The organism is uncultured Pontibacter sp. (assembly GCF_947492645.1).
Classification (GTDB): domain Bacteria; phylum Bacteroidota; class Bacteroidia; order Cytophagales; family Hymenobacteraceae; genus Pontibacter.
This window is the reverse complement of the sequence record NZ_CANLMZ010000006.1, coordinates 173014-229698: the sequence shown is the minus strand read 5'-3', so window position 1 is coordinate 229698 and position 56685 is coordinate 173014. Positions and strand designations below refer to the sequence as shown.

The 56685-nt window shown below is 44.4% G+C and carries 63 protein-coding genes (2 of these 63 cut by a window edge); 48 read left to right on the top strand and 15 right to left on the bottom strand.

All coding sequences use genetic code 11. The features are described 5' to 3' along the window. Positions 1–96, bottom strand: the start of a protein-coding gene (locus Q1A23_RS07550; RefSeq protein WP_299821643.1) for a DNA topoisomerase IB. 996 nt of this gene lie to the left of the window's left edge; the window shows 96 of its 1092 coding nt (coding positions 1–96); its start codon is at positions 94–96; its stop codon lies off the left edge, out of view. Positions 97–252: 156 nt separating this feature from the next. On the opposite strand from Q1A23_RS07550, the gene Q1A23_RS07545 reads away from it, so the two are divergent. The 4 genes from Q1A23_RS07545 (at position 253) to Q1A23_RS07530 (ending at position 5838) form a co-directional block, all read left to right on the top strand. Next, positions 253–657, top strand: a complete 405-nt coding sequence (locus Q1A23_RS07545) for a hypothetical protein (protein ID WP_299821641.1) — start codon at positions 253–255, stop codon at positions 655–657. Between the two features lie 81 nt (positions 658–738). Beyond that, entirely contained in the window at positions 739–3588 is a 2850-nt protein-coding gene (locus tag Q1A23_RS07540; protein ID WP_299821639.1) for a pitrilysin family protein, read from the top strand. 219 nt (positions 3589–3807) lie between these two features. Then, positions 3808–4638 (top strand): M48 family metalloprotease, encoded by an 831-nt coding sequence (locus tag Q1A23_RS07535; RefSeq protein WP_299821637.1) that lies wholly within the window; start codon positions 3808–3810, stop codon positions 4636–4638. A gap of 57 nt (positions 4639–4695) precedes the next feature. Beyond that, positions 4696–5838, top strand: a complete 1143-nt coding sequence (locus tag Q1A23_RS07530) for a phosphatase domain-containing protein (RefSeq protein ID WP_299821635.1) — start codon at positions 4696–4698, stop codon at positions 5836–5838. A 9-nt stretch (positions 5839–5847) separates the two neighbouring features. Here the strand turns inward: Q1A23_RS07530 and Q1A23_RS07525 are convergent, their stop codons facing one another. After that, positions 5848–6228: a DUF2116 family Zn-ribbon domain-containing protein gene (locus Q1A23_RS07525; protein WP_299821633.1), complete on the bottom strand. Its 381-nt coding sequence runs from the start codon at positions 6226–6228 to the stop codon at positions 5848–5850. Between the two features lie 102 nt (positions 6229–6330). On the opposite strand from Q1A23_RS07525, the gene Q1A23_RS07520 reads away from it, so the two are divergent. The 23 genes from Q1A23_RS07520 (at position 6331) to Q1A23_RS07410 (ending at position 23568) form a co-directional block, all read left to right on the top strand. Further along, on the top strand, positions 6331–7785 hold the full coding sequence (locus Q1A23_RS07520; protein WP_299821631.1) for a tyrosine-type recombinase/integrase: 1455 nt from the start codon (positions 6331–6333) through the stop codon (positions 7783–7785). A gap of 163 nt (positions 7786–7948) precedes the next feature. After that, positions 7949–8362 (top strand): hypothetical protein, encoded by a 414-nt coding sequence (locus tag Q1A23_RS07515; protein WP_299821629.1) that lies wholly within the window; start codon positions 7949–7951, stop codon positions 8360–8362. 99 nt (positions 8363–8461) lie between these two features. After that, positions 8462–9487: a hypothetical protein gene (locus Q1A23_RS07510; protein WP_299821627.1), complete on the top strand. Its 1026-nt coding sequence runs from the start codon at positions 8462–8464 to the stop codon at positions 9485–9487. 83 nt (positions 9488–9570) lie between these two features. After that, positions 9571–10101, top strand: a complete 531-nt coding sequence (locus tag Q1A23_RS07505) for a PsbP-related protein (RefSeq protein ID WP_299821625.1) — start codon at positions 9571–9573, stop codon at positions 10099–10101. A gap of 88 nt (positions 10102–10189) precedes the next feature. Beyond that, the gene (locus tag Q1A23_RS07500) at positions 10190–10534 is read left to right on the top strand and encodes a hypothetical protein (RefSeq protein WP_299821623.1); all 345 of its coding nucleotides are present in this window, start codon (positions 10190–10192) and stop codon (positions 10532–10534) included. Positions 10535–10639: 105 nt separating this feature from the next. After that, a complete protein-coding gene (locus tag Q1A23_RS07495; RefSeq protein WP_299821621.1) occupies positions 10640–11092 on the top strand; it encodes a hypothetical protein in 453 nt (150 codons plus the stop codon). A gap of 97 nt (positions 11093–11189) precedes the next feature. After that, positions 11190–11741 carry a hypothetical protein gene (locus Q1A23_RS07490; RefSeq protein WP_299821619.1) on the top strand — a complete coding sequence of 184 codons (552 nt, stop codon included), beginning with the start codon at positions 11190–11192 and terminating at the stop codon, positions 11739–11741. A gap of 89 nt (positions 11742–11830) precedes the next feature. After that, positions 11831–12202, top strand: a complete 372-nt coding sequence (locus tag Q1A23_RS07485; protein ID WP_299821618.1) for a hypothetical protein — start codon at positions 11831–11833, stop codon at positions 12200–12202. Positions 12203–12318: 116 nt separating this feature from the next. Beyond that, a complete protein-coding gene (locus tag Q1A23_RS07480) occupies positions 12319–12864 on the top strand; it encodes a hypothetical protein (protein WP_299821616.1) in 546 nt (181 codons plus the stop codon). A gap of 44 nt (positions 12865–12908) precedes the next feature. Further along, on the top strand, positions 12909–13409 hold the full coding sequence (locus Q1A23_RS07475; RefSeq protein ID WP_299821614.1) for an SMI1/KNR4 family protein: 501 nt from the start codon (positions 12909–12911) through the stop codon (positions 13407–13409). A 116-nt stretch (positions 13410–13525) separates the two neighbouring features. Beyond that, entirely contained in the window at positions 13526–13888 is a 363-nt protein-coding gene (locus Q1A23_RS07470) for a hypothetical protein (RefSeq protein WP_299821612.1), read from the top strand. 107 nt (positions 13889–13995) lie between these two features. Next, positions 13996–14676 (top strand): hypothetical protein, encoded by a 681-nt coding sequence (locus tag Q1A23_RS07465; RefSeq protein WP_299821610.1) that lies wholly within the window; start codon positions 13996–13998, stop codon positions 14674–14676. A gap of 580 nt (positions 14677–15256) precedes the next feature. Continuing rightward, the gene (locus tag Q1A23_RS07460; protein ID WP_299821608.1) at positions 15257–15865 is read left to right on the top strand and encodes a hypothetical protein; all 609 of its coding nucleotides are present in this window, start codon (positions 15257–15259) and stop codon (positions 15863–15865) included. Positions 15866–15930: 65 nt separating this feature from the next. Beyond that, positions 15931–16533 (top strand): hypothetical protein, encoded by a 603-nt coding sequence (locus tag Q1A23_RS07455; RefSeq protein ID WP_299821606.1) that lies wholly within the window; start codon positions 15931–15933, stop codon positions 16531–16533. Between the two features lie 104 nt (positions 16534–16637). Next, positions 16638–17075, top strand: coding sequence for an effector binding domain-containing protein (locus tag Q1A23_RS07450; RefSeq protein ID WP_299821604.1), 438 nt, complete (start codon positions 16638–16640; stop codon positions 17073–17075). Positions 17076–17091: 16 nt separating this feature from the next. Next, positions 17092–18285, top strand: a complete 1194-nt coding sequence (locus Q1A23_RS07445) for a crosslink repair DNA glycosylase YcaQ family protein (protein WP_299821602.1) — start codon at positions 17092–17094, stop codon at positions 18283–18285. A gap of 158 nt (positions 18286–18443) precedes the next feature. Beyond that, positions 18444–19196, top strand: a complete 753-nt coding sequence (locus Q1A23_RS07440; protein ID WP_299821600.1) for an HNH endonuclease — start codon at positions 18444–18446, stop codon at positions 19194–19196. A gap of 100 nt (positions 19197–19296) precedes the next feature. Further along, a complete protein-coding gene (locus Q1A23_RS07435; protein ID WP_299821598.1) occupies positions 19297–19797 on the top strand; it encodes a hypothetical protein in 501 nt (166 codons plus the stop codon). 171 nt (positions 19798–19968) lie between these two features. Continuing rightward, positions 19969–20553, top strand: coding sequence for a hypothetical protein (locus Q1A23_RS07430; protein ID WP_299821596.1), 585 nt, complete (start codon positions 19969–19971; stop codon positions 20551–20553). A gap of 542 nt (positions 20554–21095) precedes the next feature. Beyond that, positions 21096–21644, top strand: a complete 549-nt coding sequence (locus Q1A23_RS07425; RefSeq protein ID WP_299821594.1) for a hypothetical protein — start codon at positions 21096–21098, stop codon at positions 21642–21644. Between the two features lie 161 nt (positions 21645–21805). Then, positions 21806–22087, top strand: coding sequence for a type II toxin-antitoxin system RelE/ParE family toxin (locus Q1A23_RS07420; RefSeq protein WP_299822295.1), 282 nt, complete (start codon positions 21806–21808; stop codon positions 22085–22087). Positions 22088–22099: 12 nt separating this feature from the next. Beyond that, positions 22100–22399 carry a HigA family addiction module antitoxin gene (locus Q1A23_RS07415; RefSeq protein WP_299821592.1) on the top strand — a complete coding sequence of 100 codons (300 nt, stop codon included), beginning with the start codon at positions 22100–22102 and terminating at the stop codon, positions 22397–22399. Between the two features lie 122 nt (positions 22400–22521). Beyond that, positions 22522–23568 (top strand): alpha/beta hydrolase, encoded by a 1047-nt coding sequence (locus Q1A23_RS07410; RefSeq protein WP_299821590.1) that lies wholly within the window; start codon positions 22522–22524, stop codon positions 23566–23568. A gap of 124 nt (positions 23569–23692) precedes the next feature. On the opposite strand, the gene mtgA is transcribed toward Q1A23_RS07410, so the two are convergent. Next, positions 23693–24427: a monofunctional biosynthetic peptidoglycan transglycosylase gene (gene mtgA, locus Q1A23_RS07405; RefSeq protein WP_299821588.1), complete on the bottom strand. Its 735-nt coding sequence runs from the start codon at positions 24425–24427 to the stop codon at positions 23693–23695. A gap of 166 nt (positions 24428–24593) precedes the next feature. Here mtgA and Q1A23_RS07400 point away from each other — a divergent pair, with 166 nt between their 5' ends. Together Q1A23_RS07400 and Q1A23_RS07395 are read left to right on the top strand one after the other, a co-directional pair. Continuing rightward, positions 24594–25229 (top strand): LON peptidase substrate-binding domain-containing protein, encoded by a 636-nt coding sequence (locus tag Q1A23_RS07400; protein WP_299821586.1) that lies wholly within the window; start codon positions 24594–24596, stop codon positions 25227–25229. Positions 25230–25251: 22 nt separating this feature from the next. Further along, the gene (locus Q1A23_RS07395; RefSeq protein ID WP_299821584.1) at positions 25252–26457 is read left to right on the top strand and encodes a metallophosphoesterase; all 1206 of its coding nucleotides are present in this window, start codon (positions 25252–25254) and stop codon (positions 26455–26457) included. 119 nt (positions 26458–26576) lie between these two features. Here the strand turns inward: Q1A23_RS07395 and Q1A23_RS07390 are convergent, their stop codons facing one another. Then, complete coding sequence (locus Q1A23_RS07390; protein ID WP_299821582.1) at positions 26577–27485, bottom strand: diacylglycerol kinase family protein; 909 nt, start codon at positions 27483–27485, stop codon at positions 26577–26579. 157 nt (positions 27486–27642) lie between these two features. On the opposite strand from Q1A23_RS07390, the gene Q1A23_RS07385 reads away from it, so the two are divergent. Then, a complete protein-coding gene (locus Q1A23_RS07385; protein WP_299821580.1) occupies positions 27643–27816 on the top strand; it encodes a hypothetical protein in 174 nt (57 codons plus the stop codon). Between the two features lie 157 nt (positions 27817–27973). Here the strand turns inward: Q1A23_RS07385 and Q1A23_RS07380 are convergent, their stop codons facing one another. After that, on the bottom strand, positions 27974–28786 hold the full coding sequence (locus tag Q1A23_RS07380) for a M48 family metalloprotease (protein WP_299821578.1): 813 nt from the start codon (positions 28784–28786) through the stop codon (positions 27974–27976). A gap of 282 nt (positions 28787–29068) precedes the next feature. On the opposite strand from Q1A23_RS07380, the gene Q1A23_RS07375 reads away from it, so the two are divergent. Next, a complete protein-coding gene (locus Q1A23_RS07375) occupies positions 29069–29266 on the top strand; it encodes a hypothetical protein (protein WP_299821576.1) in 198 nt (65 codons plus the stop codon). Positions 29267–29334: 68 nt separating this feature from the next. On the opposite strand, the gene Q1A23_RS07370 is transcribed toward Q1A23_RS07375, so the two are convergent. After that, complete coding sequence (locus Q1A23_RS07370; RefSeq protein ID WP_299821574.1) at positions 29335–30141, bottom strand: murein L,D-transpeptidase catalytic domain family protein; 807 nt, start codon at positions 30139–30141, stop codon at positions 29335–29337. 265 nt (positions 30142–30406) lie between these two features. Between Q1A23_RS07370 and Q1A23_RS07365 the strand changes: the two genes are divergently transcribed. After that, entirely contained in the window at positions 30407–30790 is a 384-nt protein-coding gene (locus Q1A23_RS07365; RefSeq protein WP_299821572.1) for a hypothetical protein, read from the top strand. A gap of 49 nt (positions 30791–30839) precedes the next feature. On the opposite strand, the gene Q1A23_RS07360 is transcribed toward Q1A23_RS07365, so the two are convergent. Further along, complete coding sequence (locus Q1A23_RS07360) at positions 30840–31238, bottom strand: hypothetical protein (protein WP_299821570.1); 399 nt, start codon at positions 31236–31238, stop codon at positions 30840–30842. A gap of 319 nt (positions 31239–31557) precedes the next feature. Between Q1A23_RS07360 and Q1A23_RS07355 the strand changes: the two genes are divergently transcribed. Then, a complete protein-coding gene (locus Q1A23_RS07355) occupies positions 31558–31791 on the top strand; it encodes a hypothetical protein (RefSeq protein ID WP_299821569.1) in 234 nt (77 codons plus the stop codon). Between the two features lie 73 nt (positions 31792–31864). On the opposite strand, the gene Q1A23_RS07350 is transcribed toward Q1A23_RS07355, so the two are convergent. Further along, positions 31865–32323 (bottom strand): DUF4199 domain-containing protein, encoded by a 459-nt coding sequence (locus tag Q1A23_RS07350; RefSeq protein ID WP_299821568.1) that lies wholly within the window; start codon positions 32321–32323, stop codon positions 31865–31867. A 35-nt stretch (positions 32324–32358) separates the two neighbouring features. Continuing rightward, the gene (locus tag Q1A23_RS07345) at positions 32359–32829 is read right to left on the bottom strand and encodes a DUF4199 domain-containing protein (protein WP_299821566.1); all 471 of its coding nucleotides are present in this window, start codon (positions 32827–32829) and stop codon (positions 32359–32361) included. Positions 32830–33177: 348 nt separating this feature from the next. Between Q1A23_RS07345 and Q1A23_RS07340 the strand changes: the two genes are divergently transcribed. Together Q1A23_RS07340 and Q1A23_RS07335 are read left to right on the top strand one after the other, a co-directional pair. Continuing rightward, positions 33178–34803 carry an ATP-binding cassette domain-containing protein gene (locus Q1A23_RS07340; protein ID WP_299821564.1) on the top strand — a complete coding sequence of 542 codons (1626 nt, stop codon included), beginning with the start codon at positions 33178–33180 and terminating at the stop codon, positions 34801–34803. Positions 34804–34830: 27 nt separating this feature from the next. Further along, positions 34831–35535: a hypothetical protein gene (locus tag Q1A23_RS07335; RefSeq protein ID WP_299821561.1), complete on the top strand. Its 705-nt coding sequence runs from the start codon at positions 34831–34833 to the stop codon at positions 35533–35535. A 90-nt stretch (positions 35536–35625) separates the two neighbouring features. On the opposite strand, the gene Q1A23_RS07330 is transcribed toward Q1A23_RS07335, so the two are convergent. After that, positions 35626–35775: a lmo0937 family membrane protein gene (locus Q1A23_RS07330; RefSeq protein ID WP_187065451.1), complete on the bottom strand. Its 150-nt coding sequence runs from the start codon at positions 35773–35775 to the stop codon at positions 35626–35628. A 71-nt stretch (positions 35776–35846) separates the two neighbouring features. Continuing rightward, on the bottom strand, positions 35847–35999 hold the full coding sequence (locus Q1A23_RS07325) for a lmo0937 family membrane protein (RefSeq protein WP_299821556.1): 153 nt from the start codon (positions 35997–35999) through the stop codon (positions 35847–35849). A 437-nt stretch (positions 36000–36436) separates the two neighbouring features. On the opposite strand from Q1A23_RS07325, the gene Q1A23_RS07320 reads away from it, so the two are divergent. Next, positions 36437–37327, top strand: a complete 891-nt coding sequence (locus tag Q1A23_RS07320; protein WP_299821554.1) for a 3-hydroxybutyryl-CoA dehydrogenase — start codon at positions 36437–36439, stop codon at positions 37325–37327. A 193-nt stretch (positions 37328–37520) separates the two neighbouring features. Here the strand turns inward: Q1A23_RS07320 and Q1A23_RS07315 are convergent, their stop codons facing one another. Next, entirely contained in the window at positions 37521–38333 is an 813-nt protein-coding gene (locus tag Q1A23_RS07315; RefSeq protein ID WP_299821552.1) for a 2,3,4,5-tetrahydropyridine-2,6-dicarboxylate N-succinyltransferase, read from the bottom strand. A gap of 50 nt (positions 38334–38383) precedes the next feature. Here Q1A23_RS07315 and Q1A23_RS07310 point away from each other — a divergent pair, with 50 nt between their 5' ends. The 12 genes from Q1A23_RS07310 (at position 38384) to cphA (ending at position 54484) form a co-directional block, all read left to right on the top strand. Continuing rightward, positions 38384–39529 carry a glycosyltransferase gene (locus Q1A23_RS07310; RefSeq protein ID WP_299821550.1) on the top strand — a complete coding sequence of 382 codons (1146 nt, stop codon included), beginning with the start codon at positions 38384–38386 and terminating at the stop codon, positions 39527–39529. Between the two features lie 63 nt (positions 39530–39592). Next, positions 39593–40591, top strand: coding sequence for a beta-ketoacyl-ACP synthase III (locus tag Q1A23_RS07305; RefSeq protein WP_299821548.1), 999 nt, complete (start codon positions 39593–39595; stop codon positions 40589–40591). A gap of 160 nt (positions 40592–40751) precedes the next feature. Further along, a complete protein-coding gene (locus Q1A23_RS07300) occupies positions 40752–41408 on the top strand; it encodes a metal-dependent transcriptional regulator (protein WP_299821546.1) in 657 nt (218 codons plus the stop codon). Positions 41409–41425: 17 nt separating this feature from the next. Continuing rightward, positions 41426–42361: a zinc ABC transporter substrate-binding protein gene (locus tag Q1A23_RS07295; protein WP_299821544.1), complete on the top strand. Its 936-nt coding sequence runs from the start codon at positions 41426–41428 to the stop codon at positions 42359–42361. A gap of 3 nt (positions 42362–42364) precedes the next feature. Next, positions 42365–43156 carry a metal ABC transporter ATP-binding protein gene (locus tag Q1A23_RS07290; protein WP_299821542.1) on the top strand — a complete coding sequence of 264 codons (792 nt, stop codon included), beginning with the start codon at positions 42365–42367 and terminating at the stop codon, positions 43154–43156. Between the two features lie 74 nt (positions 43157–43230). Further along, on the top strand, positions 43231–44535 hold the full coding sequence (locus Q1A23_RS07285; RefSeq protein ID WP_299821540.1) for an iron chelate uptake ABC transporter family permease subunit: 1305 nt from the start codon (positions 43231–43233) through the stop codon (positions 44533–44535). A 76-nt stretch (positions 44536–44611) separates the two neighbouring features. Further along, entirely contained in the window at positions 44612–45490 is an 879-nt protein-coding gene (locus Q1A23_RS07280) for a metal ABC transporter permease (protein ID WP_299821538.1), read from the top strand. 90 nt (positions 45491–45580) lie between these two features. Further along, the gene (locus Q1A23_RS07275) at positions 45581–46165 is read left to right on the top strand and encodes a thioredoxin fold domain-containing protein (protein WP_299821536.1); all 585 of its coding nucleotides are present in this window, start codon (positions 45581–45583) and stop codon (positions 46163–46165) included. A 165-nt stretch (positions 46166–46330) separates the two neighbouring features. After that, a complete protein-coding gene (gene mnmE, locus Q1A23_RS07270) occupies positions 46331–47710 on the top strand; it encodes a tRNA uridine-5-carboxymethylaminomethyl(34) synthesis GTPase MnmE (RefSeq protein WP_299821534.1) in 1380 nt (459 codons plus the stop codon). Positions 47711–48028: 318 nt separating this feature from the next. Beyond that, positions 48029–49180, top strand: a complete 1152-nt coding sequence (locus Q1A23_RS07265) for a serine hydrolase domain-containing protein (RefSeq protein ID WP_299821532.1) — start codon at positions 48029–48031, stop codon at positions 49178–49180. 311 nt (positions 49181–49491) lie between these two features. After that, positions 49492–51516 carry a tetratricopeptide repeat-containing sensor histidine kinase gene (locus Q1A23_RS07260; RefSeq protein ID WP_299821530.1) on the top strand — a complete coding sequence of 675 codons (2025 nt, stop codon included), beginning with the start codon at positions 49492–49494 and terminating at the stop codon, positions 51514–51516. 337 nt (positions 51517–51853) lie between these two features. Beyond that, positions 51854–54484, top strand: coding sequence for a cyanophycin synthetase (gene cphA, locus Q1A23_RS07255; protein WP_299821528.1), 2631 nt, complete (start codon positions 51854–51856; stop codon positions 54482–54484). A 60-nt stretch (positions 54485–54544) separates the two neighbouring features. Here cphA and Q1A23_RS07250 read toward each other — a convergent pair whose 3' ends face one another. The 3 genes from Q1A23_RS07250 to Q1A23_RS07240 all read right to left on the bottom strand — a co-directional run. After that, positions 54545–55471: a hypothetical protein gene (locus tag Q1A23_RS07250; RefSeq protein ID WP_299821526.1), complete on the bottom strand. Its 927-nt coding sequence runs from the start codon at positions 55469–55471 to the stop codon at positions 54545–54547. A 128-nt stretch (positions 55472–55599) separates the two neighbouring features. Further along, the gene (locus Q1A23_RS07245) at positions 55600–55782 is read right to left on the bottom strand and encodes a hypothetical protein (RefSeq protein WP_299821512.1); all 183 of its coding nucleotides are present in this window, start codon (positions 55780–55782) and stop codon (positions 55600–55602) included. Positions 55783–55785: 3 nt separating this feature from the next. Further along, positions 55786–56685, bottom strand: partial view of a toxic anion resistance protein gene (locus tag Q1A23_RS07240; protein WP_299821510.1) — the 3' portion only. It continues 186 nt past the right edge of the window; only the last 900 of its 1086 coding nucleotides appear in the window; the start codon falls outside the window, past its right edge; its stop codon occupies positions 55786–55788.

Here is a 56685-nt window from a genome sequence, read left to right as displayed (position 1 = left end):
GCCAGGTTTGCTATCAGAAGTATAACGTAAGCCGGCCCCGGCAGCAGATTTGGTTGGGTCGGCGTATAATTCGTGCAGTTCGTTCTTTCTTGCCATCTTCAGAGGCTCCATATCAATACCTCAAGCAAATGATACTGTAGTTACCTGTAAAAGTTTTGCAGCGCCTTATACTTTGCCCCGCCTTGCGGTGGTGTGGTCTTGCATTCTATGTTATATTTGCAGCATCACCTTATACTATAAGCGCCCAATACGATGCATAAAAACATATCCTACCTGTACGCTTTTTTTGGTTTCTTTATGCTTGCCTGTGGCGCTGTGGCTGTAGACCTGGCCGGAGAGCAGGCAAAAACGGCACTTATAACAGGGGCCGCCGGTGGCTTGATCGGGCTTACTGCCGGGCACTTTCTTAACCGCGGCCACCGCTGGGGCTTTATACTTGGCACCGCCGAGGCAGGACTGTTAACTTTTGTTTTGGGTTGGCGCGCTGCCACCTACTTTACTAGGCTGCTGGGCATGATACAGGAGAGCCAGGAAACAGGCACCACCGAAACAGCGGGCATGGCCTTTCTGCTGACAACAGCCATGCTGGTTATCGCCTTGCTTACCCTTACCGTGTCTGTTATGTTCGCGAAACAGGTTTTAAGAGAAACAAAATAGAGTTTCGTCTATATTATTTTTGATTATTACTATCTTCTGTTATCTTGTTAGTTAGTTTTAAACTACCTTAAAAAAACGAACATGATTAAACAGATCGGTTTGAGCATTGTGCTTACTGCTAGTGTGGTAAGTGCAGCCGAGGCTCAGACAAAACTCGTGGAGAAGGTAACCAAGCAAGGAAGTGAGCTGGTTATTCCTTACTCAAAGTATAAGCTGGCTAACGGCCTTACGCTGATCGTACACGAAGATAATTCTGACCCTGTGGTGCACGTAGATGTTACTTATCATGTGGGATCAGCACGCGAAGAGGTTGGCAAGTCCGGCTTTGCGCACTTCTTCGAGCACATGATGTTCCAGGGGTCTGATAACGTAGCCGATGAAGAGCACTTCAAAATCGTTTCTGAATCGGGCGGTACGCTGAACGGTACAACCAACCGCGACAGAACAAACTACTTCGAGACTGTACCAAGCAACCAGCTGGCTACGGCCCTTTGGCTGGAGGCTGACCGTATGGGCTTTTTACTTGATGCCGTAACGCAGCAGAAATTCGAAGTACAGCGCGAAACTGTAAAGAACGAGCGCGGCCAGAACTACGACAACCGTCCGTATGGCCTGGTTTACGAAATGACCTCTAAAAACCTTTATCCTTACGGCCACCCGTATTCCTGGACCACCATCGGTTACCTGGAAGACCTGAACCGTGTGGATGTAAACGACCTGAAAAACTTCTTCCTGCGCTGGTACGGCCCTAACAATGCTACAGTAACAGTAGGTGGCGACGTGAAGCCAGAGGAAGTTGTGAAACTGGTTGAGAAATACTTTGGCTCTATTCCTGCCGGCCCAGCCGTACAGGACATGAAGCCAATGATGGCTAAGCTGGACAAGGACCGTTACGTGTCTTACGAAGATAACGTGCGTTTCCCGATGCTGCGCATGACATACCCGACACCAGAGGCAGGCCACAAAGATGAGCCGGCGCTGGATGTACTAGCAGAAGTACTGGGACAGGGCAAAAACTCTATCTTCTACAAAAACTTTGTAAAAGAGCAGAAAGCCATGCAGGCCTCTACGTTCAACTCAACTTCTGAGCTGGCCGGCGAATTCGGTATCTCAATCGTAACGTTCCCTACAAACAAGCTTTCGGATATGGAGGCTTTGGTTCGCAAGTCGATTGCCGAGTTTGAGCAGCGTGGCATTAACGAGGATGACCTGATTCGCTTTAAGGCGCAGGCAGAGAGCGGCCTGGTAAACAGAATGGCAAGTGTGAGCGGCAAAGTATCACAGCTGGCTTCTTACGAAACGTTCCGCAACAACCCGAACTACATCCAGGAAGAGATTAAGCGTATAAACGCTGTTACCAAAGAGGATGTAATGCGCGTGTACAACCAGTACATCAAAGGCAAGCACGCTGTTATACTTAGCGTAGTTCCTAAGGGCAAGTCTGATATGGTGGCGAAGGCTGATAATTATACTATCGACACAAATGGCTATGTAGCCGGTGCTGATGAGTACAGCAACCTGAAGTATACCAAAGCAGTTGATACCTTTGACCGCAGCAAGCGCCCTGAGATTGGTGCGAACCCGGTTGTACAGGTGCCAAACTACTATACTACCAAGTTAAAGAACGGCCTGAAGATTATCGGTGCCAAGTCTGACGAGATTCCTACAGTTACGTTGCAGCTTGCAATTAAAGGTGGTCACCGCCTGTCGGCTAACGACATGAGCAAAGCCGGCGTTAGCTCGCTTACAGCCGCCATGCTTAACGAGGATACCGAAAACTATACTTCAGAGGAGTTTACAAACGAGTTGAACAAACTAGGCAGCTCTGTAAGCATCTACGCCGGTTCTGAAGAGACAATGGTTTATGTGCAGTCGCTGAAAAAGAACTTAGACAAGACGCTGGCCCTGATGGAAGAGCGCATGTTTAAGCCTAAGTTTAACCAGGACGACTTTGACCGCCTGAAGAAACAGCAACTGGAAGGCATTGCCAACCAGGCCACGCAGCCAACGGCTATCGCAAACAATGTGTACCTGAAACTGCTTTACGGCGAAGGACATATCGAGGCGATGCCATCTTCGGGTACTGCCGAAACGGTAAACAACATCACGCTGGACGATGTGAAGAAGTTTTACCAGAACAACTACTCTCCTTCTGTTGCAAACCTGGTTGTGGTTGGCGACATCACAGAGAAAGAGATCATGGGCAAGCTTAACTTCCTGAAGAACTGGAAGAAGAAGGATGTGAAACTCGTTGCGGATACAAAAGCACCGGCCATCGATAAAACACGCATCTACTTTGTAGACAAGCCGGATGCTGCTCAGTCTGAGATCAGAATCGGTTATGTGGGCATCCCTTACGATGCAACAGGAGAGTACCACAAACTTGGCCTGATGAACTATAACCTGGGCGGAGCCTTTAACAGCCGCATCAACCTGAACCTGCGCGAAGACAAAGGTTACACGTATGGTGCCCGTTCAGGCTTTAGCGGCAGCAAGTACGCTGGTCCGTTCACGGCCTCTGCCGGTGTGCGCGCCGATGCTACTGCCGAGTCGGTTACAGAGTTTATGAAAGAGCTTAGCAACTTCAGCAAAACCGGTATTACCGAAGACGAAGTTAAGTTCATGAAGAGCTCTATCGGCCAGTCTGATGCTCGTAAGTATGAGACTCCGGGTCAAAAAGCCGGTTTCCTGGGCCGCATTATCGAGTATAACCTGAGCAAGGACTTCGTGAAGAAGCAAACCGATATACTTAACAACATCACTAAAAAAGACATTGATGCACTAGCCGCAAAACACCTGCCGGTAAACAACATGCACATTGTAGTGGTTGGCGATAAGAAAACGGTGCTTTCTAAGTTGCAAGCACTTAACTACGAAGTAGTTGAGCTTGACACAAACGGCAACCCGATTGGTAGCTCTTCCGTAAAATAAGGTACATACTACACTTTAGAAGAGACCCTGCATTTTTGCGGGGTCTCTTTTTTTGTACTCTTTCAAGCCTGCTCATACTTCCGAAATTGTAACCCACCTTCTGATTTTCTGCGTAAAGCTGGTTGCAACGGTGCATATGGCCTAATTTTGAGGTGCCGCACGGGCAAACGTACTTTATTGGCTATTGCTGCGTTGCATTAAAAATCACACTATTCCTTTATGAACAAATTAGCTTACTTACCCTTATGGGCATTTACTTTATGCAGCCTGCTGCTGTTCAGCAGCTGCGAAGACAACGACGGCGTTATTTTCTCAATCCAGGATGATATCAGGCTGGGGCAGCAGGTATCTGAAGAGGTAGACTCTACTTACAGGGCACAGGGAAAACTGCTGGAAAGAACCAGCTCCAACGCCAACACCCAGAAAGCTTACCAGAGCCTGGACCGCATCGTGAACCGCGTGCTTAACTCGGGGCAGGTAAAGTATAAATCAGAATTCCCCTGGACGGTGAAGATAATTAAAGACGATACCATGCTGAATGCCTTTGCCACACCCGGTGGGCATATTTATGTATTCTCAGGTATTGTGAAGTACCTCGACGACGAAGACCATTTTGCAGGTGTGCTGGCCCACGAAATTGCACACGCCGATAAGCGCCATAGCGTAAAACAACTGCAGCGCGACTATGGCATTGCATTGCTTTTATCGGTTGCGTTAGGCAACAACCCGGGCACCCTTAAAACAATTGCCGCACAGTTGGGCGGCACCCTGGCTGGCTTGCGCTTTAGCCGCGACGCCGAAACCGAGGCCGACAATACATCTGTGGATTACCTGTCGGGCACCAACCATTATGCCTGCGACGGCGCAGCTGGCTTTTTTATAAAGATGCAGCAGGATGCGCAGCAAGCAAACCCGCCTGAGTTTTTAAGCACCCACCCCGACCCAGGCAACAGAGTACAGAACATTCAGCAACTCGCACAGCAAAAAGGCTGTAAAACAAGCTCAGCAGCAGATACTGATTTTCAGCAGCTGAAAAGCGCACTACAATAGAAAAACTGGAAATGCCTGCCCTACCAGCGGGCATTTTTATTTATACCTGGCAACACTATGAAAAGGATAAAAGAAAAACTGACCGGATCTATACTTAAAGCAGAAGAGAAAATAGATTTCCTGACTTTTAAGCTGAAAGACAGACTATGGCAGAACAGGCAACTGCACATTGTAACGTACCGCAGCTACGGCACCCCGGAGCGCTTGTATGTAAAAGGCCGCGTACTTGTTGACAAAGGCATCAGGCAATCAGAAGAAACCGATACCACCTGGGAAAACCTGCTGAACATGTACCGCCGCTTTGAGAGCGATGAGATTCCGAATGCGCGGGTACAACTAACGCTGCTGGGGCAAAAACACGAAATTACAACTGATGTAGAAGGCTACTTTGTGCTGAACATCCAACCGGAAACACCTTTGCAACTGGACGATATCTGGCACGAAATAGAAATTGAGCTGATAGAGGCTCCTGTAAAGAGTTTTGAGCCAGGCATTAAAGAAACAGCCTTTGTGCTGGTGCCGCCACCTGATGCAGAGTATGGCATCATTTCGGATATTGATGATACCATTGTGCGGACAGGCGCTACCAGCCTGCTGGAAACCGGCCGGAATGTGCTTTTGAACAATGCACATAGCCGCATTCCTTTCCATGGGGTGGCGCAGTTTTACAAATCGTTGCAACTGGGCCGCAATGGTAAGCGTAACAACCCGTTTTTTTATGTTAGCAGCAGCCCCTGGAACAACTACGACTTACTTTATCACTTTCTGGAGCTGAACGAAATACCGCAGGGCCCTCTCCTGCTCCGCGATTTTGGCATAGACGAAAGCAAGCTGGGCCACTCCGACCACATGAGCCACAAGTATAAAGAGATCGAAAACATACTTATAACCTACCCTAAGCTCAACTTTGTACTTATCGGCGACAGCGGGCAACAAGACGCTGCCATTTACAGAGAAGTGGTAAAAAAACACCCGGGGCGCATTATGGCCGTTTACGTACGCGATGTAGCCATTGCCAAACACACCAAAAAAGTAGAGACGATTGCAGATGAGCTTAAGGCCGAAGGCGAAGTAGAAATGCTGCTGGTAAAAAATACAGCCGCCGCCGCCGAACATGCTGCAAAATGTGGCTTCATATTTACTGAAAAAGTAGAGGAAGTAGAAAAGGAAGCAGCCATTGACGAAGAGGGTGACAAGTAAATTACACCATCAGGCGTTGCTCATGTAGGGTTGCCAGTTCACGATCAAAACCTTATCCTCAGGCAATAGCAGGTAACCGTAGTCATAGCAAAAGTGATAGGTGTTGCCCTTGCCTGTGCGGTAGAGGTGGGTGAAGTGGCGAAAGTCGAAGCCGGCAAGTTGGAGCACATCCCGCCGGAGCGTTGTCTTGCCCTCGGGGCTAGCCTGCCTGAGAAGTGTACGGTTTTTTCTGAGTATGGCGTTTACTTTCTGAATAAGCTGTTCGCTTTTGTCATCCTTCTTTCTTGCATTATTAAAAAGAAACCGACATTGGTCAGAGCAGAAGCGTTTATCTGTTCTGCCGATAATCTCTCCTTCACAAGTGGGGCAAAGTCTAGTTGTCCTTTTCATTAGCCGTGTTATTACTCGAGTATATCCGAGTATACTCGAGTAATAACACGGCTAGGGCAAGAGAAGGTTTTACCTTTAAGCCTTCTTACATGTGCTGTGTTTATGTCTTATTTGTCCGTTTTACCCGTTATTTACCTGAATCCGCTAGAGCATGCGGGCAAAAATTTTATCCGTTTGTGGTTTAAGACCAACCCTTTCATCAGTAAGCGCTTAAAGGAAGCTTCCTGGCTTAAGTTCAGCAAAACCTACAAGTGTTTTGTGATGCATCATACAAATCAGGCTATAGAGATGACGCACCAGCATTTTCAGGGGTTTGCCAAGGTAGATAGCCGTTATTTGTATAAGCCCAAACGCCTGCGGCCTTCCCACGGCACGATCATTTTGCAAGGGGACAGGCAACAGGCAGAACCACTAAAAAAAGTGCCAGTAAAGCCAGTAATCCGTTTGCAGCCATTGGAGCATCAGGGAAAGCAATATGTACAACTCAGTTACCCCTACAATAAAGATATCTATGCTTGCCTGAGGCAAAGCAAGGTGGCTCTGTGGCTTGCAGAAATGCAGTGCTTTGTGATCAGTACCGAAAGCAGTAGTTTACATACACTCTTAACCGACATAGAAGCTGTAGCCCAGCTGTGGCTGGCACAAACCATGCAGGTAAAGGATATGGCTTTGCAGGCAAGGCTTTGGGAGCAAAGCTACCTGAAAGGTGATGGCTATATCGCCTGCCCGCTGACTTATACTGAAAAGTTGTTTCTGCTAAACTATAGCCTGAGCACCATCCGCTCGTACCATGCTTTGCTGCTTCGTTTTCTGAACGCACACAAGGACAAGGGACTGGAAAGCATTCATGCTTTCTCAGAAGAAGAAATCAATACTTATCATCGCCAGATGGTGCAGGCAGGCACCTATTCGGTGTCTTTTGTCAACCAGAGCATCAATGCTGTAAAGTTCTACTACCAGCGGGTGCTGCTGCGGCATGAGGTGCAGTTAAACCAAGTGGAGCGGCCTGAGAAGCCAGAGCGGCTGCCGCAAGTGCTTAGCAAGCAGGATGTGCTGAGGATACTGTCCGTGACTGAAAACTTGAAGCACCGCTGCATGCTGCAGCTTTTGTATGCGGGCGGGCTAAGAATTGGGGAGGTGATCAACTTGAAACTCACGGATGTGCAGTCGGAGCGGAACTTGTTGCTAGTACGGGGCGGCAAGGGTAAGAAAGACCGCACCACGCTGCTCTCCCAGAAGCTGCTCGAGAGCCTTAGGGCTTACTACAGGCAATATAAACCCAGGGTCTGGCTGTTTGAGGGACAGACAGGCGGGCAGTACACGGTGGAGAGCATCCGTAACGTGTTCCGTGCCAGCAAGGAGAAGGCGGGCGTGAAAGCACCTGCCACGCCCCATACGCTCAGGCATTCCTTTGCCACGCACCTGCTCGAGCAGGGAACGGATCTAAGGTATATTCAGGTGCTGCTGGGCCACAGAAGCAGCAAAACCACCGAGATCTATACCCATATCACGACCCATGCCTTGGATAAAATTGTCAGTCCGTTGGATAATCTCTAGCAAACTGTTACATTAGCTAAAACATATACTCCAATGCACACATCATCCACTTATACCAGATTCAGCCAACAAAAGGCAGCAGAAACGATGTGTGGCTATTACGCACATAGTGCAGATAAGCGTATGTTGTCGTATATACTATAGTTAGCAGGAGTTTTAAAGTATGAAAGAATCAGTATTAAGGGACTACTTCGAAAACAGGATTTCAGTTGAATCGTTAGCTGGGAACGTCAAAAACACTCAAAGAAAGGCTACCTACGACACCACATCTGTGCATGTAGAACAGATTAAGGACGGTTCAACATTTCAGGTGAGAAAGGTGCATCTACTAAGACTTTGCAATGAAGTTTTAAATGGAAACTTAACACTTGAAGACATCAATTCAATTGCCCTTGCATTGGTCTTCTCTGAATACTTCGTCTGGGATACTAACACAGAAGAAGGTCAAATGATAGAAACCGTAATCTATGATTGGGACAGCCCAGAGATAAACTTTCCTCTTACGCTCTCTAATATGAAGTTTTGGAAGCAGTACCTTGAGACAGGAGACTATAAGTTAGGAATAGAAAACAAATAGAGAAATTAAGAACAACAGCTGCTAACCACACCTAAACGTTAGCTGCGCCATCGTTTAGCAAAGTCCGTTAGCGGTAAGGCTACAATAAGAAATAGGAAAATGAAATGTGAAGCTTGTATACTTAGAGAAGTTGAAGTAGAAGTGTTTCCAAATGAAGATTTAGGAGGCAGTATATGGGACACCTATCCTGTTTACAATCCTTACCGAGTATGTGCTGATTGTTATAATCGTCTGATAAATTTCGCCTTGCGACCATTGGAATTGTTTAATATAGTTGCTACTCATGGACATAGCCACTATTTGCACGATGACTTTTATGATTATCAAACAGGAGAGGCGACCCAACCGCACATTGAAGTAATAGACGCTGACAAATTTACATTTCCAGACTTTGAACGAATCAAGAATGACTTAAACAGATTAATTGATTTTTCATTCGTACAGCATTTTACTGAAGACTATGTGATAAGTCAGCTTAAACAGTTTGACAAGCATGAAGTGCTGGCAAGTTTACAAGAAAGGGTAAGATACAACCGAGTGATTAATTACAAGGCTTATATAGTTGCAGGAAGAGTAGTTGGTCGTGCAGCAGAAGAATGGATAAAAGAAGAATGGGCAAACCGACAAGAAAATGAACTCCATCTATTTGCTGAACCTATCGCAAAGTGTATTGAGTTCGACAAAGCGTTTGAAATAATATCGAGAGAGTTAGAAAATGGAGACGATAGATTTCTTTCTGAAAATGTTTCCGCACTTCTATACTTTCAAAGTGACAAGACCCTTGACTGGATTGAGGGAGTCAGCAGCCGAATCAAAAATGTATCTTCTGCTTGGGGGCAACTTGCAGCAAGTTCACAGTTCAGTTGGGACAGAGCAAACAAATGGTTGGCAATAGGGCGACCTTTAAGTTTAGTGGCGCTTGACGCTTTAATATTTTGTACGACAACTGGTGAGAGGTTGAATCAGTCGTTATGGTTGCGAAATCTTCAACCGAAGTTAGTAGATAACCCAAAACCAGAGACAGTTGCTAAAAGGCTCCAAGATTACCTGCAAAATGATAGAGTGCCTAGGACAAAAGCTGCTGTCGAGAATATCATCAACAATATGTTTGAGATAGAACTTTAAAAAGCCCTAAACGCTAACAATGCCTTTACGGTAGCTGCGCCACCGTAAAGCCTAGCCCGTTAGCAGCAATAGATAATTAATAAATGAAATTTGAAAAGATAGTACTTCTTGTGGCTCTGCTTGCGACACCACTTTTTGTGAAATGTCAAACACAGAAAAAAGACAACATAGAAGTTTGGCAAAACTCATCAGGTTCAATATCTATCAGTCACCCTAAAGATTGGATAAAATGGGAGTTAAATTCTGGTGAAGTTGTAGCCTTCGTAACTCCTAAAGATGGTCCAGATGACCGGTTTCCTGACATGCTTGTACTTAGAGAATCTGTCAATTATATGAATCAAAGCTTGCAGGATTTAGAAGAATCCGCTAAAAGAGATATAAAACAACAGCCAAATATGGAATTGGTTTCTTCTGAGCAAGTGAAAGTTGGCAACTACACAGCTCTTAAAACAATCATGGACCAAGTAACTGGAGATGAATTAAGGCTAATAAACTACACCTATACTATTGGTGATAAAATTTACCTGCTTAGTTTGAGTATTGAGAAGAGAAATTTCGATAGGTTTAAATCTATAGGTGAAGCAAGTGCGAAATCTTTAAAAGTAGAACAATAGACTGCTAACACGGTGCATAATTTAGGCTTCGGCTACGCCTCACCCACATCATGCACGAATACCGTTGCCCATAATATAAATTAATGAAATGAATAAGAAACTGCTTTATATCTTAGCTTTCATTGGGGTTGTGAGTGTAGTTTCAAAAATAGTTAGCTTATACTATTCAGAGAAAAGAACTCGGGTGTATTGGAGTAACTGTGAAAAAGTAAAAGTCGGAATGACATTGAATGAAGCTCGTCAGATAATCGGAGATTTAGAATATCAATATTGGACACAAGATGAAAAATCAGGAGAAATATTGGTTAGTCAAGGCAAAGAAGGAGCAGAATATACTTTAGAGTATGACATGGTTATAGCAGGCTCTGATAATATGCGACTATACTTTGACCCAATTACTTTAAGGGTAACAAAAGTGTTTTGTGGAGAATAAATAAAAATACTTTGGGCAACCACGTGTATACTCAATGCTTCGGCTGAAAGCCTTGCACTTCGTCTACACCAGTACGTTGGCAGTAACCAGTAAGTATAGAAAGAAATGAAAAGAGAAAAGATTAGCGGGGGCTTTGCTGTTGTAGGACATGCTTTGGTGCTACTTTTCTTTGTTCCATTATGTTTGTTTTTACTTTACATCATCACTAAAAACTTCAGCTTTGAAGGAGTGATTTTTCTGTTGGCTTTCTTGGTTCCAAGTATACTTGTGGTGAGACATGCCTACACCTACGCTGACTTATACTTAGAAGGAAATACCATCATAGTAAAGAAGCTGTTTAGCGTTAAGGCGAAGCCAATAGCTGAATATAAGACAGTAGAGCAAGCAATAATGCCCTTGAAATACTGCATCAAGTTTCAGGACGGAAGTAAAGCATGTTTTGCTTTAACCAGTTCAAAGATATTTCGGCATATAATAAGTACCGACCCTGACAGAGTAGTAAAAGAACTTAGACTGAAATTTCAAGAACTAAAGCAGGAATACGCAATTAAAGAATAAGAAAATGGCAGCTGCCAACAAGGCATATAAGGCACACTTCGGCTACGCCTCGTTCGCCTTTTATACAAGCACGTTGAGCGTAACCAGTAAGTAATAAATGAAAGACTTAAAAGAAGTAGTAACTATAGAACAGAAGCGCTATTCAGATTTCTTTAGTGATGGAGTCGAGAAACTCAGACAGGGAAAGGAAACTTATGCAAGTGAGCTACTTCTTGAGATTAATGATGAAACTATAGGTGAGCCATTTAATTTAGTCCGTGTAGATTTTATTTACAAAAGCCAGAACGGAGAAGATTCAATTAATGAATTGAGACTTGAATCCAACTCGAGCTATAAGCCAGTCGAAATAAGAACAGACAATGCATTAATACACATCAAGCCGTTTTGCTGGAATAGCTGTGAAATAGCCTGCAATGAATTTGAGCTGGAGTTATTGAAAGACTGGGTAAGGCAATGGCTCAAAACTGAAGAAGAATTTAATGGCATATCCAGCGCCATTCACAGTTGTTCATTACCTGAAGAAAAGGACGGTCAGTTTAGTTTTATCGTTGACTTTGGAACATCACCAGTTGAAGCATTTTACGATTTAATAAATAATCTTGAACGAGCTGGTGCAACTCAGATTACTATTGAAACTGAAGAAGTATAAAATGGCATCGCTCAACACGGCACAGGCTCCATACTCGGCTTTGCCTCATTCGCAGCCTGTACTAATCCGTTGTGTGTCATTTAAAAATAATGGAATTAAAAGAAGTAATAAAAGCGCCCAATTATAATAGCCAATCGGATTATTCAACCGGAAAGGACGGTAACTCTGACTTTTTAACTTTTAATTGTCATAATTGCGGTAATGCCCTAAGAATTGACTTCCAAAAACAAATTGATTACAGTTGGAAAGGTAAAACCGATAGAATCAGTGAGATAGAACAGCAGAACTTAAAGCAATATTACTCCATCGGACTATCGCAGAAATCGCATGACGGCGGATTACCAGTGTTTGACAAAATAATTTGCTCAAAGTGTTCAGCAACTTATATGACCTATTGCGGTGTAGTTGAGTTCAGTAACTCTGCCTATAATGTCATTGTTCAAGGGATTATAAAAATATAAGTATGTTACCTAAAAAGAAGAAAAACGTCACACAACAACACCTAAACGTCAGCCTTCAGCCGACGGCCTCGCCTGTCGTTTAGCTTAGTACGTTATGGCAAATAGAGATAGATGAAATGTTGAAGAAAGTATTTAAGCATGCCACAAGCAACAACTTTAACTTCTTCCTTTTATGTGTTATAATCGGTGGAATCTACTTGTTCTTTGACAGACCATCTGTTCAAAGCCAAAACGATGTTGTTGAAGTTGAAGGGACTCTAATGCATATTTCCAAGCAGTTGGTTTATTCCAATAGAATCAATAAAACAGAATCGGACTCTACCTATCATATTCATCTTAAAGAATATCCAAGCAAGTTTCAGGTAAGCTATTCTTCTTATGACGGCAGAGCCTTTTACTCTACATCAAACGTTGGCGACAGAGTAAAACTTCATATAGCAGGGGATGATAAAGTAGATTTAAATAACCCCGATAAGCGTATCAGAAGTTTTTCTCTGATTGTAAATGAACAGGTTTATTTATCTTTAGAAAAAGGCTTGACTGGTTTTGGTAAAGGCATATTCGAACTGGTACTGATATTTTTACCATTAAGTATTTTAGCAGTTCGGGTTGATAAGAAGATGAGAAAAGAACGACAAGCCATAACCAAACCTAAACGTTAGCTACGCCATCGTTTAGCAAAGTCCGTTAGCGGTAACACTCAATCATGAAAGAAGTAGAGCTACAATGTGATAAAGTGTTGGAGAATCTTCACCAGTTCTCCGATGACTTGCTGGACTTAGGAGAGCCTATCACGGACAATAGATTAAGGGAGTTTGAGAATCAGATTGGCTTTCAGTTACCCTTTGACTTCAGCTACATATTAACCAAACATAACTACTTTTCTTTAGCAGGAACAGAAGTGCTCGGAATAGGTACAGAATTCAAAGAAGAGTCTCTTGATAAAGTATACCTTTTTGAACATAATGGAGTTGGAAACCCAATGCCTAAAGAGTTCCTGCCTTTCTCTCCTGACGGCAGGGGAAATCATTATTGCTTTGACCTATCCAGAATAAAAAATAGTCTCTGCCCTGTGGTTTTCTGGCAGCATGACTATACCTACTCTAAAAAGGAAGAAGTAGAGACGTGCAATGAAAACTTCTTAGGTTGGGTAGAAGAAGTTATGATTGAGTGGACTTTGGAAGATTACGGTTCTGAAAAAAGATAGAATTCCAGAAGCCGAATTAAAAGTATAAAAAGTGCTCTCCGCTAACAAAGCACAGGCTTAAGCTTCAACTAACGCCTTGCCTTAGCCTGTACGAGCCGTTGGCAGTAACTTTAAAAATGAAAGATTGGATTAAGATAGAAGAAGAACAGAAAGAAGTCTGTAGAACGCTGAATGTGGATTGGGCGCCATTGGACAGAAAACTAATGGTAGCAATCAATGAATCCATATTTACCGAAATGCAGCCAATAAACGGACTTCGTCATTTAAAACAAAAATCAATTGACGGTTGGTATTTGTGGAGTGGCGGAGAAATTCCTCAAGAAGATGATAACTTCTTCAAACCAATTCATCCCGAACACTTAATAGAAAGGAGAGAAATCATCCTCAAATATTTAGGATTACCAGCAGGGTGGAGATTTCAAATCGACGACAATGGTTATGAGGACATTTGGTTTGACGAGTCTATTTTGATAGAATAATAAAGTAAAACTTAAAAAAAGCTTCTGCCAACCACGTGTAAACGTCAGCAGCGGCCGACGGCCTCGCCGTCGTTTACACAAGTCCGTTGGCAGGTATACAATAACAAATGGAAATACGAACTTTAGAAATCATATTCAGCACATTATTCCTTGGATTGTTCTTGTTGCTGATTTATGTGATAGCTAGAAGCCCTAAATATTTTCTTTTCGAGTTTCCCTTGGATGTATTGAAAGTCCTATTCAAATGGCGGTCAAGTGAAGAAATGAAGGCTTGGAATGAAAGAGATAATGATATTGAGTACAATGCCAAGAGAAAGAAAAAGGTATACTTCCAAAGTGCTGACAAATACATTTTAACATTTAGTACAAATGAAGAGAAAGTGAAGCAGTCCATCGCCAATGGGGTCGCATCATTGGAAGCAGCAGCATTACCCAACATAACATACATCAAATCTGACTACGCACTAGTAGTCCAATTGCCTAAGCGGACTGAATTTTACCTATTTCATTATCTACTTCAATGGCTTGACAACGAAGGTATTGGTAACGCTGGCTTTGTTAGCGGCAAGAGCACGGGATATGTTGTGTATCAAGATAAAAATTCTTTGAACAATCTGATTGGTGAAACAGAAAGTGGTGCCAAATTCTCTGTTTCTCTTTATCATGACTATAAGGAATCTCAGTATTTGATGTTGGATAGAAGCATTGAACTAGAAAAGCTGAAAGGATTCAGAGTAATAAGTGAAATAATTAAAAGTACGACTGCCAACAAGACCTATAGTGCATAAACGCACCATAGCAAAGCCGTTAGGCTACATATAAACTAAAAAAAGTCAGGTAACAGTAAACTGTGAATAAACAATTTTAAGAGTTCCATGGCGCTTAATTTCGACTATATTTATTATAGACTCGCCAAGTTCTTCCTCAAAGGCGACGGGAAAGATGCAATAAGAGCTGTCTTGGGTGTTAGTATGATACAGTTACTAATCGTTGGTGATCTTGTGCTCATACCAACAAGAATAATGTGGGATAGGCATGAAACAGCACCTTATTCCAAAGTAATAGGAGGTATTTTAGTAGTACTATTATTAATAATTATCATCTTTAATTATATAAAATACAAAAGTAAATACGACGAATTCGATGATAGATGGAAAGATGAAACAAGACTTAGTAGGGTTGTAAAAGGTTTTTTGGTACTTATTTGTCTAATACTTCCTTGGGTACCAATCTTTATCTTGGGAACATTTATGTAGAAGCTAAAGCTAAACAAAGAAATACATAGCCTAACCATGCACATAAGCCAAGCTGCGGCTACGCCTTGCACACTTTATGTACTAACCGTTATAACCAATTTTAAATATAAAAATGAAATCAAACTTTTTACTTTTAGCCTTATCAATGTTTAGTTTTGGTGCGCTTGCACAGTCGAACGAGCCAGTTCAATCAACAGAATTGGTAAGTATGACAAAACTTGAGGTCGGACTCCAAGGTATTGGAGTAGGCTATGAAGTGCCGTTTAGCAATAAGTGGTCAGTAAACCTAAGTGCTGGTTTTGGTGGTGGATACTCCATTGATAAAAACAGCTATGCCAATGGATTCAAAAGCACTTTCATCCTGAACGAACCTGTCGCTTATTTTAGGTCTGAGTTCAAGCACACCTATAACCGAAACAAAAGAAGTATTAAGTCAAAGTCTTTACTTAACAACGCAGGTAATTACGTAGCCTTTCAGACCAAGTATACCACAGGCAGAGTTTTTGAAAGCGACGAGTGGAGCCAGATAAACAATCCACTGAATAGAACACTTCTAAATGAAGTACATTGGGGTATGCAAAGGCCTCTTGGACAGAAGTTTCTTTACAATCTTCACATAGGTTTAGGTTATGCCGCAGACTTTGATTTTAAAAATAGCCAGCTTTATCCTGCGGCAGGCCTTCAGTTTGCCTACGTTATTTCTAAGAATAAAAGGTTATAACCACATCTATACGGCAGCTACGCCACCGCAAAGCCCAGACCGTTGTAACATATTAAAATTAATTATTGAAAAAGAAGCATTACATAGCCTTGTTTCATCCTGTCGGAGAAGAAGTCAAAACTCGTATTGACTTCGATTCAGAAATTGAAGAAACATTAGTCTATGAACTTCTCAAGCTTGAAGGATACTCCATTTATCAGTTTATCCTTCAAGACTATCAATATGTGATGTCTTTTGATGAGCTGAGTGAGTTGGGTGTCAGGTTTAAGTTATTCAAAAAAGAAAGAAAGACTTGGTTTGGTCTTAGCAAGAAAATAGAGCAGGAGCTACTAATTTACCCTAAAGATGGCTTTTTCTATCCCTACCAATACGGAAGCTATTTCTATCTCTTCAGCAGAGAAGAAATAAAAGAGAGTGATTTTATTAAGTGGATGGAAGAGCAATTCCCAAACCGATGGGTTGACTTTGATGATACTTTGGCTGGCTTGAATAGTAAAACAATAAAGCTCCTTCATCAATCCGACTACATTCTGGTAACCAATCATGATTATCAGAAAGAGTTTGGTGTAGTTGGAAGCAAAGAAGTGTGTGCTACTCTAACAGCCAAACTGAGACAAGAAGCCTTTGAGTCTTTTGAAACTGAAGAATACCTACAAAATAAAGAATAACAGGTTACAACCACACCTTTACCGTAGCTACGCCACGGCAAAGCCAAGTACGTTGTGCGTCAGCTTAAACGAACATTCTGCATAAATTAAACAAAAGAAAGAATATGAACGATTTCAAAATTATAGGCATCTCAACTGAAACGACAAACGAATCAATGATTGACATTGAAACGCTTTGGGGCAGGTTTTGGGGAGACAATATCGCTGACAAAATACCAAACAAAGTAAGTGACGAATTTTACGCTGTTTATACAGACTACGAAAGTGATCATACAGGAAAATATACCTTAATCATTGGCTTTCCCGTGACAACATTGGACAATATTCCTGATGGTTTTGTGGGACGAGAAATTTCCGTTGGTAAAGCGGAAAAATACATTTCAAAAGGAAAAATGCCAGAAGCGATATTGAAAACGTGGACGGAAATATGGCAGGATACTCAACTAAAAAGAGCTTATCGAGCTGATGTAACTGTTCACGGGAAAAAATATTTTGACGGAGATAATGCAGAAATAGAAACCTATATTTCAATTTCTGAATAAACAAACATAGAGAAAATTGACATTACAACAATTACAACGCATTACATTAGAAAGTCAGGGGTTACTTCAAACATTGCCATTCGGAAAAGGGAAAAAAGCGGTGTTAAATGCGTTGGAACACCTTGGATATTTGCAGATAGATACTTTGTCGGTCATTGAACGAGCACACCACCACACGCTTTGGACAAGAATTCCAGAATATCAAACACAATATTTATATGAATTGGTAGAAGAGCGAAAAATTTTTGAATATTGGTTTCACGCAGCTTCTTATCTTCCGATGAAAGACTTTCGTTTTGTTTTGCCTCAAATGTTAGGTGTAAAACAAAGTGAAACTCACTATTTCAATGCAGACCCAAAAGTTATGCAGTATGTTTTAGACACCATTCGTGCTGAAGGCCCAAAAAAAGCAAGAGATTTTGAGAATGAAACTAAAAAAGCGGGAAGTTGGTGGAGTTGGAAACCTACAAAAGTAGCACTTGAAAGGCTTTTTCTGCAAGGAGATTTGATGGTTTGCGGTCGTAACGGTATGCAAAAAACGTATGATATTAGCGAAAGAGTATTACCCCTAAATGTTAATACTACTATTCCAACTGACCTTGAATTTGCAGAATATTTAGTAAATACCTATTTACAAGCCTACGGATTTACAACAGTAAAGCAAATTATACACCTTAAAACAGGGAAATTAATAAAAAAAAATGTTGATGAAGTATTAAACTCAATGCTTCAAAATGGTACAATACAACAAATAATTATTGAGAATTTGCCTTCAGTTTTTGTGCTAAATGAATTACTTGAAAAATCGTTAAACAAAGTGAGTCCAACCATTCGGCTGCTATCACCGTTTGACAATTCAATTATTCATCGAAGCCGGGTAAAACAGCTTTTTGACTTTGATTATAAAATTGAGTGCTATACACCAAAAGAAAAAAGGCAATACGGTTATTTCTGTTTACCAATCTTATTTGGCGATACATTTATAGGGAGAGTGGACTGCAAAGCACATCGAAAAGAAAAACAATTTGAGATGTTACATCTGCACATTGAAAATCAGAATTTAGATACTAAATTGTGGAAAAAACCTTTTGTAGAAACAATAAGAAGGTTTGCGACTTTTAACGGCTGTGAATTTATAAAATTGACAAAAGTAAGTCCGCCTAAATTAGCAGACACATTAAAAAGAGCATTAAAGAATGATGAAAAATAAAGCCGAACGCACAACAATGCATATAGCAGACCAGCAGGTTCAGTAGAAGCCGATACTTCAGAGCTTTATCTATCTTCAGTTTCGGGGGATACTTAACTACTTAAAATCTGCTGGCCGTGCCATATGCGATACGTTAGTGGTAAGTGAAAGTATAAAATATGGCTACAGAACTATCTGTTCTTCAATGGACAGAAATTTTACAGAACTCTGAATTAACAAAAGAAATTGATTTAAAAATCCTACAGACACTTTACGGATTTCCGAATCATAAAGCTTTTGCAAGTGAGATTGGAAAAATCTTAGGATATAAAAAGAGTCCTCAAAGTCCTCTAAATTCAGAAGTTGGATTTTTTGCAAAAAGGATAGCTAAAGTATATGATATAGGATTCACGGCAAGAAACCAACAACAGTTTAAATATTGGGATTTGTTTTTCCTTGGGGAGCCATCTGGTACAAAATTCTATTGGATTTTAAAGCCAAATCTTAGAGAAGCATTAGAGAGTACTGCACTTACTGGCGATGAGCTGTTGCCAGAGGAACTTCCTACTAACACAGCTGAAATTTTCTTTGAGGGACTTAAACGGACTATTACCGTAAACGCCTACGAAAGAAACACAAAAGCCAAAGAACAATGTAAAAGCCATTGGGGACACAAATGCGCGGTTTGCACCTTTGACTTCAGGAGAACTTATGGCGAAATTGGTAAAGAATTTATACATGTTCACCATTTGACACCAATTGCTCAAGTCGGGGAAAGGTATGAAATTGACCCAATTGAGGATTTGATACCTGTTTGCCCTAATTGTCATTCAATGCTCCATCGTAAAGACCCGCCTTATACGATTAAAGAACTTAGGTCTATAATTGAAGAGCAAGTAAAAGAAAAAACACCTACCACTAACATTGTATAAAAATCATGCTACGGCCGACGGCCTCGCACGTTTTTTATACTAACCGTTAGCGGTCAGGCAAAGACCGCACTTTTATAGTTAATTTTTAAATATTTATAATATGGCTAATTACATTGCAAAATCGACAAACTCACTATCGTTTTATCTGACTTCTGACGATGAAAAAATTGGAGAACTAATCTATGAAAAGTGGTATGCCTCTAATGCAGAAATAAAAACCTCTAATGGTGCTAATTTTCATCTTAAGCCAAAAGGAATATGGAATTCTAAAATTGAATTAAAGGACGGAGAAAAAACTATATTAGAATTTAAACTTGGTTGGAATGGAATACTAATAAAAACATTTTTTCAGGATTCAGAAAAGAGCTATTCACTTCGCTCAAAGGGATTTTCAAGCAACAAATTTATACTGACTGACTCAGAAAAGAAAGAATTATTAGTTGCCGAAATGGACACCAAATTGGATAATCTTAACTATAAGTACTCAATTAGAACAACTGATGAATTTGAAAGTTTCAGGAATAAAGACATTTCAATATTAGCATTATTACATTGTATAAATTACTACATCTACATAACAACCATAGTTTCAGTAAAATAAAGCCCGAACCGCTAACACGGTATATAATCTATGGCTTGGTCAGTCCTCACTTGGAAAATCCTGCGGATTTTCCAAAGCCAGTTTTTATTTAGAGAGGTCTGTGCCGACACACGCCACAGCTCATATACCAACACGTTAGCGCAAATAAATATTTAATAAAAAATTAAAGTTTTGAGACTTCTTTCAATTGCCGTTTTACTCTTTTTGGTTAGTTGTCAAATTGAGCCTAAATCTAAAACTGAGATTTCAGAACTTTATGGAGAAAGAAGTAAAGGATTTGTAAAGGCTTTGATGACGCATTACAGAAACCCTTATAAAGAATATAAAGAACAACTGCCTCCTCCACCTATTGGAAGTTTCCTTTTTACGGTAGGTGCGATTAACGGAGAAGATACTGTACGGATTCTTTTAGATACAGTAAGTGAATTAGTTAAACTTAGTATAATAGCAAATCAACCTTTAGATTCGGCGACCATAGCATCTATTGTAAAAGGTGAGAAATTATTAACGTTAAATGCGGAAGCGATGGGAAATGCATTAGTTATAGAGCCATCGTCTCGCATTGATTCCATCATCCAAAAAGGAAAAAAATTTACTCTTGATTCTTTATTTACAGAGAGAGGAATGCAGAAAAAGAATCTAGAAAGGTCACAACAAAGATATCTTATAGATGCCCTCTCAAAGTGGGGGCTGGTTGTGGTTTGGGATGACTATAGCGCAACCTACCACGTGCTTGAAATTAAGGATATTAATTAAACTAAAATTACTTTTGCTAACCACACCTATACGGCAGCTTTGCCGCCGTATAGCCCAGATCGTTAGGGCTAACAAATAAGTATAGAAATCAAATTGAAAAGGAATATAAAGTTAATCTGTTTCACATTGCTTCCTCTCATTTGCACGGCTTGTTTCAATGTTGACTGTGATAAATTAGTGTCGATACTTAGACCAAAAGAATGCAATATTGTAGTTGAAGACATACCAGAGCGAAGTAGAAGATTCACGATAAAAGGTATTAATCCTGAGACGCAACAAAGGGCAACATATACAGATGTAAACACTTGGTATGTGTTTTTCAATGAGAAGGTCGAAGTGGGTGATACTGTTGTAAAACGAAGTGGAGAGCTAACTTTCTACATACATAAAGCAGATACAACTTTGGTGTTTCCTTATAAATGCCAAGGGAAAGTATATAAGTAGCAAAATGAAAGAATTGCTCCCTCTAACCCTGTACATAAACCAAGCTCTGCTACTCATCGCTCGCTTTATGTACTAACCGTTGAGTGAAATAGAAATTAATGAAAAAAGAACTTTTTGCCTTGGCTATACTTTCTCTCTTAAGCTTCTCATGCAGCACCAAAGAGAACGTTGAAGTTGAAGACACACAAATAACTTCAAACAGTAAAGCTGTAACTGAAAGGCATGAATACTGGCCACTTGAAAATGAAATGACAAGGGAAGACACAATCCTACGACTGGATGACCAGTATCATATAAGCATGATTACCCACAGCTTAAATGATAGTTCAGCAGTCTACACAATGACTGATGATATGGGAGAAATCATTGTACATGCCCATAATCGAGAGACAACAATAGAAATACTTAAAAACCAGAAGCCTTTTATAAAAACAGTCCTGAACAGAAACATCTTTAGCGGTAGAGACAAAGAGCTTAGGCATTCTGGCGCATCGTTTCTTAGGTATGGAAATGGTGAGTTTCATTTTGTAGTGGACGCTTGTGTGCCAGATTCAGATGTATGTGACGCAGCAGAAGTAGCTGTTGACCAAAAGGGGCAGGTAAGGGTGATAAGGTATATTGAGCAAGAAGAAGAAACAGAAGATTAAAAATTACTCCACTCAACACAGTTTATACCCTATGCTTCGGCTGATGGCCTTGCACAAGGTATACACGAGACGTTAAGTTGTATTTCAAATAATAAAATTGCAATACTTTTAAGAGTTAAACTTTGTACTTACTTTTGACGTTAGTAACACATAAAGTAAGTATGGTTGTATCATTCGGGTCAAAGGAAACAGAAAAAATCTGGAACGGGGAGAGAGTAGCGAAGTTGCCAATGGAAATTCAGACGATTGGCAGGCGCAAACTTAGAATGCTTCACAACTCTCAAGACATTACTGACCTTCGAATACCTCCTTCCAACAGATTAGAGAAGTTAGCGGGGAACCTGAAGGCGTTCTACAGCATCAGGATAAACAGCCAATCGAGAATCATCTTTCGATGGAGTAACGGCCAAGCATCAGAAGTAGAAATTATTGATTACCACTAAAGAAGAAATTAAATGGAGCGACTACCCAATATTCACCCGGGAGAAATACTGCAAGAAGAGTTTCTTGTTCCTCTTAACATTACAGCCTACAGGCTTTCAAAGGACATTGGGATACCTCAAACGAGAGTGTCTGAAATTTTGAAGGGAAACAGGCGCATTACAGCAGACACAGCCTTAAGATTAAGTTACTACTTTGGCAATTCTCCTAAGTTCTGGCTCGGCCTCCAAAACGATTATGATTTGGAAGAAGAAATGACCAGGAAGCAAAAAGAGCTGGAAGCGATAAAGCGCTTCGAGAAAAACGCAGCCTAACCCGGTTCAGCCTTTATGCTTGGTTCCGCATCGGGCTTAGGCTGCACGAGAACCGTTATGTGCCAATTTGTATAAAGCACTAACGATAGTCCTCAATTATATACTTCTAAACACAACTTTATATGCACTATAAATTTTTACTAATTCTACTTCTCACTTTAATTTCAGGCAGGCTAGCCGCGCAAACAAAGCCTATCAGCGAGGAGAAATTCATTTCTATTGGCGATATAGAGCAATGGGTAACCATTAGCGGGGAAGACAGGTCCAGGCCCGTTATCTTGTTTCTGCATGGTGGGCCGGGCAGCACAATGAGTCAGTACGATGATGCTATTTATGGCCATTGGAAAAAAGACTTTGTGCTTGTTTACTGGGACCAGCGGGGAGCCGGAAGAACCTTTGGCCGAAACGCCCCCGAGACGGTAACCGAGGATTACTGGATAGAGAACCCGCTGACCGTCGAGCGCATGACAGCTGATGGGATTGAGCTCTCTGAGTATCTGATCAAACACCTTGGCAAGCGGAAGATAACAATTGTAGGAACCTCCTGGGGGTCGGTGTTGGGAGCCAGCATGGCTTTAAAGCGACCAGATCTTTTTACTGCCTACATAAGCCATTCACAGATAGTCAATGGGGAAGAAGGGTTTCGTCATGCCTTCAATAAAGTGTCTAAACTTGCTCTGGCTGCCAAGGATCAGGAATCTTTAGACAAATTAGCAACCTTAGGCTCTCCACCTTATGAGGATGCCAGAAAATCAGGCCAACTCATGCGCATCATTAAAAAGTATGAGCGCGAGAATTCAACACCTGCTCCGGCCAATTGGTGGAAGGTGAAGAGCGAATACAACAATGAGAAAGATACCAATGACAGGTACAACGGGGATGATTACTCTTTTCTATACTTTGCCGGCCATAAACAAATGGGGATCAAATCTATGGAGGCAGGGGTAGATTTCAAGAGGGATGGCCTGCGCTATAAGATTCCGGTGTACTTTATTCAGGGGGAGGAAGATCTCTTAACCGCTCCAGAGCTCACCAAGGCGTACTTTGACAAAGTAAAGGCTCCAAAAAAAGAATTTGTGCTGGTGCCGGGTGCTGCACACGGCCACAACCAGGCAGTAATTGACGCGCAGTATACAGCTGTTAAAAAAGCCCTGAAACTCCAAAAGTAAAACAAACTATGAGCAGACGGTAATAAAACCGGCTACAACCACACCTATGCGGCAGCTTTGCCGCCGCATAGCCAGAACGATGGGCTGGTAAAAACGTAGCCATAGCCCTCTACCGGGATAATGCCTATTTTTCTACTTTCTCAGGAAGTATAGCTTTGATATAAGTGGTACCTCCTAACCTGCCCATGGCGCGGGCAATTTTGGAACGGCGCCTAAGGGTGTAACCGGATGGGTTTTTAGCAGAGAATTTAATAGGGTTTGGTAAAACAGCAGCAAGCAGAGCTGCCTGTTGGCGGCCCAGGTCTTTGGCAGGTTTCTTAAAATATTTCTGCGAGGCAGCCTCCACTCCAAACACGCCATCCCCCATCTCGGCAATATTCAGGTATACTTCCATGATGCGCTGCTTACCCCACAGTACCTCGATGAGTACAGTAAAATACGCCTCTACCCCTTTGCGCAGGTAACTGCGCCCATGCCACAAAAAAACATTTTTAGCTACCTGTTGGCTGATGGTGCTGCCACCCCGTATGTTGCCACCTTTCTGGTTACGCTTAAAGGCATCCATGATAGCATCCACATCAAAGCCGTTGTGCTGCAAAAAAAGCTGGTCTTCTGAGGCCACCACAGCCAGCGGCAACTGTTCCGACATCTCCTCCAGGCCCACAAAATCATAGGCAATTCCGGGATTGGCTTTATCGGCAGCACCGGCCTCTGCCCTACGCTTTATCATGTGCAGGGTAGCTGGCGGTGCCACCCAACGGTATAGCAGCACCCAGGCTATACTTAACAGGAACAGGCTTAGCACCAACTTCACAAAAAGCAGCTTTACCTGCTTAAAGCCTAATCGTTTTTTACGCATGCTATACTTTTGTTTCGGAGGGCGCAAAGGTAAAGAGTTTACCCTATTTATCAAGGTGCAGCGCGCGCCAATGCTAACACAGTTCCCGATATACCCGTAAGCGTAAAACACGAACCAGAATATAACTTTACGGCACAGCTACTGTGTTTAAACCTCTACCCTACGTATGGCAAAATACCTTCCGCTGTTTCCGCTTAGCATCGTGGTTTTCCCCGGCGAAAAACTAAACCTGCATATTTTTGAGCCCCGCTACAAACAACTGGTACTGGACTGTATACAGAACGATAAGACCTTTGGCATCCCCACATTTATTCAGAATAGCGTTGGCAAGTATGGCACCGAGATGGAGATACTGCAGGTAGAGAAAACCCATGAAAACGGAGAAATGGACATCCGTACAAAAGGCATTTCAATTTTCAGGATAGAACTGTTTGATAAAATGGCTCCCGACAGGCTATATGCCGGCGGCGAGGTAGAGGTGTTTGAAGATAGCCTGGAGGAGGATATTGTTACGAAGCTAAAAATAAAAGAACTGCTGGAGAAACTGTATACTTCGCTGGGTTTGCAAAAGCTTTTCACAGATTTGCTCGAGGATTTTAAAAGCTACGACATTGCACACCACCTGGGCCTGAGCACCGAGCAGGAATACACCCTGCTGCAGCTTAGAACAGAGGTTGAGCGCCAGGAAGCCATTCTGCAACACCTGCTGCAGGTTGTGCCTATTATACAGGCCACCGAGCAACTGAAAGAACGCGTAAAGCAGAACGGGCATTTTAAAAACCTGACACCACCAAACTTTTAGCCGCTGCGCAGCTTTATACTTTATGCTCACCTATTTCCTGATCATACTGCCAACCCTTTTTATAGCTTACCTGCTGTTCAGTTACCTGCAAGAGCAAAAGTATAAACAGAAGCCTTATTACAAGTTGTCGGATGTGGTCTGGCAGCGCTTTGCCCCTGCCCCAGAGGCACAGCTGCTGCACTCCGTAGCCATGCTTGGCGATGTAGGCGCTTTTGCCACCGACGGTAAAGACCCGGTACTGAAAATGCTGGAAGTATGGCAAGAGAAAAACCCACAGAACAGCACGGTGCTTTTTTTAGGAGATAACCTCTACCCTATTGGTTTGCCACCAGAGGGCAACCGGCACCGCAAATTAGCCGAAGAACGCCTGCAACTCCTGCTAGCGCATTTTACGGATTTCTCTGGCAAAGGCATTTTCCTGAGCGGCAACCACGACTGGTTTAAAGGGCGGAAAGGCGGACTGGCGCAAATGCTGCGGCAACAAAACTACATTCTCAGCCACAGCAAAGGCAATGTTGATTATCTGCCTGCCAATGGCTGCCCCGGCCCGGTGGCACTACAGCTGGCAGACGGGTTGCTGCTAGTGGTTATAAACACGCAATGGTGGGTGCAGCGCGGCGAAAAACCCCTTGGAAAAGAACAGGGTTGCCCTTACGAAAGTATAGATGAGTTTTATGTAGCCTTAAACACATTGCTGCGCCAGAACAGGCACCAGCGCATACTTATAGCGGCCCATCACCCGCTCTACAGCAATGCCCTGCACGGTGGTAAATTTACGGTAAAGCAGCACGTTTTCCCGCTTACGGCTGCCCATAAACGTTTTTATATTCCGTTGCCGATATTCGGTTCGCTTTACCCCATCTATAGAAAAATGTTTGGCGCATACGAAGACATGTCGCACCGCAAGTATAAAAAAATGCGCCGGCGCTTGTTGCGTATCTTCCACCGGTATAACAACTTGATATACGTTGCCGGCCACGACCACAACCTGCAGCATTTTGAGGTGCAACAAAACCATTACCTTGTAAGCGGCTCGGGCAGTAAAACCTCGTTTGTAAAAAAAGGAGGCAAGGCGACTTTCACCTTAGAGCAGCTTGGCTTTTTTGTGCTTAACTATTACGATAATGGCCAGGTTTGGATAGAGGCGCGCATCGCATCCGTTGAAGAGGAGGCCGGCCTTGTGGTTTTCCGGAAAAGGTTGAAAAGTATACTTGAGCCAGCACTTTAGTTACCAGTTGCCGCTAAGACAGGTGCCGGTTCGCTGCACTAAAGTTTAGTAAGGTAAGCCCTATAGTTTGGTGTACTTATGGATGGCAATCAGCCAGCTTTAACGGCATTTACCCTTATCTACTCTTCCAGCTCAGGTACCGGAAGTATAACTTTAAGGCTTTTAGAGAGCATCACCACATTAATCACATCATCCAGTTCCACAGGCTCACCGTCAATGTGCACCACTTCTTTATCGGTGTTATAGATCGTTGCTTTCCTGCAGCTTATCCTGCGGGTAAAAACAGAGTCATCTATGCTGTCGGTATACAGTTTGTAAAGTATACCCAGGCTGGCAGCTCTTGGGAAGGGCTCTATGAGGCAGATCTCGAACCGGCCATCGTTCAGGATGCCGTTGGGGTTTATGTTTGCGTTAGATCCAAAAGCATTCGCATTAGCTATGGTAACCATAAATGCTTCACCATCAAAATTCTCCACATCCGTCTCGATGCGGTAGTGCTTGGGCGTGTAACTCAGGTATTCCTGCAAGGCAATCCAGGCGTACGAGCCGGGCCCGCGTGTTTCTCCTTCACAAAACTTTTTAACCACCAGGGCATTAAAACCAAGATCGCTGAGATGGATAGACGGCACTCCGTTCAGGGTAATCGTATCGATGTTGCGTATCACATGCTTATGGATCAGCTCCAGGGCATCTTCCGTATCCTGGGGGATGTTTAAATCCTTGGCCAAGCCATTACCAGAGCCCAAAGGCACAATTCCTAAAGGTGTATCCGTACCTATCAGCAAAGCGCCGAGTAAACTTACAGTTCCATCGCCGCCTACGGCAAAGGCACCATCATACTTGTTTTCATCAAGCTTTGCCTGAATCGCTTCCTTATCGTTGTTCCCTGTAGTTTTGTAAATATCACAGGCAATGCCATGCGCTTCGCAACGCTGCATAATATCCTCTTCCAACTCTCCTTTCTCGATATCGCCTGCAATTGGGTTGATAACAAAAAGTAACCTGTTATACTTATTATCGGGTTTCATACTGTGCGGGTGCTTATGTGTTGTTAGCAGATGATACGTAAGTATGGCTACCTAAGTGGTGTATAAAAAAGAAAACTAACCCCATTTCTGAAGTTAGTTTTCTGAGCAGATTTTGATTTCCTGAACCTACCTGCTTGATCCTGAAGAACCACCGGATTTGTTTGAGCCGGAAGAGCCTGATGATCCGGAAGAGCCTGAAGAACCGGATGATTTTGAGGTTGAGCCTGTTGAGCTGCTGCTCTTAGCCTGTGGAGACTTAGAACTGCTGGACTTAGATGATGCTGATGAAGAAGAAGAACCTGTTTTGTTTGTGTCCCCCTTCTTATTTTGATTTGTTGCCATATTAAATTGCTTTCATAGTAAGTAAAATACGAAATGCAGATATCACATTACCGCGTGTAATGTACCGAGGAGGCTACATGCACTTATGTCATGTTGTACTTCTACTTATACAGCACCTTTTATATAAGGTTTTGTTTATCAGCATATTATTGCACTAATCCAGCGGGCAGCCCATTCGGGTACTCTTGTTGTATGGCTTCTTTAATTTGCGCAATGCGGTTGCCGGGGTTTGGGTGCGTCTGCATAAACTCCGGGCCACCTGCAGCACCGCCACCCGCCTGCTCCAGAATCTCCATTACGCGCATCATGGCCCGCGGATCATAACCTGCCTCACCGGTAATATTTACAGCCAGCCTATCCGACTCCAGTTCATCTTCGCGCCCATAGCGCATGTTTAGCAGCTTGCCCACCATGGCGGCGGCAACGGCACCTGTGCGGCTGGCAGGGTTATCAGGGTCGTAGGTGGCTATTGCGGCGGCACCGGTTAGCCCCTGGGTTAGTTTTGCCTTTGCCAGTTGCTCAGCAGAGTGCCTTGCTACTACATGCCCAATCTCATGCCCCAACACACCTGCCAGTTGTGCCTCAGACTCCAGGCGCCTTAGCAATCCGGCCGTGATAAAAATCTGGCCACCGGGTAAGGCAAAGGCATTTACAGTTTGTTCATCGGCCAGCAAATGGAAATCAAATTCGTAAGGTGACTCTTTGGCTTTGGTACGCTGCACCAGCTTTTGCCCGATTGCCTTCACCGCTGCGGCAGCTTCTCTGTCCGGATGCATGCCTCCATACTGTTCGGCCATCTGGGGCGCAGCCTGCAGACCTAGCGCAATTTCTTGCTCCACCGTCATGTCTACGTGCTGCTTCTCGCCGGTAAACTCATTTTCCTGCCGGTTACACCAATAAGAAACCAACGATACGGCAGCAATTAAAATGGCTACTATAAATTTTATGATCCCTCTCATTCTCTTGTTTTCATTAAGAAAGCATTATAAACAACAGTTACAGGTAGGCTGTTTATACTTCTTACGGGTATTCGGGTTGCGGAACTAACAAACAGATTGACTTAAAAGAAAGGTGCCGCGACCGGCAGGCGCTATACTTGCCGAAAACAGCTCACGTATACTTTAGTAGCGCCAGCTTTGCACACTTGCAGCCCTAAAACAAGTATACATAATTATATAAATCTCGTAATACAAATGATTGTTGCCGAAAGGCGATGTTATGTAGAACAAAACAACTGAACTATGAATATGAAGCGAACCTTTGGTGGTGTCCTGTTAATTTTAGGCATCATCGGGATTATATGGGGAGCCTATGCTTTTCTGATGGGTGGCGACGGTGTGGTTGTGGGTAAATTTACCTCGGCAGTTCCGTTTGTAGTAGGCCTGATCTTTTTCTTTTCGGGCATAAGCCTTGTGAAGACCACAAAAGACGAAGCATAGTGCTGTAAAAACAAAAACGCCCCTTTGGCAAAACCAGAGGGGCGTTTTTGTTTTATATAAAGTATACCTTATGCGTTGATATGGCCGTCTTTAAGCTCGTTTGCAGCAAAGGCATTAACAGCAGCCGACTGGTCGAGGTAACTTGACGTATAATTCTTTTCGTTTCCGTGGATATACAGCACCGTTTTGTTTTTGATCGTCTCAATCACATCTTTTGATATTTCCTGTGGCACGGCCGGGCAACCCAAACTGCGGCCCAAGCGGCCATACTGCTTCACAAAAGTATCTGTGGCATAATCTGCACCGTGCAATACAATGGCACGAGCCATGGCATTGGAGTTATACTTGGCGTCCATGCCAGAAAGGCGCAGCGATAAGCCATGCTTGCCATAATAAGTAGCATCTGTTAAGTAAAAGCCAATGCTGCTCATGTAAGAGTTCGGCTCGTTTGAGAATTTATCGGCTGTGCCGTTTCCGGTGTTGCGACCATGGGCCACAAGCGTTTTAAACAATACTTTCTTAGCGTCAAGATCAATAATCCACATGCGCTTCTCACGGCTTGGCTTCGTAAAATCAACTACCGTAAGTATGGATTTGGCTCCTGATGAGAGCTTTTTATCTTTAAAATTCTGGAATCCGATATAGGCGTTTCTGAACACATCGAAGCTAAGCCCTTGCTTTTGCAAGCCAGCCTGGCCGTATACTTCCTGCAAATGCGCATCAAATGCCACTTCTTTTTCATGATACGAAAGTGAAGCATTGTTACCAATAACGGAAGTATGAATACTTGCAGGAGCAGTTGCTACAGTAGCAGGTGTTGATGAGGTAAAAGAAATTAATCCGAGGGCTAATGAGGTCAGAATTATTCTTATCATAGGTTTCTTAGTAAGCTTTCAGTTTTACGCAATCATCAAATCAACAGGTAAAGGTGTAAAAATTGTTCCGATCCACCCTTTATACTTCACCTCAGCAAAGCTAAATGAAGCGCTTTATGGCAATACACACCCTCAAACACCTACGTTACAGCAGGTTGCCGGCACCATTTAAATTATTCTGAAACATCTCCTTATTCACGTTTATAACCATAACTTTGCAGCCATAGGCCAAATGCATGTTTGTGTGCAGCAAAACCCATTTGTTATGTTAAAACGATTTATACCTGTATACTTATTGTTAACCTTGCTTTTAAATGCCTGTGGCGTGCCCGACAGCCTGAAAGGATTTGACAGCGAAACCTGGAAAAGCGATCGCTATGCCTGCAATGGGCAAAGAGCTACATTAGCGAAAGACTTTGAGGAAATACGCAGAGAGCTTTACGGCAAAAAAGAGTATGTAGTGCGTAACCTGCTGGGCAAACCAGACAGCGAAAGCTTATTAGAGCGCAACCAGCGCATCTATTACTACTACCTGGAAGCTGGCACCCAATGCGATGACCGTAGCAAATTATCGGAAGCTAACTGGGTAGAAGTTCGCATTAACCCTACCGGAAAAGTATCTGAGGTAACTTATAAGATGCCTCTATAAATCAAAAAGGCCTGCAACTTGTTGCAGGCCTTTTTGATTTATAGAGGTTCTACTCCTCTCCATTATCACTTATAAACTGCACTTGCTGGTTTCCCTCCAGTTCCATGTACAGGCGTTGCTGCATCGGGTCTAGCATGGTGCTAAGTGCTTTATTTGTTTCGAGGTTAATAGTATATATCGTTTTAGATAATAACTGCGCATCGTTGCTGTAAGCCTGCTCGGCTTCGTAAACCTGTTCGAAGCGCTTCCTGTTTAGCTCCATAACCTGCTCATACTGCTCCTGGCTTAGGTTCAGCTCTCGCTGAAGGTCCATAGCTGCCAGGGCTGGCCCCTCCACCGTTATGGCCAGCACATGCTTATCAAGGGCGTCGTCTGCGCCTCTATGCAGTTGGGCACTCGCTACAGTACAAATGGTGCTTGTTAAAACTAAAAGTATAATCCTTTTCATCTAAATAAGTTTAAGTTCTTCCCTGCGGCCGGTCTGCTCAAAGGTATTTACTTCCTAAAACGGAAAAAGATAAACTTGGTTTGGCATAATTTATATTATTTTTATACTTTTCTAATATTCATTCAATTCACTCAAAAGTGCCTATTTTATACTTATCTAGCATTATATTTAACATACACAAGAAAGTATTTCATTCGCTAATTATATGTAACCATACGGGGGGGGACTGGTATAAAACAACAAGCAGCAATAAATAGTATTTTTAAAGTATCACCGCAAAACATCGACAGCTGTTACAGTTTTGCTTAACCAAAGCCTCATGAGAACTACGTACTATAATCCAAGTAAACTTGAAGTAGATTTTGCTAAAGCATTTAAGGATCTGACGCCGCAACTGGAAAAAAGACTTGATGAAGGCGAGCATGTAGTCAGTATAAAATCAATACACGATGCCGATAACCCCATGGTTATCTATAAATTAAAAGATAAAGAAGGCGACCTGCACGAAGTGGTTGTACAGATCATACAGCGCCCGGACCAAATTGTGGACTAGAAACAAAAGGGATAAAAGGGAGAGGCCCCTGCAGCTATACTGCAGGGGCCTCTCCCTTTTGTAAAGTATAAACTCAGGGGCTATTAGGTACTTTGTTGTTCTTCTGCTTAAAATACTGCATGGCTATAAAAGCAATCATTACGCCCGAAATAACACCCTCTAGCATCAAAACCGAGAATACCACAATGCCTGGGGTAGTCTGCACACGTTCTCCGAAATAGCGGTCAGCGGACAGTACTTCTACCAGGGATTCGCCTCCCACTTTGATGTATACAAGCATAAGAGCCGCAAAAAGTGTAGTGGCCACCACAGCTGTAAGGGCACCAACAGCAAAGCCGCTAAAGTAGCCAATGTCGCCGTGCACCTTGATTTTGTAAGCTCTTATAGCCATTGTTACTCCTACAGCCATAATTACACCGTTCAAAAACCGAAGTTCTAAGATGTGGGTGAGGCCAAACAGGAGCATCAGTAGAAAATACCCGATAAGGCCTGCGGCTGTCAGTAAGCCATACTTTAGGCCTAATTTTTCCATAGTGTCTGGTTAGTCTGTTATTATATACGCTAAGGTTAGATCTGGTTTGGCAGCGTATGGTCGCGGCGCTTAAACCATTGCATGGCTATGAAAGCGATAAAAAAGCCAGGCCATGTACCATAAATTATAGTCAGGGCAAACAATGCGAGTAATGAAAGCCCTTCCGGGAATAAAGCACTTGCCTGCAGGTTTTGCAGGTAACTCGAATCAATCAGGCTGATGTAGATAACCAGGCCTATCGCCAGTATCAAAGAGGAAACCAACCCGGTAACAACCCCTATCCCCAGGCCGCTGAAATAATTCATGGTATCGCCGTTGGCACGCTTATAGCTTGATATTGCCTTCACAATGCCGATAATCAGGAAAACGGAACTGAGGAAGGAAAGCTCAATGATGTCGTGAAGGCCAAAAATGCCCATTAGAATGAAATAGACGATGTGCGCAATGCCTACTATAACTCCATATTTTATCGCAATGTTCAGGTAGCTCGCGTTTCCAGATGCCATACTATTTTTAGTTTGATAAATCCTTAATAAAAATCCTTAAATTGAACAGATTGGCCATATTTTTGGTTAAGAAAACAGCTAAATAGCTTTAACTGCGTCGCTAACCGGTCTGGCTGCTGTATATTATTAAAACTATATACTAGAGAAAGGCAAGCGGTGTTGTACTTTGAAGTATAATTTTTTAGCACACGGCCCGGAAGCAGTTGATTTAAAAAGGATTAGAGTTCATGTTTCTGTTGCTATAATTTAAGTTGTTTCGCATAGATTACATCAATCCCAATTTTTTATTTCGTACTTTTGCGGCCATTATCAGTTTAAACCGCATACTTATCCCATACATAGCAAAATATGATTAGTACCAACAATGTAAGCTTGTCTTACGGCAAACGCACATTATTTGAAGATGTTACCATTAAGTTTGTTCCCGGCAACTGCTACGGCCTGATAGGTGCTAACGGTGCCGGCAAATCGACGTTCCTGAAAATATTATCCGGCGAGATAGAGCCGAACACAGGCTCTGTGGAGATACCAGCCAATGCACGTTTGGCTATTTTAAAGCAGAACCACTTTGAGTATGATGAGTTTCCGGCGTTGCAAACGGTAATTATGGGCCACAAGCGCCTGTGGGACATTATGCAGGAAAAAGATGCTATCTATGCAAAAGCTGATTTTACGGATGCTGATGGCGTACGTGCCGCTGAGCTGGAAGGCGAATTTGCCGACTTGCAAGGATGGGACGCAGAGTATGAAGCTGCTGAACTTTTAAGCGGTTTAGGTATTTCTGAAAGCCTGCACTACTCGCTGATGAAAGATCTAAGCGGTAGCGAAAAAGTACGTGTTCTATTAGCACAGGCACTTTTCGGTAATCCAGATATCCTGTTACTCGATGAGCCTACCAACCACCTGGATGCAGAGTCAATCATGTGGCTGGAGAACTTCCTCGATAACTTTACCAATACCGTAATTGTGATCTCACACGACCGCCACTTCCTGGATGCCGTGTGTACGCACGTGGCCGATATCGACTTCGGTAAAATTAAAATGTTTGCAGGTAACTATGGCTTCTGGTACCAATCAAGCCAGCTGGCATTAAAACAGCGTGCCGATGCAAACAAGAAAACAGAAGACAAGCGTAAAGAACTGGAAGAATTTATCCGTCGTTTCAGCGCCAATGCCTCTAAATCTAAGCAGGCTACCTCGCGTGCCAAGTTACTCGAAAAACTTACTGTGGAGGATATCCAACCTTCGTCGCGTAAGTACCCTTACATCGCCTTTAAGCCAGAGCGCGAAGCAGGAAACCAGATCCTGAACGTTGAGAACCTTAGCAAATCCATAGATGGCCAGCCAATCTTTACCGACATCAGCTTTATGGTGGATAAAGGCGATAAGATAGCCGTAATCGGCCGTAACGACATTGCTGCATCTACTTTCTTTAAGATCCTGTTTGGCGAGGAGAAAGCTGATACCGGCGACTTTAAGTGGGGCACTACCATTACGTCTTCGTTCTTCCCGAAAGATAACCAGGAGTTTTTTGAAACGGACCTGAACCTGGTAGATTGGTTGCGCCAGTACTCTGTAGAGAAAGACGAAAGCTTTATCCGTGGTTTCCTGGGCCGTATGTTATTCTCAGGCGAAGAGTCGCTTAAGAAAGCAAACGTACTGTCGGGTGGTGAGAAAGTGCGTTGCATGTTCTCGCGCATGATGCTACAGGCAGGTAATGTGCTTGTTTTTGATGAGCCTACCAACCACTTGGACCTGGAGTCAATCACAGCCCTGAACAACTCGCTTCAGGATTTTGACGGCACCATTCTGTTCTCTTCCCATGACTTACAGTTTGTAGATACCATTGCCAATCGTATCATTGAGCTTACACCGGGCGGTATCATCGACAAGCGCATGACGTACGAAGAATACCTGTCTGATGAAACGATAAAGGAAACACGTAAAAAGATGTATGCCACAGCTATGGTTTAACCCAGGCTTATAGCTTATACTTTAAAGATGAACCCATATATCAAAGCAGCAGGTTTGTTGTTTTTATTGCTTGTGCTGTTTACCAGCCTTCCTGCCTTTGCACAGGTACCTGATACGGTGTACCGCAAACCTGAGCTGCCAACCGGCCCTCCTGCCCCTGTGCAGGAGACGAAGCCAAGGCCGCAGCAGCGGGTGCAGGATAAACCTGTAGTAGCACAGCCACAGCAGGAAAGCGCAAACCAACAACCTGAACCCAAAGAAGAACTGGCCTTAGCTGACAGGCTATACTTTGGAGGCAGTTTTGGATTGCAGTTTGGTACTTACACCAATATTTCGCTGCTGCCTGTGCTGGGCTATAAGGTTACAGATAAGTTTAGCGTAGGTCCGGGGTTCGTGTATCACTTTATAAGATCCGGCGGACAGTCGTTTCAGAACTTCGGAGGAAAGGTGTTTGCACAGCACGAGGTACTTGGGGGCGTTATAAACAGCGGCGCCATACTTGTGCATGCAGAATATGAGGGCCTGAGCTACGAGAACTACTGGAGGACACCAAATGGCACGTATGAATTAACGCGGCGTACCATTTACACCCCACTAGCAGGTGTAGGCTACCGCCAGAGTGCAGGCCGGGCCTCTTTCGACATGCTCCTGCTCTACAACTTCAACGAAGTAGATTCGCCATACTCCAACCCCGTTATTAGGGCAGGCTTCAATATCCCGTTCCGGAAGTAAAACAATAGAGCACAAACAAAAAAGGCTGCCAGTTTACCTGGCAGCCTTTTTTGTTTGTGCTCTATTAATAGAATAGGCTAATTGTAAAATTTAGCCCCGTATAAGTCGTAACAGTACTACAATGATAGCGATCACAAGTAAAATGTGAATCAAGCCGCCTACTGCATCAGGGAATCCTAAGAATCCGATCAGCCAGAAGATTACAAGTACTACAGCTATTATATACAATAAATTTCCCATAGTTTTATTTGTTTAGTGAGTTCTTTTAATAATTATTGATTACTATTTCTAACGATTTTTTGCAGAACAGGTTAAGTTCCGCGAATTAATCTTAGTAGCACGGCAATTACTGCCAATACTAACAGTACGTGAATGATACCTCCTACTGCGTCCGGGAATCCCAGGAAGCCGACCAACCAGAAGATGACCAGCACTACAGCAATTATATACAGTAAATTTCCCATAGTTTGTTTGTCTTATTGTTTATGAACAAATGCGCTTTTGTTTCACCACATACTCTTCTAGTACATCGAATGTTACAAAATATAGCATTTGTATTTTTCTGTTTCTCCCTTTTACGGGCACATGTATAAAAGGATTAAAATAAAGGCATGTTTTTATTTTAAATACAGGACATGTTTATAAGCAGCATTTTCTTATCAGGAACTTAAATACAAGTCAAACAGCTATAAAACAAACTATTACACTCTCATCTCCCTCCTCCTCATTTCACCGACACATCCTGTCCTTTGTCCTGTCAATTCAGATCGCATACGGCCTCCAGACTCAAAATAGTGCAACACAAAAATTGAAGTCTTCCAATACAGAAAACTAAATAAGGTAGCTTACGCTTATTTATAGTAATTTTGTATATATAAACACAACAAGAAATAACCCATATATGAAAAAAATAGCCGTTATAGGTTCTGGCACCATGGGAAATGGCATTGCACATGTTTTTGCCCAAAATGGTTTTCATGTTTCGCTTGTAGATATTTCTGAGAACGCCTTACAGAAAGCGTTAGGCACCATCTCTAAAAACCTTGACCGCATTGTGGCGAAAGGCAATTTAACAGAAGAGCAAAAAGAGCATACGCTTAAAAATATCACCACCTATACAAGCATGCAGGAAGGCGTAAAAGAAGCTGACCTGGTGGTAGAGGCCGCTACAGAAAACGTAGACCTGAAACTTAAGATCTTCCGTGACCTGAATAGCTTTACCAAGCCGGAAGCCATACTTGCTTCTAACACATCCTCTATCTCTATAACTAAGATTGCATCCGTTACAGACCGCCCGGATAAAGTGATTGGGATGCACTTTATGAACCCGGTGCCTGTAATGAAGTTGGTTGAGATTATCCGTGGTTACTCTACTTCTGATGCGGTAACAAGGGAGATAATGGATATTTCGCTGCAGCTAGGCAAAGTACCTACCGAGTGTAACGACTACCCAGGCTTTGTGGCAAACCGTATCCTGATGCCGATGATTAACGAAGCCATTTACAGCCTTTACGAAGGGGTGGCTGGTGTTGAGGAAATTGATACGATTATGAAACTAGGTATGGCGCACCCAATGGGCCCGCTGCAATTAGCCGACTTTATTGGCCTGGACGTGTGCCTTTCTATACTTAACGTACTGCACGACGGCTTTGGCAATCCAAAGTATGCCCCATGCCCGTTATTGGTAAACATGGTACAGGCTGGCCACAAAGGCATTAAAACCGGCCAGGGCTTCTATTCTTGGACGCATGGCACCAAAGAACTTATTGTAGCCGATAGGTTTAAGAAATAAGCTTGCTGCTATTAACTGGTACATAAGCTAAAAGCAAAAGCCCTGGCATTAAATGCCAGGGCTTTTGCTTTTAGAAAGGTTAACCATGAATGCATATTCCTAGCAGCTTTTAAATAAAGAGCCTCTCCCAAAATGGCAGAGGCTCCTGAAGTATAAATTTAAAAGTTTTGCCTGGAGTAAAGCTAAGCTGAAATTAAACAGCTACAGCGTTATCGCGAAGTGCGTCGTTCAGGGATGTCTTCAGATCGGTGCTTTCTTTACGCTGCCCAATAATTAAGGCGCAAGGCACCTGGAAGTCGCCTGCAGGGAAGCGCTTTGTATAAGAACCCGGAATAACAACTGAGCGAGGCGGTACATAGCCATTGTAGATTTTCTGCTCGCTGCCTGTTACGTCTATTATTTTAGAGCTCCCTGTAATGGTTACACCTGCACCAATAACAGCCTCTTTACCTATACGGCAACCTTCCACCAATATGCTTCTGGACCCGATAAAGGCGCCATCTTCGATAATAACAGGAGCGGCCTGCACAGGCTCCAGCACGCCGCCAAGACCAACGCCACCACTTAAGTGCACGTTTTTACCAACCTGTGCGCAACTGCCTACTGTTGCCCAGGTATCTACCATCGTACCCGAATCAACGTAAGCGCCGATGTTAACATAAGAAGGCATCATGATAACGCCTTTTGCCAGGTAAGCACCATAGCGCGCCACAGCATGAGGCACTACGCGTACACCCAGTTGCTCGTAATTACGCTTCAGCGCTATCTTATCATGAAACTCAAACGGCCCTACCTCAATAGTCTTCATCGACTGGATTGGAAAGTACATCAGCACCGCTTTTTTAACCCACTCATTCACCTGCCAATCGTCGCCATTGGGTTCGGCTACGCGCAGCGTTCCTTTGTCAAGTTCCTCTATTACAGCGCGGATAGCCTCTACAGTATTGCTTTCCTGCAAAAGTTCGCGGTTATCCCAGGCCAGTTCTATTATTTCTCTTAGCGCCATGTCTAATCTAGTTAAGTAAGAATAATGCGCAAAAGTATTAAATTTAGACGATGTCTGAAAAGAGAATTGTAATTGCCTCGCTTTTGAAACCGGTGAACGACACCCGCATGTACGAAAAACTGGGGCTGTCGCTGAGCCATGTAACCGGTACAGAAGTGCACATTTGCGGCTACGCTGCACCGGTACCCGATTCAGCTCCTGCCAATATCTTTTTCCACCCCTTATTCAATTTTAAGCGCCTGAGCTTAGGCAGAGTTGCTGCTCAGCTTAAATTCTTCCGCTTACTTGTATCACTAAAACCACAAGTAGTTATAGCATGTACGCACGAGCTGCTGCTGGCAAGTAACCTGTACTGCCGCAAGTATAAAGCAAAACTGGTGTATGATGTGCAAGAAAACTATACTTTAAACCTGCGCAAGCAGCACAACTACAACGGCGCCTTAAAAAGATTGCTCTCTTTTGGGGTAGGCAGCATCGAAAAAGCTGTAGCCCCTGCTGTGTCGCATTTTATACTTGCTGAACGAAGCTATGCCCAAGAGTTACCATTTCTGCAGCATCGCTATACCATACTCGAAAACAAGTATAAAAAGCATGTGGGCTACCAAACGCCTGCAACACCTGTAAACCTAAAAGACCAACCGCTACGCCTCCTGTATTCTGGTACCATTGCAGCGGAATACGGCATATTTGATGCGATAGAACTGGCTGATAAATTTTATACTTTAAAACCAGATACAACCTTAACCATAATAGGCTATTGCGCCAACAAGGATACCTGGCAGAAAGTGCAGCAGCAAACTGCCGGCAAAAAGTACATTACAGTTACAGGTGGCGAAAAACTAGTGCCGCACGCCCGGATTATAGAAGAAATGGCCAGGTGCAACGTGGGCCTGCTCCCTTACCAACCGAACGAAAGCACTTTTCGGTGCATGCCAACCAAACTATACGAATACATGGCCCATGCGCTACCGCTGCTCATTACGTACAACCCCATCTGGCAGGATGTAGTACAACAGCATCAGTCGGGTATTTCAGTAGATTTTAGTAATATACATGCCCCTGCACTCTTGCAGCAATTACAGCAAAGCAGCTTTTATACTTTGGGTATACCACAAACCATTTTTTGGGAACAGGAAGAATCCGTTTTACAAAGCATCGTAAAAAAGGCGCTAGAGCTAAACCACCCTGCAAAATAATTTTTTAGACGAATCTAAACTCAATAGAAATCAGTATATTTGTAATATTAAAAACAAACTAATATGCGTAACTCAAAAATATCCGGCGTTGGCCATTACGTTCCTGAGCGTATCGTATCAAACAAAGACCTTGAAAAACTGATGGACACCTCAGATGAGTGGATCCGTGAGCGAACAGGGATTGTAGAGCGCCGTTACTTTCAGGAAGGAGTAGACACCACCGCCAACATGGCTGCACAAGCCTCTCAGAAAGCCCTTAAAATGGCTGGTTTGGAGGCTACAGATCTGGACATGATCGTGTTTGCCACCCTTAGCCCTGACTATGTTTTCCCTGGTTCGGGTGTGCTGTTGCAGCGCGAACTGGGCATAAAAGAGATTCCTGCCTTAGATGTGCGCAACCAATGCTCTGGCTTTATTTATGCACTTTCGGTAGCAGACCAATTCATCAAAACCGGCATGTATAACAATGTGCTGGTAGTTGGTTCCGAGATTCACTCAAGTGGTTTGGATTTCACGACCCGTGGCCGCGGTGTGTCCGTTATTTTCGGAGACGGTGCCGGTGCCGTGGTGCTAACACCATCCGAGAACAACGAACAAGGCATCTTATCAACGCACTTGCACGCTGATGGCGAATTTGCTGAAGAGCTGGCCGTATTGGACCCAGGCAGTAACAAAAAGGACCGCCTGACGCACGAAATGCTTGATAGCGGCTCTATTTACCCGCACATGAATGGCAACATGGTGTTTAAGCATGCTGTCACCCGTTTCCCGGAGGTAATTATGGAGGCATTGCAGAAAAACGGTTACAAGCCGGAGGATATCGATATGCTGATCCCGCACCAGGCTAACCTGCGCATTACCTCTTATATCCAGCAGAAAATGGGCTTGCCTTCTGAAAAAGTGATGAGCAACATACACAAGTATGGCAACACAACAGCTGCCTCAGTTCCTATCGCTTTAAGCGAGGCCCTGGAAGAAGGCCGTATCAAAGAAGGCGATCTTGTTTGCCTTGCTGCGTTTGGTAGTGGCTTTACCTGGGCCTCTGCACTTATCCGCTGGTAGTATAATTTTGAATGAGTGATTGGGCGAATGCATGATGTACAAGAGCCAACTGCATTACAAAGCGTCTGACACCTGTATGGCGTGTAGTGCAATGAATTGGTAAAGCACAGTACTCCCCCATTCGCTCAATCACTCATCCACTCATTCAAAATTCAAAAAAGTGCACAGTTACACAGAAGAGAATTACATAAAGGCTATTTACAAGCTTTCGGAGAATGGTTCGCAAGAGGTTAATACCAACGCCATAGCGGAGGCATTGGATACCAAAGCGGCTTCGGTTACAGACATGCTACGCAAGCTAAGCAGCAAAAGCATCGTGAATTATGTAAAATACCGTGGTGTAACTTTAACAGGAGAAGGAGAGCGCATTGCGCTGCAGATTATTCGCAAGCACAGGTTGTGGGAAGTGTTTCTGGTTGAGAAACTTAAATTTAACTGGGACGAAGTGCATGAGGTAGCTGAAGAACTTGAGCACATCTCCTCTACCCTGCTTACCAAACGTTTAGATGAGTTTTTGGGCCACCCGCAGTTTGACCCGCATGGCGACCCGATTCCCTCTGAAACCGGTGAGATGAAAGAAAAAAAGCAGCGCTTATTAGCTGAGATGGAAGTAAACGAGGCTGGCTTAGTAGTTGGTGTGAACGATTCGCAGCCCCTGTTCCTGCAGTACCTCGATAAAATGGGCATCTCCCTTGGCTCCCGCATCAGGATACTTGACAAAATACCTTACGACAGTTCATTAGAGATCATACTAGAAGAAAGCAAGGAAATGCTAATCTCTTCTGAAGTATCCAGGAACATCTTTTTGTCTGCTTAAACAAGCTTGACTATACTATGAAAATAACCCGACTTATACTTTCTTTCTGCCTTACGCTCCTGCTCTTTGCCTCAGCCTGCACGCAAACTGAGACCAAAGGTGCCATGGAAGCAGGCAAGCGCATGAAAGTAGTAACCACCACCAGCATATTAAAAGATGCGGTGCAAAACATACTAGGAGACGCAGCAGATGTGGAGGCCGTAATGGGCAGCGGCGTAGACCCGCACCTGTACAAGGCCACCCAAGGCGATCTCCAGAAATTAACACAGGCTGACGTGATCGTTTACAACGGTCTGCACTTGGAAGGAAAAATGGGTGAAGTACTGGAGAAGCTAAGCCGCCAGAAAACGGTGATTGCAGGTGCCGAAAGTATACCAGAGGCTAAACTAAAACGCTCACCGCAATTCCAGGACAGCCACGACCCGCACGTTTGGTTTGATGTGATGCTTTGGAAAGAAGTAGTGCAACACCTTAGCCAGGAACTCGAGAAAAAAGACCCTGCGAACGCAGCAGCATACCAAAAAAATACAGCAGCCTATTTAAAGCAACTAGATGCGCTGCACCAATGGGTTACTTCCGAAATTGCATCTATACCGGACACACAGCGCACCCTTATCACCGCCCATGATGCCTTTGGGTATTTCGGGGATGCCTACAACATACAAGTGCGTGGCCTGCAAGGTATATCCACGGTGTCAGAGTTTGGCCTACAGGATGTATCCTCGCTTGTAACTATGATAGCTGAAAACAAGATAAAGGCCGTTTTCGTGGAATCATCTGTGTCGCCGAAGGCAATAGAGGCTGTAGTGATTGGCAGCGAGCAAAAAGGCCATAAAGTTACCATTGGCGGCACCCTGTACTCCGATGCACTAGGCGAGGCAGGCACACCAGAAGGAACCTATATCGGCATGGTACGCCACAACGTGAACACCATTGTATCTTCATTAAAGTAACGCATGATACTGCAGGCAGAGAATCCTATTGTAGAAGTACATGACCTTACGGTTAGCTACGACCGCAAGCCAGTCTTGTGGGGAGTGGACCTTACTTTACCGGCAGGTGCACTTGTTGGTGTTATCGGGCCAAACGGTGCAGGTAAATCCACGTTGGTAAAGGCCATGATGGACTTACTACCTTCGGGAAGCGGCTATGTGCGCTTGTTTGATAAATCGATAAATGAAGTACGCAAACGCATCAGCTATGTGCCACAGCGCGAATCTGTAGACTGGGATTTTCCGGCTTCGGTTTTTGATGTGGTATTGATGGGGCGTTATGGCAAAATGGGACTATTTAACAGGCCACGCAAAGCCGATAAAGATGCCGCCATGGAAGCCCTGGAAAAAGTAGGCATGCAATCGTATGCGGACCGGCAGATATCGCAGCTCTCCGGAGGGCAGCAGCAGCGCGTTTTCCTGGCCCGGGCACTTGCCCAAAATGCCGATTTATACTTTATGGATGAGCCCTTCGCCGGTGTAGACATTGCAACTGAAACAGCGATCATCGAACTGCTGCGCACCATGCGTGACCAGGGTAAGACTGTTATCGTGGTACATCACGACCTGCAGTCAGCTGCCGATTACTTTGATTGGGTGGTGCTGCTGAACATGCGCCTTGTTGCCTCCGGCCCTACCGAAAAAGTACTGACGCAGCAACTACTCGAGCAGACTTACGGCGGTAAGCTAACGGTATTAAGCAAAGTGGGCGAACTTTTGCGCAAGCAGGAGTTTCCGTCCAGAGAGAAAAGGTAAAACTTAAACCAGCAGCAGAGGCGCTACAAGTATAAAAAGGCAGCTTAAAGCGATTAAACAAGTATAAACCACCCATGAAAGAATTTTTAGAGTTCTTCTCTTTTGCCGATGCCAACGTTCGATTTGTGACGCTGGGCTCGGTACTACTGGCGGGCAGTTCTGCGGTGGTGGGTTGTTTTACGCTGCTGCGTAAAAGAGCGCTGGTAGGCGATGCTGTAGCACACGCTGTTTTGCCTGGTGTTTGCCTTGCGTTTATACTTTCGGGCACTAAAAATCCTCTGATTCTTTTAATTGGGGCTTTTATAACTGGTTGGCTTTCGCTTATACTCATAGACTTCATTACCTCACGGTCCCGCATCAAAGAAGACACGGCCATTGGCCTGGTACTGTCGGTTTTTTTTGGCATCGGCATACTGCTGCTCACTTCTATTCAGCACTCAGGCAATGCGGCACAAAGCGGCCTCGACAAATTCCTGTTTGGTAAAGCAGCCTCGCTTGTGGGCGAAGACCTCATCGTGTTTAGTTTTGTGGCTATACTCCTGTTGGCAACCACGATTGTATTTTATAAAGAGCTAAAGCTGCTTTGCTTCGACGAAACCTATGCTAAAACGATTGGCTACCCTGTAAGAGGCCTGGAGTTACTGCTTACAACACTTACGGTGCTTGCAGTTGTAGTAGGCATACAGGCTGTAGGTGTTGTACTGATGGCGGCCATGCTGATTACACCCGCAGCCGCCGCACGCTTCTGGACGGACAAGTTAGGAGTAATGTTGGTATTCGCAGCCATCATTGGCGCATTCTCCGGACTTGCAGGGGCCTTTGTTTCTTACACAGCACCGGCCATGCCTACTGGCCCCTGGATTGTATTGATTGTATCGATGATAGCCATACTTTCATTTGCCTTTGCGCCCAATAAAGGCTGGGTTGCACGCATCATCAGGCGCCGCAGAAATAAGAAACTTATACTTGAAGAGAACCTGCTGAAACTGCTCTACCAGCTTGGCGAAAGTAAGCAGGATTATACTACCAACAGGCCCTTGCAAGAACTACTGGCCAAAAGAGCGTTCCCGGCGAAGGAAGCGAAAAAAGGCTTGGCCAGACTAAGCGCGCAAGGATACCTGGAAAAAAAGAAATCAGGTTGGGAATTAACCACGCAGGGCATTAAGCGGGGAAGGCGAGTTGTCAGGCTGCACCGGCTTTGGGAGTTATACCTTACACAGTACCTGCAACTGGCATCAGACCACGTGCACGAAGACGCTGAAACCATCGAGCATATCATTACACCGGAACTGGAGCAGCGCCTGCTGGAGGAACTTAACTACCCGCAACTGGACCCTCACAGCACGCACATTCCCGGCGTTACCAAGCTAATAAACTAGAAGGCTAAGCTTTTAAAAAGAGTCAAATAAATTTACACGTGAATCGCAATCAGCAACAAAGAACCAGCATAACATTATGAACGCATTCTGGATTATACTTACCGGATCGCTTGTAGCCACCTGCTGCAGTTTGCTGGGTTGCTACCTGATTTTAAGAAGAATGGCAATGGTGGGAGACGCTATATCCCATGCCGTACTTCCGGGTATAGTCATTGCCTTTCTGCTTACCGGCTCCCGCGATTCTGTGCCGATGCTTATCGGCGCCGGGCTTTTAGGTGTGCTGACAACATTCCTGATAGAGTTTTTCCACCGCTATGCCCGTGTGCAATCCGATGCTGCGATTGGTGTTACGTTTACCTGGCTTTTTGCCATCGGTATTATACTTATCTCTGTTTTTGCCGGGCAAGTAGACCTGGACCAGGACTGCGTGTTGTACGGAGAAATAGCCTATGTCCCCCTGGACCTTTGGATAACAGAAAGCGGCCTTAGCCTGGGCCCGCGTACCGTCTGGACGATCGGTGCTGTTACCATTCTGATCATACTTTTTATCGTGGTGGGTTATAAAGAGCTTTTCCTGACGGCTTTCGACCCTGGCTACGCAGCGGCCATCGGCGTATCTACAACCCTGTGGTATTACCTGCTCATGACGGCTGTATCGCTCACGACAGTAGCTTCCTTCGAGTCGGTGGGTGCTATACTTGTAGTAGCTTTACTGGTGGCTCCTCCTGCCACGGCCTATTTGCTGACTGATAAATTTAAGACGATGCTGGTACTGTCGGTGCTGTTGGGCATTGTGGCCTCTTTTGCGGGTTACTACCTGGCTGTCTGGCTTGATGGCTCTATTGCAGGTGCCATAGCCACTATAACCGGAATCGAGTTTATGCTGGCCTTTTTGTTTTCACCATCTAAGGGTATACTTATCCGCAAAAAACTACTGCACCCGGTGCAACACTAAGTATAAAAGAACCTATGCACACCCTGTATTGTTAAAGACATTGTTGCCAGTAAGGTATAACCTACGGCAGCTTACTTCAATCTTAAACAGATGCTAAAAAGAACACTACTACCGGCGCTAATTGCCACAGCCCTGCTTACTTCCTGCCAGAAAAACATGCCCCCTGTTGCCTCTGCTGATGCCCCGACAGCAGGCGCTACAACAGATAAAGCGCAAGCTCCTGCAAAAGCTGAGAAGATAAAGTGGCTCACGATAGAACAGGCTGCTGCCCGCATAAAAGAAGAACCGCGCAAAGTAGTGATTGATGTGTATACCGACTGGTGTGGCTGGTGTAAAAAAATGGACAAAAGCACTTTTACAGATCCGGAAGTGGCAGCCCTGATCAACAAGCATTATTATGCGGTAAAGCTAGATGCAGAGGGTCAGGAACCGATTACGCTTAATGGCCATACATATACTTTTAAACCGGAATACAGGTCTCATGAACTGGCCGTTGCCTTGCTCAACGGGCAAATGAGTTACCCTACCACGGTGTACCTCGACGAAAAGTTTAACATGCTGGCCCCGGTGCCTGGCTACCTGGATGCTAAAAATTTCTCGAAAATACTGCGCTACTTCGGGGAGGACCATCACAAGCAGATGGACTTTAAAGCCTACGACAAACAATCTAAATAAGTAGTACCTGCACAAGCCATACTACAGCAACAGCTTGCGTGGTAAAAAGTATGGGTAATTTGTACGGCAAAGAAAAGAACTGATCTCCATCCCTGTCCCCTGTTCCGTCATACCCTGATTCTGAAGATAAATCCGTAAATTTGCAGCAGCATTAAGCGTAATCCTTTGATCAACCAACTGCACAACACCGATACCATTGTAGCCGTAGCCACCGCCCCTGGCGTAGGCGCTATAGCTGTTATCAGGCTTTCAGGGCCTGATGCCATTAGCATTACCAATACTGTATTTAAAGGCAAAGACCTTCTAAAACAGGCCAGCCATACTATTCATTTCGGCACCATACGCGACGAGGGAAAGGTTCTGGATGAAGTATTGGTGTCTTTGTTTGTCGGCCCTCACTCTTATACTAAAGAGAACGTGGTGGAGATATCCTGCCACGGTTCCGACTTTATTGTGCAGCAAATTGTAAAGCTTTTACTAAAGCATGGTGCCCGACTGGCCAATGCCGGCGAATTCACGAAACGCGCTTTCCTGAACGGGCAATTTGACCTTGCACAGGCCGAAGCAGTAGCAGATTTGATTTCCTCAGACTCTGCCCTGTCGCATGAGGTGGCCATGAAGCAAATGCGCGGCGGATTTTCTCAGGAGATAAAAAGGCTGCGTGCCGAGCTGGTGCATTTTGCCTCGATGATTGAACTGGAGCTTGACTTTGGAGAAGAAGACGTTGAGTTTGCTGACCGGGAACAACTGCGTACACTTATACTTAACATCCAGCGTATCATCCGGGAACTACTAAAGTCCTTTGAACTTGGAAATGTTATCAAGAATGGTGTGCCAACTGTAATTGTGGGTAAGCCCAACGCCGGAAAATCAACACTGCTAAACAAGCTGTTGAACGAGGAAAAAGCCATTGTGTCGGATGTACCGGGCACCACCCGCGACTTTATAGAAGATGAGCTTAACATTGACGGCATCACTTTCCGTTTTATTGATACAGCAGGCCTCAGAGAAACTACTGATAAAGTTGAAGCCATTGGCGTAGAGCGCACCATGCAGAAGCTAGGGCAATCATCGCTGATCATATACTTGTTTGATGTTACTGAACTGACACCGGATGATGTACAGGCCGAACTGGAAAAGCTAAACCCGAAGAAGCTCCCGCTTGTGGCTGTCGCAAACAAAATAGACCAGGCCTCTCCTGCCATTCTTGCAGCATTCGAAAGTATAAATAACCTGGTGCAGATCTCAGCAGCCGAAGGTGCCAACCTGGAAAACCTGAAACAGGCACTTGTCGATAAAGTAAACCTGGGCAAGCTGAATACCCAGACTCAAACTATTGTAACCAACCTGCGCCACGTAGACAGTTTAAATAAAACGTACGCTGCCCTCGATGATGTACTTAACGGCCTTGCTTTAGGTATGAGTGGAGACCTTGTTGCCGCTGATATCAGAAGAGCCTTGTACAGCTTAGGAGAAATCACAGGCGAGATTACAACGGATGACTTGCTGGATAATATTTTTACCAAGTTCTGCATCGGAAAGTAACCCCCGTTTCGACAGTAGCTTTGCAACCTTATACTTTTTACTAAATAAAATGCCCACGCTCAACTCATACTACTTTCAGTAGAGGCGTTACTGGTTCATGACCTTAAGTAGCAGCAGGCGATGATAAGGCAGACGACTCATAAAATGTTTTGATGCGTTTTATACTTGGTACATTTAGAAGAAAAGCGAAAATTATACAGGTGGTTTTTTAAAATCCTGAAGGCGCAACCTTATATTTAGGATTCAATTATAGGTTGGTTAGCGGGTATGGTATTGATAACATTTAAATCACGTTTGCTTGGTTGTGTAACAACAGTTATGCTGTTTTTAACTTTTGTTGCTTGCCAGGACACAAGTCGTGAGGAAAAACAAAAGCAAGAGGACACAGTAGCAAATCAGCTTGAGAGCAGACAGCAGGTGCAAGTGCCGGCTTCTTTCACTCCTGCCTATATCCATCAGCTAAACATAAAACTTGATTCTGTTTTCAGTTACCTGCACAAAAAGAAGGGTTTTAACGGAGCGGTGCTGGTGACCAAGTATGATCAGGTAATTTACAAAGGGGCATTTGGCTATGCCGATTTTCAGCGCAAAGACACCTTGCGTACGCATACCGCATTTCAGTTGGCTTCTGTATCAAAGCAGTTTACGGCGATGGCCATCATGCTGCTTAAAGAGCAAGGAAAACTAACCTACGAGGATAGTGTGCAGCAGCATCTTCCCCAGTTTCCATACAGGGGCATTACTATCCGGCAGTTGCTTACCCACCGCTCCGGTTTGCCAAACTATACTTACTTTAGCGACAAGCTCTGGTCCGACCGCAACAAAGCTATCACCAACGATGATGTTCTTCACCTGATGGAGGCACATCAGCCGCAGGTATATTACCAACCGGGCACACGCTTCGACTACAGCAACACCGGCTACTTTTTACTAGCCTCCATCGTTGAGAAAGTTGCTGGCATGCCTTTTTCCACTTACTTAGAGCAGCATGTGTTCTCTCCGCTACACATGAACCATACCTTTACCTACAATCAGAGTATAGCTGAAAAAGCGCCAAATGTAGCGACTGGGCATACCGGAGGCAGACGTAAAAGATCACCGGACTACCTGGATACGGTGCTTGGCGATAAAGGAATCTACTCTACCGTTGAGGATTTATATAAATGGGACCAAGCGCTTTATACAAATAAGTTGGTAAAGCAAGAGACGTTGAGAGAGGCCTTTACCGGCTCGCGCCTTGAACGAAAAAAAGAAGAGGACTACGGTTTTGGGTGGCGCATACGCCCCTTGGACAACGGTGATACTGTTGTATACCATGGCGGCTTATGGCATGGCTATGCCACGTATCTGCAACGAAACCCAAAAGACCACAGCGCCCTTATAGTGTTAAGCAATGTCCCAAACGGCAGCTTCAGGCATTTAAAGGAAGTACAGCAGGTTTTATACCCCGATAAAAATAAGGCTGAATAAACAGGCAAGCATACGCCTGATGCCTTAGGTATAAGCTGTTGAACCTTGCGCAAAATATAGTGTAGTTGCTGTATATACTTCCCCTCGGAGAAGCTTTACCCTTCAACTAAACTGCTAACACTTAATTATACCATTTTATACTTCTCCTCCCTTCCTGGCATCCGGATTACTGCTATGTACTACATCTAAATACCTGTTCACCAGTTTGCAGAGACAAAATGAATGTTATTACATGCAATTTTGTCTGCTGTAAAAGAAACTCCCGAAACAGGTTTGCCAGATAATAGCCTACCGGTGAAAGATACCCAGCTATGCGTTTAATTTTAGCCTTTTTCCTTGTTGTTGGAGCTAGCTTTGTGCAGGCTCATCCGACAAACACAGATAGTCTACTTCACAGGTTAAAAGCATCAGCTAACGACACGGTGGCAGTCGGAATGCATGCACAATTAGCAGCGGCATTTTACTACACAGATGTTAAGCGGGGCACACAACATGCAACCGCTGCCCTGGATTTGGCCAAAAAGTTAAATTACAAAGCAGGCAGCGCAAAGGCTTTCCTCCTGCTCTCTCATGGCAACTTAATTTTAGGGGAGTATGACAGGGGTATAAGCCGTACCTACAGCGCCCTTAAACTTGGCGAGCAGCTAAACGACACCACCATCTTGTTTAGTGCCCATAACAGATTGGGCATTATGTACGCAAAATTGAATAACACCGCTAAAGCCAAGCACCATTACATGATAGCCATGGAATTGGCCATCAAAACCGGAAATAAGCACGGGCTAGGAAAAGTATACAACAACATTGGCAACTTATATGAGGCTAACGGCGACTTTACCGAGGCTTTAAAGCTCTTTAAGAAAGCAGCGGCCCTCCAGGAGTCGTTAGGGGAACTGCAGAGCCAGGCTATCAGCCTCCATAACATCGGCAATATTTACCTACAGCTCCCGGATCCTAACGAAGGTTTACCCTACCTGCACCAATCTATTGAAATTAACAAGGCCATCGGAAACAAGATGCTGCCCTCAACCTCCTTGGGCAGTATCGGAAGAATAATGATGGCAGCCGGAGACACAGCAGCGGCACTTAACTATGGCAAAGAAAGTTACCAGACCTCACTTATAACCGGATCAAGCAAGACAATTTCTGCAGCGGCCAAACTGCTGCAGGAAATATATGCTGCAGTTGGGGACTACAAACAGGCTTACCGCTACCTGGTTATTTTAGCTGAGCACGAAGCAGCGCTAGACCTGGAGAGCCAACAAAAGAGCGCCGCCGACATAACCGCTAAATACGAAGCTGAGGCCAGGGAGCTAGCCATGCAGCAGCTCACGGCTGATAGTGAAAAGCAGGCCATTTTAATTGAGTACCAACGGGACACGCTCCTTTTAAGCAGCCTGATCATCTTGTTGCTCATCGTTTCTTTTGTAATGCTATACCTTGCCAAAAAGCGACTGGGCGCGGCTCATAGTAAACTATCCGAAACGAATGCACAGATACAGCAGCAGCACTTTAAAATCCTCAGTCAAAAAGATGAGATAGCTGTGCAGGCACAGCGCTTAAAGGAGCAAAACGATGTACTGGAAGAGCATAGCGCGTTCAAAAACAAAATATTCTCCATGATATCGCATGATCTTCGGGCTCCGTTCAATTCTTTAAAGGGTATTTTGCGCCTGATGAGCAACCCCCATTTAACAGAAAGCGACTACAAGCACATGTTTGCCTTGTTAGAAAAAGATATGGGTACGGCCAGCAACATGTTGCACAACCTGCTCGTGTGGGCTAAATCACAGTTAGAAACAGCCACACTATCGCTGGAAGACTTAGATTTAAATACCTTTACAGACACGGTAATCCTTGAAACGCAAGGCCAGGCAAATGAAAAAGGAATTCTGATTTACAACGAAGTACCACATGGCTTTACCGGCCGGGCAGATAAAGAGCGCCTGGGATTTGTTATACGGAACATACTTTCCAATGCTATCAAGTTCTCAGCTCCGGGTAGCGAAGTGCATGTGCGGGCCAGAAACCAGGGTAATAATGTGCTCCTCACCATCCAGGACCAGGGCAAGGGTATATCCCGGGATCATCTACAGAAACTCTTTAAGCACAACCGCTTTACAACCCTGGGAACCCACAAAGAAAGAGGAACCGGTTTAGGCCTGGTCTTCAGCAAAGAGCTTTTAGAAAGTATGAACGGAAGTATAACTGTGGAGAGCCAGGAGCAGGTGGGAAGCGTATTCAGCATCATACTTCCCAAGGAAGAGATAAAGGCTTACCCTGCTACCTCAGAAAACCAGGCAGCACCGGCACTAGCCACTCATGGGGCCTTCTAAAACCTGCCATAGCAGTATTCTTGTGCTGCCCCTGCTGCCTACAGGTATGGATCTTTGTTGCAGCTAGTTTGCAGCTTCTTCTATGGCAGTAGCTAGCGAAATACTATGCTTCGCTTGTCCTGGATGGATGCTGTGCGCTTAACTAGTTCCCTAAGTATAATTACCTACTACTCAACGTCAAAACAGATACTTACACTTATTTTATGGCGCTTCCGCTCATTTTGCATTTCGAGCCGCTGTCGTTGTAGCCCGCCTTACGTATAGGTAGATAATAAGCAGCATCTTCCTCCTGTATGCTTTTATATAGTGCCGGTAAAGCCTGTATCCACCTATATCTATGAAAATCCTTAAACTTAAGATAATGCGCGGGCCTAGTTACTGGTCTATTAAGCACCCAAAGGTTATTATGCTCAAGCTAGACCTCGAGGACCAGCAGCATATACAAACAAATGAGGTGCCGCAACTGGCACAAAAGCTTCAGAAGCTTCTTCCCGGTTTGTACAAACACCGCTCATCAGAGGGTACAGAAGGCGGCTTTATCAGGTTGGTAAACGAGGGCACCACCTTAAGCAAAGTGGTGCAGCACATAGCCCTGGAGCTGCAAACAATGGCAGGCATGGACAGCGGCTATGGCAGGCGCTACGCCTCCAGCCAGCCTGGTATAGACTTTGTTGTGTTTTCGTACCAGGAAGAACGTGCCGGAGAGTATGCCGCAGAAGCGGCCGTGCGCATAACAGAGGCCCTGGTGCGTAACGAAAAAGTAAGCGTGATACAGGATGTGGCCAAACTGCACCAGATACGGGAAGACGAATATTTCGGGCCAAGTACAGAAGCCATTATCCGTGAAGCCGTAAACCGTAACATCCCCTACATACAAAACGAGCAAAGCGGTCTGATACACCTGGGCTACGGCGTTTACCAGAAACACATACAAGCCGCCATGTGCAGCAACACCTCCTGCTTTGCCGTAGAAAACGCAGGCGATAAAAATAAAACCAAACTTATACTTCAGGAGGCGGGCATACCCGTGCCACAAGGCAAAATAGTGTATACCACGCGAGGGCTGGAACAGGCAATAGATGAACTGGGCTACCCTGTGGTTACCAAGCCACTGTACGGCAACCAGGGCAAAGGAGCAAGTATAAATCTGCCTACCTGGAAAGATGCACACAAAGGCTTTACCGAAGCACAGCATTTTTCTGAGGCGGTGATGGTAGAGCAGTACATAGAAGGTTTCGACTACAGGCTCCTGGTTATCAACGGTAAGTTTATTGCTGCTGCCCGGCGGACCCCGGCGATGGTTACAGGAGATGGCGTCTCTTCTATCAGGCAACTTGTAAACAAGGTAAACAAAGACCCCAGGCGCGGCATAGGTCACGAAAAAGCCCTTACACATATCAAAATAGATAAACTGAGCCGCCGCATTTTACGGGAGAAAGGCCTTACCCTGAATTCTGTGCTGCCGGCAGGCGAAGTTTTATACTTAAAAAGTACCGCCAACTTAAGTACCGGCGGCACCGCAACCGATGTAACCGATATAGTGCACCCGTATAATGTGCTGATGGCAGAGCGTATAGCCGGTATTATCGGGCTGGATATTTGCGGCGTAGACGTGATGACCTCTGATATTGCGATTCCGCTGCCTGAAACGCGTGGTGCCGTGATAGAGGTAAATGCCGCTCCTGGTCTCCGGATGCACATCTCCCCTACCGACGGCCTGCCCCGCAATGTGGCTGAGCCCATTATAAACATGCTGTTCCCGCATGGCTCCCCGTCGCGCATACCTATTGTGGCTATAACCGGAACTAACGGAAAAACCACCACCACGCGCCTTACAGCCCACATGCTTAATTTTAAAGGGTATAAAGTAGGCTATACCACCACCGACGGCATCTACATACAAGGCTATAAAATAATTAAAGGCGACACCACCGGCTCTTACAGCAGCGAGTTTGTGCTAAAAGACCCGACTGTAAACTATGCGGTGCTGGAGTGTGCCCGGGGCGGTATGCTACGCTCCGGCCTTGCCTTCACCCAATGCGACATCGGGGTTGTGATGAACGTTTCGGAAGACCACCTGGGCCTGGGCGACATAAACTCTGTAGAGGACATGGCTAAAGTGAAGGCTGTTATCCCAAAAACCGTTTGCCAGAACGGCTATGCTGTTTTAAACGCGGATGATGATCTGGTGTATGGCATGGCCGTTGGCTTACGCTGCAAAATTGCCTATTTCAGTTTAGATGAGCACAACCCGCGCATCATGGAGCACATTTCCAAAGGCGGATTGGCTGCTGTGCTGGAAGACGGTTTCATCTCCATCTTTAAGAACACGTACAAAATCAGGGTAGACCGCGTGGCAGACATACCGCTTACTTTTGGAGGCAAAGCCCGGTTTAACATTTACAATGTGCTGGCCGCCACCTTGGCTGGGTATATATCGCACATGGAGATAAACGAGATAAAAACCGCTTTGCGCACTTTCATACCTTCCCCGGAAACTACACCAGGCCGAATGAACTTGTTTAAGCTACCCAATGCTGAGGTATTGATAGATTACGCACACAACATTGCCAGCATGCAAGCTATAAGCGAGTTTATAAACAATACGGATGCAACCCGCAAAATAGGCATTATTGCAGGTATAGGCGACCGTCGCGACGAAGACATGAAAGAAGTTGGCAGGCTGGCAGCACAGGTGTTCGATGAAATCATCATCAGGCAGGACAAGGACTTGCGTGGCCGTGACGGTAAAGAAATAAACAACCTGCTTAAGGAGGGCATCTTTAGTGTAAAGCCAGAGTTGGAGCCACTGGAGATAAAGCAGGAATCGCGCGCCCTGGCCCATGCCCTGGAGTATGCACCGGAGGGTTCCTTTATCGCACTCTTCGCCGAAGACATACCTGAAGCTGTAAAACTGGTTGAGAATTTCAGGCTGATACAACACCGCAAAAGCACATCAGATCACTAAACTTAAAGTATAAGTATAAGCTAAACTTGTGGGGCTGCTTAGTTTAACTGCTTTTACAGTTTAAATGCTTTTCCGGTGCGTTTTAACCGGGAAGAGGCGGTAGTCCTGCAAGTTCAGCACATAGGCGCATCCGTTCCAGGACAACACCGGAGCATAGGCTGCCGGATTTCTGTTCTTGATTCCGGGTAAAGCAAGTAAGGTGTTGCCCATGTACGAAAGCGAACCTGCATCCAGTTTTAACTTGGCGGCTACATGCGCTATAAAGCTTGTTTTTTCTGATTCTGGGGATGTATACCCGATCTCGGCGGACATGGTGCCTGCGCTGCCCAGCTCTTTAGTATAGTAGATTTTGGAGTATGTATCGATGGCAATCACAGGCACACTTAAAGCTGGTATCTTGGTATCAAGGGTTTCAACAATAACCTGTGGCCCCTGCCCTGCAACACGGCGCATCATTTCAGAAACCTTTTGTGCTGTGTTTATACCTTTCAGCGTTTCCGTCTCTATTTTACGCAGTACCTCCTCCACCTTTTCCTCGAAGGGGCGCTGGCTGGTTTGGTGCACATAAGGCCTGTTGGGCTGCTGCGATTTGGCCTTAGGCAGAGGCGCTGACGCTGCTGCATGTGGCCTTACCGGCGATGTAACGGCTATAGGGCCAACGTGCCGCTGGTATACTTCCATTATCACCGAGAAGGCATTTATAAAATGATCTGTATGCTGTATATGGAACAGCTCCAACTCGTGCACCCTTTTTTTAGCTAGCAGGTAGTTGTGTATCTTTTTCGTTTTCTCGAGAATGGTCTTTATTTTTTCGGCATGGGCGGTAGCTTTATACTTTAAGTATAATTCCTGCAGCGTTTTAAGCCTTTTATTTGACGCTCTTACAAAGGGCGCATCCTTTATATCTACCGCCGTAGGTATACCCACCACCGTTCTGTTACCTGCAGGCCTGCCAAATCCGAAAAGGGTGCGAAAAAAGTTGATCATTAAACGACTGTTTGATGCTGCTGATAATTTGCCTTAACTGGTGGCCGGCCCTTCAGCCGGTAATTTACCCTTTCCAGTATCTACCTAAATTTATACTTGTTGAGCCTTGAAAAAGGAGCCTGCACGCCTCACGAGGATTTTGAGAGTATGCGCTTAAGGTGCTGTGTTTCGATGGCTACCTCGGTTTTCTCGGCTTGCTTAAGCTCTTCAAAAAAACTGTCGAGTTTCTGTATGTAGAGGTCCAGCAATTCATCCTGCTCCTGCGTGAGTATATTGGCCGGGGTAGCGTTTGTATTCTTTTCTTCTGCCATCTGTTACTCCACTTCTATTTGTTTTGATTTGCCAAAAGAGCCGATAATTTTACTGTTCAGCTCTTCCTGCACCGCTGCAAGCTCCTTAACGGCTTCTTCGCGCTTTTTGCTGCCCTCTTCTGAAATCTTGATCACCGCATCCAGCGTTTCCACCATATCGCGGTTTACCTTCTTAAGGGTTTCCACATCCACAATGCCGCGCTCGTTTTCTTCTGCTGCTATAACCACGTTCTTCTTCAGCAGCTCAGAGTTTTTGCGCAGCATTTCGTTTGTGGTGTCGGTTACTTTTTTCTGGATTTCAAGTGCCTTGCGTTGCTTCTCCAGCCCCAGGGCAATAGCCACCTGCTGCCGCCATACAGGTATAACGGTTACAATGGAGTTCTGTATTTTCTGCGCCAGCACATCGTTTGAGGTCTGTATCATGCGTATCTGCGGCATCGATTGTGTGGCAATCGTATGGGAAAGCATAAAATCGTGCACCTTCTTTTCGAGCCGCTCTTTAAATGCCACCATATCGCTGAGGCGCTGCACGGCCAGTTCGTCCTGGTTGCTGGCATCTACTTCGGCCTGCAGTTTGGGTATGGTCTCGTTTTCGATCTCCTCAATTTTCATTTTGCCGGCGGCAATTACTGCCCTGATCTCGTGTATATACTCCACAGCCTGATTAAACATCACTTCCAGGCTAGTGGTGTCTTTAAGCACACTCTGGCGGGTCTTCTCCAGCTTTATCACCACATCATCCACGTTCTCCGAAATAGAGTTATACTGGCTGGCAATGCGTTGCGCCCTGTCCTTAAACTTGTTCACAAAAGGCAAACGCGAAAACAGGCCTTTCTTCTCTTCCTCATCCACCTTGATCATGTTGATCTGGGTAAGGAGCTCGTTTATGGCTTCGCCGGCATC

Bases quoted from the DNA above. Each gene is read 5' to 3' on its own strand.
- Q1A23_RS07340 (WP_299821564.1), top strand. From the start codon at position 33,178: ATGATTAGTACCAACAATGTAAGCTTGTCTTACGGCAAACGCACATTA.
- Q1A23_RS07280 (WP_299821538.1), top strand. From the start codon at position 44,612: ATGAACGCATTCTGGATTATACTTACCGGATCGCTTGTAGCCACCTGC.
- Q1A23_RS07370 (WP_299821574.1), bottom strand. From the start codon at position 30,141: ATGATAAGAATAATTCTGACCTCATTAGCCCTCGGATTAATTTCTTTT.
- Q1A23_RS07395 (WP_299821584.1), top strand. From the start codon at position 25,252: ATGCTCACCTATTTCCTGATCATACTGCCAACCCTTTTTATAGCTTAC.
- Q1A23_RS07540 (WP_299821639.1), top strand. From the start codon at position 739: ATGATTAAACAGATCGGTTTGAGCATTGTGCTTACTGCTAGTGTGGTA.
- Q1A23_RS07450 (WP_299821604.1), top strand. From the start codon at position 16,638: ATGAACGATTTCAAAATTATAGGCATCTCAACTGAAACGACAAACGAA.
- Q1A23_RS07355 (WP_299821569.1), top strand. From the start codon at position 31,558: ATGAGAACTACGTACTATAATCCAAGTAAACTTGAAGTAGATTTTGCT.
- Q1A23_RS07505 (WP_299821625.1), top strand. From the start codon at position 9,571: ATGAAATTTGAAAAGATAGTACTTCTTGTGGCTCTGCTTGCGACACCA.
- Q1A23_RS07510 (WP_299821627.1), top strand. From the start codon at position 8,462: ATGAAATGTGAAGCTTGTATACTTAGAGAAGTTGAAGTAGAAGTGTTT.
- Q1A23_RS07250 (WP_299821526.1), bottom strand. From the start codon at position 55,471: ATGATCAACTTTTTTCGCACCCTTTTCGGATTTGGCAGGCCTGCAGGT.
- Q1A23_RS07325 (WP_299821556.1), bottom strand. From the start codon at position 35,999: ATGGGAAATTTACTGTATATAATTGCTGTAGTGCTGGTCATCTTCTGG.
- Q1A23_RS07375 (WP_299821576.1), top strand. From the start codon at position 29,069: ATGAATATGAAGCGAACCTTTGGTGGTGTCCTGTTAATTTTAGGCATC.
- Q1A23_RS07495 (WP_299821621.1), top strand. From the start codon at position 10,640: ATGAAAAGAGAAAAGATTAGCGGGGGCTTTGCTGTTGTAGGACATGCT.
- Q1A23_RS07275 (WP_299821536.1), top strand. From the start codon at position 45,581: ATGCTAAAAAGAACACTACTACCGGCGCTAATTGCCACAGCCCTGCTT.
- Q1A23_RS07525 (WP_299821633.1), bottom strand. From the start codon at position 6,228: ATGAAAAGGACAACTAGACTTTGCCCCACTTGTGAAGGAGAGATTATC.
- Q1A23_RS07295 (WP_299821544.1), top strand. From the start codon at position 41,426: ATGAAAATAACCCGACTTATACTTTCTTTCTGCCTTACGCTCCTGCTC.
- Q1A23_RS07530 (WP_299821635.1), top strand. From the start codon at position 4,696: ATGAAAAGGATAAAAGAAAAACTGACCGGATCTATACTTAAAGCAGAA.
- Q1A23_RS07290 (WP_299821542.1), top strand. From the start codon at position 42,365: ATGATACTGCAGGCAGAGAATCCTATTGTAGAAGTACATGACCTTACG.
- Q1A23_RS07465 (WP_299821610.1), top strand. From the start codon at position 13,996: ATGGAAATACGAACTTTAGAAATCATATTCAGCACATTATTCCTTGGA.
- Q1A23_RS07420 (WP_299822295.1), top strand. From the start codon at position 21,806: ATGGTTGTATCATTCGGGTCAAAGGAAACAGAAAAAATCTGGAACGGG.
- Q1A23_RS07245 (WP_299821512.1), bottom strand. From the start codon at position 55,782: ATGGCAGAAGAAAAGAATACAAACGCTACCCCGGCCAATATACTCACG.
- Q1A23_RS07285 (WP_299821540.1), top strand. From the start codon at position 43,231: ATGAAAGAATTTTTAGAGTTCTTCTCTTTTGCCGATGCCAACGTTCGA.
- Q1A23_RS07330 (WP_187065451.1), bottom strand. From the start codon at position 35,775: ATGGGAAATTTATTGTATATAATAGCTGTAGTACTTGTAATCTTCTGG.
- Q1A23_RS07360 (WP_299821570.1), bottom strand. From the start codon at position 31,238: ATGAAAAGGATTATACTTTTAGTTTTAACAAGCACCATTTGTACTGTA.
- Q1A23_RS07545 (WP_299821641.1), top strand. From the start codon at position 253: ATGCATAAAAACATATCCTACCTGTACGCTTTTTTTGGTTTCTTTATG.
- Q1A23_RS07305 (WP_299821548.1), top strand. From the start codon at position 39,593: ATGCGTAACTCAAAAATATCCGGCGTTGGCCATTACGTTCCTGAGCGT.
- Q1A23_RS07350 (WP_299821568.1), bottom strand. From the start codon at position 32,323: ATGGAAAAATTAGGCCTAAAGTATGGCTTACTGACAGCCGCAGGCCTT.
- Q1A23_RS07520 (WP_299821631.1), top strand. From the start codon at position 6,331: ATGTCTTATTTGTCCGTTTTACCCGTTATTTACCTGAATCCGCTAGAG.
- cphA (WP_299821528.1), top strand. From the start codon at position 51,854: ATGAAAATCCTTAAACTTAAGATAATGCGCGGGCCTAGTTACTGGTCT.
- Q1A23_RS07310 (WP_299821550.1), top strand. From the start codon at position 38,384: ATGTCTGAAAAGAGAATTGTAATTGCCTCGCTTTTGAAACCGGTGAAC.
- Q1A23_RS07415 (WP_299821592.1), top strand. From the start codon at position 22,100: ATGGAGCGACTACCCAATATTCACCCGGGAGAAATACTGCAAGAAGAG.
- Q1A23_RS07335 (WP_299821561.1), top strand. From the start codon at position 34,831: ATGAACCCATATATCAAAGCAGCAGGTTTGTTGTTTTTATTGCTTGTG.
- Q1A23_RS07345 (WP_299821566.1), bottom strand. From the start codon at position 32,829: ATGGCATCTGGAAACGCGAGCTACCTGAACATTGCGATAAAATATGGA.
- Q1A23_RS07365 (WP_299821572.1), top strand. From the start codon at position 30,407: ATGTTAAAACGATTTATACCTGTATACTTATTGTTAACCTTGCTTTTA.
- Q1A23_RS07500 (WP_299821623.1), top strand. From the start codon at position 10,190: ATGAATAAGAAACTGCTTTATATCTTAGCTTTCATTGGGGTTGTGAGT.
- Q1A23_RS07515 (WP_299821629.1), top strand. From the start codon at position 7,949: ATGAAAGAATCAGTATTAAGGGACTACTTCGAAAACAGGATTTCAGTT.
- Q1A23_RS07380 (WP_299821578.1), bottom strand. From the start codon at position 28,786: ATGAGAGGGATCATAAAATTTATAGTAGCCATTTTAATTGCTGCCGTA.
- Q1A23_RS07260 (WP_299821530.1), top strand. From the start codon at position 49,492: ATGCGTTTAATTTTAGCCTTTTTCCTTGTTGTTGGAGCTAGCTTTGTG.
- Q1A23_RS07390 (WP_299821582.1), bottom strand. From the start codon at position 27,485: ATGAAACCCGATAATAAGTATAACAGGTTACTTTTTGTTATCAACCCA.
- Q1A23_RS07400 (WP_299821586.1), top strand. From the start codon at position 24,594: ATGGCAAAATACCTTCCGCTGTTTCCGCTTAGCATCGTGGTTTTCCCC.
- Q1A23_RS07485 (WP_299821618.1), top strand. From the start codon at position 11,831: ATGGAATTAAAAGAAGTAATAAAAGCGCCCAATTATAATAGCCAATCG.
- Q1A23_RS07470 (WP_299821612.1), top strand. From the start codon at position 13,526: ATGAAAGATTGGATTAAGATAGAAGAAGAACAGAAAGAAGTCTGTAGA.
- Q1A23_RS07435 (WP_299821598.1), top strand. From the start codon at position 19,297: ATGGCTAATTACATTGCAAAATCGACAAACTCACTATCGTTTTATCTG.
- mtgA (WP_299821588.1), bottom strand. From the start codon at position 24,427: ATGCGTAAAAAACGATTAGGCTTTAAGCAGGTAAAGCTGCTTTTTGTG.
- Q1A23_RS07475 (WP_299821614.1), top strand. From the start codon at position 12,909: ATGAAAGAAGTAGAGCTACAATGTGATAAAGTGTTGGAGAATCTTCAC.
- Q1A23_RS07460 (WP_299821608.1), top strand. From the start codon at position 15,257: ATGAAATCAAACTTTTTACTTTTAGCCTTATCAATGTTTAGTTTTGGT.
- Q1A23_RS07480 (WP_299821616.1), top strand. From the start codon at position 12,319: ATGTTGAAGAAAGTATTTAAGCATGCCACAAGCAACAACTTTAACTTC.
- Q1A23_RS07425 (WP_299821594.1), top strand. From the start codon at position 21,096: ATGAAAAAAGAACTTTTTGCCTTGGCTATACTTTCTCTCTTAAGCTTC.
- Q1A23_RS07490 (WP_299821619.1), top strand. From the start codon at position 11,190: ATGAAAGACTTAAAAGAAGTAGTAACTATAGAACAGAAGCGCTATTCA.
- Q1A23_RS07315 (WP_299821552.1), bottom strand. From the start codon at position 38,333: ATGGCGCTAAGAGAAATAATAGAACTGGCCTGGGATAACCGCGAACTT.
- Q1A23_RS07440 (WP_299821600.1), top strand. From the start codon at position 18,444: ATGGCTACAGAACTATCTGTTCTTCAATGGACAGAAATTTTACAGAAC.
- Q1A23_RS07535 (WP_299821637.1), top strand. From the start codon at position 3,808: ATGAACAAATTAGCTTACTTACCCTTATGGGCATTTACTTTATGCAGC.
- Q1A23_RS07320 (WP_299821554.1), top strand. From the start codon at position 36,437: ATGAAAAAAATAGCCGTTATAGGTTCTGGCACCATGGGAAATGGCATT.
- Q1A23_RS07265 (WP_299821532.1), top strand. From the start codon at position 48,029: ATGCTGTTTTTAACTTTTGTTGCTTGCCAGGACACAAGTCGTGAGGAA.
- Q1A23_RS07410 (WP_299821590.1), top strand. From the start codon at position 22,522: ATGCACTATAAATTTTTACTAATTCTACTTCTCACTTTAATTTCAGGC.